This is a genomic window from Mesorhizobium sp. M0296 (assembly GCF_040321675.1).
Lineage (GTDB): Bacteria > Pseudomonadota > Alphaproteobacteria > Rhizobiales > Rhizobiaceae > Mesorhizobium.
Genome location: NZ_JAMYRZ010000025.1, coordinates 1 through 53,361, shown reverse-complemented (window position 1 = coordinate 53,361; position 53,361 = coordinate 1). Strand labels below are relative to the sequence as shown.

At 62.4% G+C, this 53,361-nt stretch carries 63 protein-coding genes and 2 tRNA genes (1 of these 65 only partly in view); 29 read left to right on the top strand and 36 right to left on the bottom strand.

The genetic code is table 11. The features are described 5' to 3' along the window. Positions 1-1,056: the 5' portion of an amino acid ABC transporter permease gene (locus NKI97_RS22730; protein ID WP_352452783.1), read on the bottom strand. 132 nt of this gene lie to the left of the window's left edge; 1,056 of the gene's 1,188 nt are visible here — the first part of the coding sequence; its start codon is at positions 1,054-1,056; its stop codon lies off the left edge, out of view. Positions 1,057-1,119: 63 nt separating this feature from the next. Further along, a complete protein-coding gene (locus tag NKI97_RS22725; protein ID WP_254820740.1) occupies positions 1,120-2,148 on the bottom strand; it encodes an amino acid ABC transporter substrate-binding protein in 1,029 nt (342 codons plus the stop codon). 427 nt (positions 2,149-2,575) lie between these two features. Between NKI97_RS22725 and NKI97_RS22720 the strand changes: the two genes are divergently transcribed. From NKI97_RS22720 to NKI97_RS22705, 4 genes are all read left to right on the top strand, one after another. After that, entirely contained in the window at positions 2,576-3,745 is a 1,170-nt protein-coding gene (locus NKI97_RS22720) for a cystathionine beta-lyase (protein ID WP_352452784.1), read from the top strand. A gap of 253 nt (positions 3,746-3,998) precedes the next feature. Further along, positions 3,999-4,670, top strand: coding sequence for an RNA polymerase sigma factor (locus NKI97_RS22715; RefSeq protein ID WP_352452785.1), 672 nt, complete (start codon positions 3,999-4,001; stop codon positions 4,668-4,670). 103 nt (positions 4,671-4,773) lie between these two features. Beyond that, positions 4,774-5,298 (top strand): DUF4142 domain-containing protein, encoded by a 525-nt coding sequence (locus NKI97_RS22710; protein ID WP_352452786.1) that lies wholly within the window; start codon positions 4,774-4,776, stop codon positions 5,296-5,298. 14 nt (positions 5,299-5,312) lie between these two features. Beyond that, complete coding sequence (locus tag NKI97_RS22705) at positions 5,313-5,624, top strand: cupredoxin domain-containing protein (RefSeq protein WP_352452794.1); 312 nt, start codon at positions 5,313-5,315, stop codon at positions 5,622-5,624. Between the two features lie 107 nt (positions 5,625-5,731). Here NKI97_RS22705 and NKI97_RS22700 read toward each other — a convergent pair whose 3' ends face one another. The 3 genes from NKI97_RS22700 to NKI97_RS22690 form a co-directional block, all read right to left on the bottom strand. After that, complete coding sequence (locus tag NKI97_RS22700; protein ID WP_352452787.1) at positions 5,732-6,952, bottom strand: anion transporter; 1,221 nt, start codon at positions 6,950-6,952, stop codon at positions 5,732-5,734. A 59-nt stretch (positions 6,953-7,011) separates the two neighbouring features. Next, a tRNA-Arg gene (locus NKI97_RS22695) sits at positions 7,012-7,088 on the bottom strand. Between the two features lie 56 nt (positions 7,089-7,144). After that, positions 7,145-7,450 (bottom strand): ETC complex I subunit, encoded by a 306-nt coding sequence (locus NKI97_RS22690; protein WP_023677641.1) that lies wholly within the window; start codon positions 7,448-7,450, stop codon positions 7,145-7,147. A gap of 160 nt (positions 7,451-7,610) precedes the next feature. Between NKI97_RS22690 and NKI97_RS22685 the strand changes: the two genes are divergently transcribed. Beyond that, a tRNA-Pro gene (locus tag NKI97_RS22685) sits at positions 7,611-7,687 on the top strand. 124 nt (positions 7,688-7,811) lie between these two features. Here the strand turns inward: NKI97_RS22685 and NKI97_RS22680 are convergent. Next, a complete protein-coding gene (locus NKI97_RS22680) occupies positions 7,812-8,639 on the bottom strand; it encodes an alpha/beta fold hydrolase (protein WP_352452984.1) in 828 nt (275 codons plus the stop codon). A gap of 131 nt (positions 8,640-8,770) precedes the next feature. On the opposite strand from NKI97_RS22680, the gene NKI97_RS22675 reads away from it, so the two are divergent. Beyond that, positions 8,771-9,772 (top strand): GlxA family transcriptional regulator, encoded by a 1,002-nt coding sequence (locus tag NKI97_RS22675; protein WP_352452983.1) that lies wholly within the window; start codon positions 8,771-8,773, stop codon positions 9,770-9,772. A 207-nt stretch (positions 9,773-9,979) separates the two neighbouring features. On the opposite strand, the gene NKI97_RS22670 is transcribed toward NKI97_RS22675, so the two are convergent. The 4 genes from NKI97_RS22670 to NKI97_RS22655 all read right to left on the bottom strand — a co-directional run bounded on the left by NKI97_RS22670 (position 9,980) and on the right by NKI97_RS22655 (position 12,786). Further along, on the bottom strand, positions 9,980-10,261 hold the full coding sequence (locus tag NKI97_RS22670) for a hypothetical protein (protein ID WP_352452982.1): 282 nt from the start codon (positions 10,259-10,261) through the stop codon (positions 9,980-9,982). Between the two features lie 62 nt (positions 10,262-10,323). Beyond that, positions 10,324-11,025 (bottom strand): DnaA regulatory inactivator HdaA, encoded by a 702-nt coding sequence (gene hdaA, locus NKI97_RS22665; RefSeq protein WP_352452981.1) that lies wholly within the window; start codon positions 11,023-11,025, stop codon positions 10,324-10,326. Positions 11,026-11,030: 5 nt separating this feature from the next. After that, entirely contained in the window at positions 11,031-12,257 is a 1,227-nt protein-coding gene (locus tag NKI97_RS22660; RefSeq protein ID WP_352452980.1) for an AI-2E family transporter, read from the bottom strand. Then, positions 12,229-12,786, bottom strand: a complete 558-nt coding sequence (locus NKI97_RS22655) for a CDP-alcohol phosphatidyltransferase family protein (RefSeq protein ID WP_023677645.1) — start codon at positions 12,784-12,786, stop codon at positions 12,229-12,231. Before NKI97_RS22655 ends, NKI97_RS22660 begins: the two co-directional genes overlap by 29 nt. Positions 12,787-12,986: 200 nt before the next feature. On the opposite strand from NKI97_RS22655, the gene NKI97_RS22650 reads away from it, so the two are divergent. From NKI97_RS22650 to NKI97_RS22610, 9 genes are all read left to right on the top strand, one after another. Beyond that, the gene (locus tag NKI97_RS22650) at positions 12,987-13,637 is read left to right on the top strand and encodes a glutathione S-transferase family protein (protein WP_352452979.1); all 651 of its coding nucleotides are present in this window, start codon (positions 12,987-12,989) and stop codon (positions 13,635-13,637) included. Positions 13,638-13,770: 133 nt separating this feature from the next. Next, the gene (locus tag NKI97_RS22645) at positions 13,771-14,403 is read left to right on the top strand and encodes a hypothetical protein (protein WP_352452978.1); all 633 of its coding nucleotides are present in this window, start codon (positions 13,771-13,773) and stop codon (positions 14,401-14,403) included. A gap of 136 nt (positions 14,404-14,539) precedes the next feature. Next, positions 14,540-14,947, top strand: a complete 408-nt coding sequence (locus NKI97_RS22640) for a hypothetical protein (RefSeq protein ID WP_352452977.1) — start codon at positions 14,540-14,542, stop codon at positions 14,945-14,947. Positions 14,948-15,058: 111 nt separating this feature from the next. Beyond that, positions 15,059-16,123 carry a phosphoribosylformylglycinamidine cyclo-ligase gene (purM, locus tag NKI97_RS22635; RefSeq protein WP_023677649.1) on the top strand — a complete coding sequence of 355 codons (1,065 nt, stop codon included), beginning with the start codon at positions 15,059-15,061 and terminating at the stop codon, positions 16,121-16,123. After that, positions 16,120-16,827, top strand: a complete 708-nt coding sequence (gene purN, locus NKI97_RS22630) for a phosphoribosylglycinamide formyltransferase (protein ID WP_352452976.1) — start codon at positions 16,120-16,122, stop codon at positions 16,825-16,827. Before purM ends, purN begins: the two co-directional genes overlap by 4 nt. A 59-nt stretch (positions 16,828-16,886) precedes the next feature. Next, entirely contained in the window at positions 16,887-17,174 is a 288-nt protein-coding gene (locus tag NKI97_RS22625) for a type II toxin-antitoxin system ParD family antitoxin (RefSeq protein ID WP_352452975.1), read from the top strand. After that, positions 17,167-17,460, top strand: coding sequence for a type II toxin-antitoxin system RelE/ParE family toxin (locus NKI97_RS22620; RefSeq protein WP_352452974.1), 294 nt, complete (start codon positions 17,167-17,169; stop codon positions 17,458-17,460). Before NKI97_RS22625 ends, NKI97_RS22620 begins: the two co-directional genes overlap by 8 nt. 18 nt (positions 17,461-17,478) lie before the next feature. Continuing rightward, on the top strand, positions 17,479-17,811 hold the full coding sequence (locus NKI97_RS22615; protein WP_352452973.1) for a hypothetical protein: 333 nt from the start codon (positions 17,479-17,481) through the stop codon (positions 17,809-17,811). A gap of 9 nt (positions 17,812-17,820) precedes the next feature. Next, on the top strand, positions 17,821-18,336 hold the full coding sequence (locus NKI97_RS22610; protein WP_352452972.1) for a SixA phosphatase family protein: 516 nt from the start codon (positions 17,821-17,823) through the stop codon (positions 18,334-18,336). 110 nt (positions 18,337-18,446) lie between these two features. Here the strand turns inward: NKI97_RS22610 and NKI97_RS22605 are convergent, their stop codons facing one another. Both NKI97_RS22605 and NKI97_RS22600 read right to left on the bottom strand, forming a co-directional pair. Further along, the gene (locus tag NKI97_RS22605; protein WP_352452971.1) at positions 18,447-18,719 is read right to left on the bottom strand and encodes a DUF680 domain-containing protein; all 273 of its coding nucleotides are present in this window, start codon (positions 18,717-18,719) and stop codon (positions 18,447-18,449) included. Positions 18,720-18,995: 276 nt separating this feature from the next. Beyond that, the gene (locus NKI97_RS22600) at positions 18,996-19,232 is read right to left on the bottom strand and encodes a DUF680 domain-containing protein (protein WP_352452970.1); all 237 of its coding nucleotides are present in this window, start codon (positions 19,230-19,232) and stop codon (positions 18,996-18,998) included. A gap of 537 nt (positions 19,233-19,769) precedes the next feature. Between NKI97_RS22600 and NKI97_RS22595 the strand changes: the two genes are divergently transcribed. After that, positions 19,770-21,038 (top strand): DUF6161 domain-containing protein, encoded by a 1,269-nt coding sequence (locus NKI97_RS22595; RefSeq protein ID WP_352452969.1) that lies wholly within the window; start codon positions 19,770-19,772, stop codon positions 21,036-21,038. Positions 21,039-21,137: 99 nt separating this feature from the next. Further along, positions 21,138-21,806, top strand: a complete 669-nt coding sequence (locus NKI97_RS22590; protein WP_352452968.1) for a hypothetical protein — start codon at positions 21,138-21,140, stop codon at positions 21,804-21,806. 482 nt (positions 21,807-22,288) lie between these two features. On the opposite strand, the gene NKI97_RS22585 is transcribed toward NKI97_RS22590, so the two are convergent. The 5 genes from NKI97_RS22585 to NKI97_RS22565 form a co-directional block, all read right to left on the bottom strand. After that, positions 22,289-24,490 (bottom strand): cation:proton antiporter domain-containing protein, encoded by a 2,202-nt coding sequence (locus tag NKI97_RS22585; RefSeq protein ID WP_502904530.1) that lies wholly within the window; start codon positions 24,488-24,490, stop codon positions 22,289-22,291. Positions 24,491-24,660: 170 nt separating this feature from the next. Continuing rightward, positions 24,661-25,359 (bottom strand): DUF2270 domain-containing protein, encoded by a 699-nt coding sequence (locus NKI97_RS22580; protein WP_254820271.1) that lies wholly within the window; start codon positions 25,357-25,359, stop codon positions 24,661-24,663. A 56-nt stretch (positions 25,360-25,415) separates the two neighbouring features. Further along, the gene (locus tag NKI97_RS22575) at positions 25,416-27,524 is read right to left on the bottom strand and encodes a molybdopterin-containing oxidoreductase family protein (RefSeq protein ID WP_352680745.1); all 2,109 of its coding nucleotides are present in this window, start codon (positions 27,522-27,524) and stop codon (positions 25,416-25,418) included. Between the two features lie 211 nt (positions 27,525-27,735). Further along, entirely contained in the window at positions 27,736-29,613 is a 1,878-nt protein-coding gene (locus NKI97_RS22570) for an ABC-F family ATP-binding cassette domain-containing protein (protein WP_023677658.1), read from the bottom strand. A gap of 466 nt (positions 29,614-30,079) precedes the next feature. After that, positions 30,080-30,259 (bottom strand): hypothetical protein, encoded by a 180-nt coding sequence (locus tag NKI97_RS22565; RefSeq protein ID WP_023677659.1) that lies wholly within the window; start codon positions 30,257-30,259, stop codon positions 30,080-30,082. Between the two features lie 132 nt (positions 30,260-30,391). On the opposite strand from NKI97_RS22565, the gene NKI97_RS22560 reads away from it, so the two are divergent. The 3 genes from NKI97_RS22560 (at position 30,392) to NKI97_RS22550 (ending at position 33,208) form a co-directional block, all read left to right on the top strand. Continuing rightward, positions 30,392-30,565, top strand: coding sequence for a hypothetical protein (locus NKI97_RS22560; protein ID WP_023677660.1), 174 nt, complete (start codon positions 30,392-30,394; stop codon positions 30,563-30,565). Positions 30,566-30,659: 94 nt separating this feature from the next. After that, positions 30,660-32,741, top strand: coding sequence for an ATP-dependent helicase (locus NKI97_RS22555; RefSeq protein WP_352452965.1), 2,082 nt, complete (start codon positions 30,660-30,662; stop codon positions 32,739-32,741). A gap of 164 nt (positions 32,742-32,905) precedes the next feature. Next, a complete protein-coding gene (locus NKI97_RS22550; RefSeq protein WP_352452964.1) occupies positions 32,906-33,208 on the top strand; it encodes a DUF982 domain-containing protein in 303 nt (100 codons plus the stop codon). Between the two features lie 12 nt (positions 33,209-33,220). On the opposite strand, the gene NKI97_RS22545 is transcribed toward NKI97_RS22550, so the two are convergent. From NKI97_RS22545 to NKI97_RS22535, 3 genes are all read right to left on the bottom strand, one after another. Beyond that, positions 33,221-34,009 carry a GGDEF domain-containing protein gene (locus tag NKI97_RS22545; RefSeq protein ID WP_352452963.1) on the bottom strand — a complete coding sequence of 263 codons (789 nt, stop codon included), beginning with the start codon at positions 34,007-34,009 and terminating at the stop codon, positions 33,221-33,223. Between the two features lie 130 nt (positions 34,010-34,139). After that, entirely contained in the window at positions 34,140-34,439 is a 300-nt protein-coding gene (locus NKI97_RS22540; protein WP_352452962.1) for a hypothetical protein, read from the bottom strand. A gap of 14 nt (positions 34,440-34,453) precedes the next feature. Next, on the bottom strand, positions 34,454-34,966 hold the full coding sequence (locus NKI97_RS22535; RefSeq protein WP_352452961.1) for a DinB family protein: 513 nt from the start codon (positions 34,964-34,966) through the stop codon (positions 34,454-34,456). Between the two features lie 73 nt (positions 34,967-35,039). Between NKI97_RS22535 and NKI97_RS22530 the strand changes: the two genes are divergently transcribed. The 5 genes from NKI97_RS22530 to NKI97_RS22510 all read left to right on the top strand — a co-directional run bounded on the left by NKI97_RS22530 (position 35,040) and on the right by NKI97_RS22510 (position 38,687). Beyond that, the gene (locus tag NKI97_RS22530) at positions 35,040-35,750 is read left to right on the top strand and encodes a glutathione S-transferase family protein (protein ID WP_352452960.1); all 711 of its coding nucleotides are present in this window, start codon (positions 35,040-35,042) and stop codon (positions 35,748-35,750) included. Between the two features lie 313 nt (positions 35,751-36,063). Beyond that, complete coding sequence (bluB, locus tag NKI97_RS22525; protein ID WP_352452959.1) at positions 36,064-36,699, top strand: 5,6-dimethylbenzimidazole synthase; 636 nt, start codon at positions 36,064-36,066, stop codon at positions 36,697-36,699. Positions 36,700-36,856: 157 nt separating this feature from the next. Beyond that, complete coding sequence (locus tag NKI97_RS22520) at positions 36,857-37,153, top strand: DUF1905 domain-containing protein (protein WP_352452958.1); 297 nt, start codon at positions 36,857-36,859, stop codon at positions 37,151-37,153. A 244-nt stretch (positions 37,154-37,397) separates the two neighbouring features. Beyond that, positions 37,398-37,820 carry a nucleoside-diphosphate kinase gene (gene ndk, locus NKI97_RS22515; protein WP_352452957.1) on the top strand — a complete coding sequence of 141 codons (423 nt, stop codon included), beginning with the start codon at positions 37,398-37,400 and terminating at the stop codon, positions 37,818-37,820. A 258-nt stretch (positions 37,821-38,078) separates the two neighbouring features. After that, positions 38,079-38,687 carry a class I SAM-dependent methyltransferase gene (locus NKI97_RS22510; protein ID WP_352452956.1) on the top strand — a complete coding sequence of 203 codons (609 nt, stop codon included), beginning with the start codon at positions 38,079-38,081 and terminating at the stop codon, positions 38,685-38,687. Between the two features lie 75 nt (positions 38,688-38,762). Here NKI97_RS22510 and NKI97_RS22505 read toward each other — a convergent pair whose 3' ends face one another. The 7 genes from NKI97_RS22505 to NKI97_RS22475 all read right to left on the bottom strand — a co-directional run bounded on the left by NKI97_RS22505 (position 38,763) and on the right by NKI97_RS22475 (position 44,350). Beyond that, positions 38,763-39,032, bottom strand: a complete 270-nt coding sequence (locus NKI97_RS22505; protein ID WP_352452955.1) for a hypothetical protein — start codon at positions 39,030-39,032, stop codon at positions 38,763-38,765. 194 nt (positions 39,033-39,226) lie between these two features. Beyond that, positions 39,227-39,994: a YbaY family lipoprotein gene (locus NKI97_RS22500; protein ID WP_352452954.1), complete on the bottom strand. Its 768-nt coding sequence runs from the start codon at positions 39,992-39,994 to the stop codon at positions 39,227-39,229. Between the two features lie 65 nt (positions 39,995-40,059). Next, positions 40,060-40,539, bottom strand: a complete 480-nt coding sequence (locus NKI97_RS22495) for a molybdenum cofactor biosynthesis protein MoaE (RefSeq protein WP_352452953.1) — start codon at positions 40,537-40,539, stop codon at positions 40,060-40,062. 3 nt (positions 40,540-40,542) lie between these two features. Beyond that, positions 40,543-40,800: a molybdopterin converting factor subunit 1 gene (gene moaD, locus NKI97_RS22490; protein ID WP_023677674.1), complete on the bottom strand. Its 258-nt coding sequence runs from the start codon at positions 40,798-40,800 to the stop codon at positions 40,543-40,545. A 1-nt stretch (position 40,801) separates the two neighbouring features. After that, complete coding sequence (pgsA, locus tag NKI97_RS22485; RefSeq protein ID WP_023719790.1) at positions 40,802-41,398, bottom strand: CDP-diacylglycerol--glycerol-3-phosphate 3-phosphatidyltransferase; 597 nt, start codon at positions 41,396-41,398, stop codon at positions 40,802-40,804. Between the two features lie 100 nt (positions 41,399-41,498). After that, positions 41,499-43,577: an excinuclease ABC subunit UvrC gene (gene uvrC / locus NKI97_RS22480; protein ID WP_352452952.1), complete on the bottom strand. Its 2,079-nt coding sequence runs from the start codon at positions 43,575-43,577 to the stop codon at positions 41,499-41,501. Continuing rightward, on the bottom strand, positions 43,574-44,350 hold the full coding sequence (locus NKI97_RS22475) for an SDR family oxidoreductase (protein WP_352452951.1): 777 nt from the start codon (positions 44,348-44,350) through the stop codon (positions 43,574-43,576). The genes uvrC and NKI97_RS22475 overlap by 4 nt, the downstream gene beginning before the upstream one ends. A 420-nt stretch (positions 44,351-44,770) precedes the next feature. Between NKI97_RS22475 and NKI97_RS22470 the strand changes: the two genes are divergently transcribed. Further along, the gene (locus NKI97_RS22470; RefSeq protein ID WP_292662341.1) at positions 44,771-45,421 is read left to right on the top strand and encodes an outer membrane protein; all 651 of its coding nucleotides are present in this window, start codon (positions 44,771-44,773) and stop codon (positions 45,419-45,421) included. Between the two features lie 77 nt (positions 45,422-45,498). On the opposite strand, the gene NKI97_RS22465 is transcribed toward NKI97_RS22470, so the two are convergent. Further along, positions 45,499-46,095 (bottom strand): glutathione S-transferase family protein, encoded by a 597-nt coding sequence (locus NKI97_RS22465; RefSeq protein WP_352452950.1) that lies wholly within the window; start codon positions 46,093-46,095, stop codon positions 45,499-45,501. 81 nt (positions 46,096-46,176) lie between these two features. Here NKI97_RS22465 and NKI97_RS22460 point away from each other — a divergent pair, with 81 nt between their 5' ends. Then, entirely contained in the window at positions 46,177-47,058 is an 882-nt protein-coding gene (locus NKI97_RS22460) for a hypothetical protein (RefSeq protein WP_352452949.1), read from the top strand. Between the two features lie 457 nt (positions 47,059-47,515). Here the strand turns inward: NKI97_RS22460 and NKI97_RS22455 are convergent, their stop codons facing one another. Together NKI97_RS22455 and NKI97_RS22450 are read right to left on the bottom strand one after the other, a co-directional pair. Next, a complete protein-coding gene (locus NKI97_RS22455; RefSeq protein ID WP_352836666.1) occupies positions 47,516-47,695 on the bottom strand; it encodes a DinB family protein in 180 nt (59 codons plus the stop codon). Further along, positions 47,695-48,045 (bottom strand): hypothetical protein, encoded by a 351-nt coding sequence (locus NKI97_RS22450; RefSeq protein ID WP_352452947.1) that lies wholly within the window; start codon positions 48,043-48,045, stop codon positions 47,695-47,697. The genes NKI97_RS22455 and NKI97_RS22450 overlap by 1 nt, the downstream gene beginning before the upstream one ends. 62 nt (positions 48,046-48,107) lie before the next feature. On the opposite strand from NKI97_RS22450, the gene NKI97_RS22445 reads away from it, so the two are divergent. Then, positions 48,108-48,743: a TetR/AcrR family transcriptional regulator gene (locus tag NKI97_RS22445; protein WP_502904528.1), complete on the top strand. Its 636-nt coding sequence runs from the start codon at positions 48,108-48,110 to the stop codon at positions 48,741-48,743. A gap of 38 nt (positions 48,744-48,781) precedes the next feature. Here NKI97_RS22445 and NKI97_RS22440 read toward each other — a convergent pair whose 3' ends face one another. From NKI97_RS22440 to NKI97_RS22420, 5 genes are all read right to left on the bottom strand, one after another. Beyond that, positions 48,782-49,534 (bottom strand): sulfite exporter TauE/SafE family protein, encoded by a 753-nt coding sequence (locus tag NKI97_RS22440; RefSeq protein ID WP_352452985.1) that lies wholly within the window; start codon positions 49,532-49,534, stop codon positions 48,782-48,784. Between the two features lie 124 nt (positions 49,535-49,658). Further along, positions 49,659-50,111 carry a hypothetical protein gene (locus NKI97_RS22435; protein WP_352452946.1) on the bottom strand — a complete coding sequence of 151 codons (453 nt, stop codon included), beginning with the start codon at positions 50,109-50,111 and terminating at the stop codon, positions 49,659-49,661. Between the two features lie 123 nt (positions 50,112-50,234). Further along, complete coding sequence (locus tag NKI97_RS22430; protein ID WP_352452945.1) at positions 50,235-51,083, bottom strand: 23S rRNA (adenine(2030)-N(6))-methyltransferase RlmJ; 849 nt, start codon at positions 51,081-51,083, stop codon at positions 50,235-50,237. Then, a complete protein-coding gene (locus tag NKI97_RS22425) occupies positions 51,080-51,691 on the bottom strand; it encodes a hypothetical protein (protein WP_352452944.1) in 612 nt (203 codons plus the stop codon). Before NKI97_RS22425 ends, NKI97_RS22430 begins: the two co-directional genes overlap by 4 nt. Positions 51,692-51,695: 4 nt before the next feature. Continuing rightward, positions 51,696-52,367: a TetR/AcrR family transcriptional regulator gene (locus tag NKI97_RS22420; RefSeq protein ID WP_352836661.1), complete on the bottom strand. Its 672-nt coding sequence runs from the start codon at positions 52,365-52,367 to the stop codon at positions 51,696-51,698. 89 nt (positions 52,368-52,456) lie between these two features. Between NKI97_RS22420 and NKI97_RS22415 the strand changes: the two genes are divergently transcribed. Beyond that, positions 52,457-52,885, top strand: a complete 429-nt coding sequence (locus NKI97_RS22415) for a carboxymuconolactone decarboxylase family protein (protein WP_502907117.1) — start codon at positions 52,457-52,459, stop codon at positions 52,883-52,885. A 27-nt stretch (positions 52,886-52,912) separates the two neighbouring features. Here NKI97_RS22415 and NKI97_RS22410 read toward each other — a convergent pair. Beyond that, positions 52,913-53,361: phosphotransferase (locus tag NKI97_RS22410; protein WP_352836655.1), on the bottom strand; the 449-nt coding region annotated here is incomplete at its 5' end.

The window sequence follows — 53,361 nt, the reverse complement described above, 5'->3', positions numbered from 1 at the left end:
GCCGGCAGTCGCCGTCAGGTCCGGATAGCCGATGGCGATGGCGAGCGAAGAGTTCTTGGTCAGGTTCAGATACTGGCTGGTCAGCGGCGGAATAACGATGCGCATCGCCTGCGGCACGACGACAAGCCTGAGGATCGATCCCGAGCGCAGCCCGAGTGCCGCGGCCGCCTCGGTCTGGCCCGTGCTGACGCCCCTGATGCCGGCGCGCACGATCTCGGCGATGAAGGCGGCCGTATAGCAGGACAACGCCAGATAGAGTGACAGGAACTCCGGTCTGACCTGAAAGCCACCGACCAGGTTGAAAGTCGATTGTTTCGGGAATTCGAAGCTCAGAGGAAAGCCGCTCAGCGCGTAGGCCAGCAGCGGCAGGCCGACGATCAACGCTATGGATGTCCAGAGCACCGGGAACGGCTGACCCGTCGCCATCTGCCGCTGCCGCGCCTTGCGGGCGACGAACCAGGCCATGGCAATGCCGAGGAGCAGGGCGACCAGGATCAGCCAGGAGCCCTCGCCCCAGACAGCGCGCGGAAAATAAAAGCCGCGCTGGTTGAGAAAGGAGCCGAACGGCAAATTGATGCTCTCGCGCGGCGGCGGCAGCACGGCGAGTACGCCGGAATACCAGAAGAAGATGACCAGCAGCGGCGGGATGTTGCGGAAGACCTCGACATAGACCGTGCAGATCTTCCTGATCAGCCAGTTGCGCGACAGTCGGCCGATGCCGACGATGAAACCGATAATGGTGGCGGTGATGATGCCGACGACGGCCACGATCACGGTGTTGATGAAGCCGACCAGGATGGCTCGGAAATAAGTCGAATCCGACGAATAAGCGATGGCGCTTTCGCTGATGTCGAAACCGGCGCGGCCCTTGAGGAAGCCGAAGCCGGAGGCGATGTGCAAGCGCGTCAGATTGACGATGACGTTGTGGGTAACCCACCAGACCCCCGCCACCAGCAGGACGAGGACCAGTGCTTGAAAGAATATGCCGCGGACGCGAGGATCATTGATGAAGGAACCGCGGCTTGGCTCCTCGCGAAGAACTTCCTGCGATGCCATTCGACAGTCCCCTGGAAAGAGAGACCGGAAGGCAGACGATCTGCCTTCCGGATCCATTTTCAATCAGCGGATCGGCGGAGCGTATTGCAGACCACCCTTGGTCCACAGCGCGTTGATGCCGCGCGCGATCTTCAGCGGGCTGCCCGAGCCGACATTGCGCTCGAACATCTCGCCGTAATTGCCGACGGCCTTGACGATGTTGACGACCCAGTCGTTAGAGACGCCGAGATCGGTGCCGATCTTGGTGTCGGCTTCCTGGCCGAGCACGCGCTTGATCTCGGGACTGTCCGAGTTCTTCATCTCGTCGACATTGGCCTTGGTGATGCCGAGTTCCTCGGCGTCGAGCAACGCGAAATAGGTCCACTTGACGATGTGGTACCATTGGTCGTCGCCCTGGCGTACAGCCGGCCCAAGCGGTTCCTTGGAGATGATCTCGGGCAACACGACGTGGTCGGCCGGCGCACCGAGCGTCAGGCGGATGCCATAGAGGCCCGATTGGTCGGTGGTGTATACGTCGCAGCGGCCGGCGTCATAGGCGGCGTTAACCTCTTCCAGCTTTTCGAAGACGACAGGATTGTACTCCATCTTGTTCGACTTGAAATAGTCGGCAAGGTTGAGCTCGGTCGTGGTGCCGCTCTGCACGCAGACCGCCGCGCCCGAAAGTTGCAGCGCCGAATTCACGCCCGGTAGCTTCTTGGCGTTGATCATGAAGCCCTGGCCGTCATAATAAGTCGTGCCGATGAAGTTCAGGCCGAGTGCGGTGTCGCGATTGATGGTCCAGGTGGTATTGCGCGACAGGATGTCGATCTCGCCCGACTGCAGAGCGGTAAACCGCTCCTTGGCGCTGAGCGGCGTAAATTTCACCTTGGTGCCATCGCCGAACACGGCGGCTGCCACAGCGCGACAGAAGTCCGCGTCGATGCCTTGCCACTCACCCTTGTCGTCCGGCGCCGAGAAGCCGGCCAGACCGGTCGAGACGCCGCATTGGATGAAGCCCTTCGCTTTGACATCGTCGAGCGTGGCCGCCGAAGCCGCCGAAGCCGCGAATCCAAACGCGGCGGCGCCCAAAACGCCGATTGCAATGTGTTTCATGACCCACAGACCCTTTTCTGTTTTTTCCAGGCGAACCTGACTTTTTCCCGTGTGAACGCAGCTATGTATCCCGGCCCATTACCGGAATCCCGCATCGTAACCGACGCGCTGCCTCCCATTCACGAACAACATCGAAGGCGATTATTCCTGTGAGGTCAAGGGAAATGACCAAATCCGAAAGACTTTGAAAACCAACCGCCTGAAATGCCTGAAATTGCAGACAAACGCGCTCGCAAATTGGTCAGCGCGCCAATAAAGCCGGCAAAGTCGGACCGTGACTTGCCAAGCGCACCTGGCAGCCGTCCAGAGGATCTACGGCGCATTGCTGAATTGGCATATTCAAGACCTTGGCCTGGCGAGTGCGGTGCGGTTGCGCGGCCAATGCCGCCGCACTATGGCTAACGACCTACTCATGGGATAAAAAGCAATGGCAAAAGACGGCAGCGAGATGGGCATCAACACGCGGCTCGCCCATTCCGGCAACAACCCGCATGACTATTTCGGCTTCGTCAATCCGCCGGTCGTGCATGCCTCGACCGTGCTCTATCCCAATGCCGCGACAATGGCGGCGCGCAGCCAGAAATACACCTACGGCACGCGCGGCACCCCGACCACCGATGCGCTGACCAGCGCCATCGATGCGCTGGAAGGCTCCGCCGGCACGGTCGCGGTGCCGTCCGGCCTGGCGGCCGTGGTGCTGCCGCTGCTCGCCTTCCTGTCGGTCGGCGATCATCTGCTGATCGTCGATTCCGTGTATCATCCGACCCGCAATTTCGCCGACACGATGCTGAAGCGGCTGGGCATCGAGGTCGAATATTACGAGCCCCGCATCGGCGCCGGCATTGCGGCGCTGCTCAGGCCCAACACCAAGGTGGTACTCACCGAATCGCCGGCCTCCAACACCTTCGAGGTGCAGGACATACCGGCCATCGCCAAGGCAGCACACGCCGTCGGCGCCATCGTCATGATGGACAACACCTGGGCGACGCCGCTCTACTTTCGCCCGCTCGACCATGGCGTCGACATCTCGATCCACGCGGCGACGAAATACCCGGCCGGCCATTCCGACGTGCTGCTCGGCACCGTGTCGGCCAATGCGGACTGCTGGAAGCAGCTTTGCGAGACGTTCAACACGATGGGCTGCTGCGCGGGGCCGGACGACGTCTACCAGGTGCTGCGCGGCCTGCGCACCATGGGCGTGCGGCTGGAGCACCATCAAAAGAGCGCGCTTGCCCTCGCCGGCTGGCTGGAGGGCCAGCCGGGCGTGGCGCAGGTGCTGCATCCGGCGCTGCCCAGCCATCCCGACCATGATCTTTGGAAGCGCGACTTTTGCGGATCGAGCGGCATCTTCTCGATCGTTCTTGCGGGCGGTGGACAAAAGCAGCAGCACGCCTTCCTCGACGCGTTGAAATTTTTCGGCCTCGGCTATTCCTGGGGCGGCTATGAGAGCCTTGCCGTGCCGGTATTCCTTGGCGACCGCACCATCGCCAAGGGCCCGTATGACGGGCCGCTGGTGCGCTTGCAGATCGGGCTCGAGGATGTAGGGGATTTGAAGGCCGACCTGGCGCGCGGGCTGGCGGCGGCCGCTGAGGCCTGAGCCAGCACCTTTTCATACTGAGGTCAGAAAATCGGCGTAACAGCCTGGAAAAATTGCGATCCTGAGCGATATCATGGCGACCGATCGGCCGATGAAACGGTCTACAAAATAGAGGCGGCGGTGTGGTGAAGGCGGTAGAATAGCCTCTGCCAGTCCTTGACACGGATTGAGGCTGGCCGGCGGGATCGGTCGGGAACCTTTTGTCGGCCGATGCATCCAATGTCGCGATGAGAAGCCTATCAGGAGATCGGCCATGCCTGCTGCGTTGACGGCAACGCCCGCCGCTTCCGGCGACATGCAGCTTGTCGGCCGCGCGCTGGCACATGATGGCGATGCATTCCGCACCATCATCAAGACGCACAACCAAAGGCTCTACCGCATCGCCCGAGGCGTCGTGCGTAACGACAGCGAGGCCGAGGACATCGTCCAGGAGGCCTATGTCAGCGCCTTTGCCCATCTCGAGGCCTTTCGCGGCGATGCCTCGCTCGCCACGTGGCTGTCGCGTATCGTCATCAACGAAGCGCTCGGCCGCTTGCGCAAAAGGCGGCGAATGGTAGCGATGCCTGAAAACCCGCAAGCCGAAATCATCCGGTTTCCCCTCAACCCGAGCGACGATCCGGAGCGGACGATGGCGCAACGGCAGATCCTTGAGCTTGTCGAACGGGCAACCGACAGTCTTCCCGATGTCTACCGGATGGTGTTCGTGGCGCGCGTCATCGAGGGATTGAGCATCGAGGAGACCGCCGAACTGCTTGGCGTGCGGCCAGAAACCATCAAGACCCGGCTGCACCGCGCCCGCGCGCTGGTGCGCAAGGCGCTGGACGACCAGATCGGCCCGGTGCTGCTCGACGCCTTTCCCTTCGCGGGCCGGCGCTGCGAACGGCTGACCAATGCCGTGATGCAGCGGCTTGGTCTTTCCGGATAGGCCGCGCCGATTTTCGCGGGAACGTTTGGCGGCGACCTGCATCCAATGAGCATCACTGAAACGAAGCCCGATGCAGTTCCGCGTCGGGGCGAAGGAGAGCATCATGTTTATTCGATCGACCACGGCACTGGCCGCAGTTTTCCTGCTTAGCACAGCGCCCTTGTCGCAAGCTGCCGACAAACCGACCGATCCGCAGATCGCACATATCGCCTACACAGCGGGCGTGCTTGACGTCGAGGCGGCCAAGCAGGCGCTGAAGAAATCGAAGAACAAGGAGGTCGTGGATTTCGCCAAGGACATGGTGCGAGATCACGAGGCGGTCAACAAACAGGCTCTCGACCTGGTCAAGAAGCTCAAGGTCACGCCTGAGGACAATCCGACCAGCAAGGCGCTGACCAAGGCAGCGGCAGAGGAACGTGCCAAGCTTGCCAAGCTCAAGGGTGCGGCGTTCGACAAGGCCTATGTCGCCAGCGAAGTGGCCTACCACAAGCAGGTCAATGGCGCGCTCGAAACACTGCTGATTCCGTCGGCCAGCAATGCCGAGTTGAAGAGCCTGCTGGAAACCGGCCTGAAAATATTCCAGGGCCACGAACAGCACGCCGAACACGTCGCCGGCATGCTGAAGTGAGGATAGGGCCAATGATGTCGAGGCGGCATCTGTGGGTTGCGCTGGCATTGGCCATGGGTGCCGCGCCGGCCAAGGCCGAAACCATCGAGGTGACGATCGAGAACCTTGTGTTTTCGCCGGCAAAGATCGAGGCGAAGGTCGGCGACACGATCAAGTGGGTGAACAAGGACGTGTTCGCCCACACGGCAACCGTCAACGGCGCCTGGGAAGTGATGATCCCGCCGAAGAAGGCATCGAGCCTGACGGTGAAGAAGGCGGAATCGGTAGATTATTTCTGCCGCTTCCATCCCAACATGAAAGGCCATCTGACGGTGACGTCGCCCTGACTGGCTGATGCATGCCGCGCAAAAGTGTGCAGCGGTTTTGCGATAACGACATGCATAAAACAAGAGCCTAAAGCGCGCCGCATGAGGCCGGTCTAATGCGGCCGCTTTTAGGCCGCCAGCCATGCCGTCCCCACAAGAAGCGTGACCAGCGTCAACGGCAGGCCGACCTTGAAGAAGGCTATGAAACCAAGCGGTTTGCCGGAGACCCGCGCGTGCTCGGCAACGATCAGATTGGCGACCGAGCCGAGCAGCGTGAAATTGCCGGCCAGCGTCGAGCTCATGGCGACGACCAGCCAGGCCCGCTTGGGATCTTCCAGTCCGGGCACGAACGGCTTCAGCGCCAGCACGGCCGGGACATTGCTCATGATGTTGGACAGCACTGCAGTGAAGCCGGACAGCCGCCAGACATCATTCAGCCCGAGGTCCTTTGCCGAGGCGACGATGTCGGGCGTCAGCAGCGTCTTCTCCGCCCCGGCGACGACGATGAACAGCCCGGCGAACATGAACAGCAGCGGGCCATCGATCTCGCGATAGATGCGCTCAGGTTTGATGGCGCGGGTCAAAAGAAGAATGGCGCCGCCGATCAGCGCTGCCTTGGCAACGGGAACGCCGGCAAAGAAGGCGACCGCCAAACCGACACAGACGACCACCGCCTTCACCACCTGCCCCGGCAGCATGCGGCCGCGATAGACTTCGGGGCTGAGCTCGGCCTTGCGCGAAAATTCAGCTCGGTAGACGATGCGGATGATGACGATGACGGCGACGAGGCCGAACGCCGCGACCGGCGCCAGCGCCGCCGAGAAGGCCGGATAGGAAATCCCCGACAGCGCGCCGATGACCATGTTCTGCGGATTGCCGGTGATGGTGGCGACGCTGCCGCAATTCGAGGCCGTGGCGGTGGCGATCAGATAGGGAACCGGGTTGCGGTTGATGACGCGGGTGACATGGACGACGATCGGCGCCATGACCAGGCAGATGGCGTCGTTGACCAGGAACGCCGACAGGACGCCGGTCAACAGCGTCACCATCACCAGCAGCATGAACGGCGCATGCGCATGCTCGATGGCGAACCCGCCGAGCGCGCGAAAGGCACCCGACACTTTCAGATGCGCCACGACGATCATCATGCCGAGCAGAAGCGTGATGGTGTCGAAGCTGATGGCGCGGTAGGCGTCCTCCATGTCGAGCGCGCCGATGGCGATCATCGCCGCACCGCCGAGCAGCGCGATGCCTGCCCGGTCGAGGCGCAGCCCGGGTATCCTGCCGATTGCGACGCCGGCATAGGTCAGGACAAGGATCAGCAATGCCGCCGCGCCCATCGCTGTCATGTGTTGGAAATCCTGTGCGACTGGCGAGTGAACCTGTCCGGAATGGACACTGAAAATATTGGCGATCCCGACAGGATTCGAACCTGTGACCATCGGCTTAGAAGGCCGGTGCTCTATCCAGCTGAGCTACGGGACCGCTGGCCGGCCGCATGACCGGCTGATTTGTTGGGCGCCGGCGGGGCCGGCATAGGATCAATGCGTCCAGGGCGTCCTGCGGTCATAGCGGAAATTCTCCGCATAGGAAATCTGGCGGCGCTTGATTTCCTTCGGCTCCTCGACGCGGAAAGCGAGCCCTTCCTTCTCGGCATAGGCGACCGCCTCTTCTCTTGTGTCGAAGGTCAGCCTGATCTGGCTGCGCATGTCGCCGGACGTGGTGTAGCCCATCAGCGGATCGATCTTCTTGCGCTGCTCCGGATCGAATTCCAGCACCCAATAGCCGGTCTTGGCCTTGCCGGACTGCATCGCGGTTTTGGCTGGGCTGAAAATGCGGGCTGACATGACCACCTCATTGCTGGTTGCAAGCACACGACCCCGAGACCAGATTACTGTTCTCTGGCCATGCACTAGCCCGTCATTACTGCGCAATGCCGCCGGCAGCAAGGCCGATGGCTTTTTACGCTTGCTTTGGCGGGCTGAAATCACTAGGCAACAGACCGTTCGGAGTGTAGCGCAGCCTGGTAGCGCATCTGGTTTGGGACCAGAGGGTCGGGAGTTCGAATCTCTCCACTCCGACCATTCATCAAGCAAATCTCGTCGGCAGGGCAAGCGGATCACGCTCGAGTGTGTCTCCCGTCGCCGGTCATGTTTAAGCGACGGACGGACAGCACGAGCCCGGGCTGCCCGTCCGATATGCAAGCCGTCAGCCCTGGATGAAGGCCAGCAGATCCGGATTGATGATCTCCGGATGGGTGGTGCACATGCCGTGCGGAAGGCCCTTGTAGACCTTGAGCGTGCCGTGCTTCACCAGCTTGGCCGCAAGCAGCGCGGAATCGGCGATCGGCACGATCTGGTCGTCGTCCCCGTGCATGATCAGGACGGGAACCTCAATCTTCTTGAGATCGTCGGTGAAGTCGGTCTCGGAAAAGGCCTCGATGCAGTCGTAATGAGCCTTGGCGCCGCCCATCATGCCCTGGCGCCACCAGTTGTCGACGGCGCCTGGCGAGACCTTGGCGCCCTCGCGGTTGAAGCCATAGAACGGGCCGGCCGGCACGTCCCTGTAGAACTGGGCGCGGTTGGCGACCAAAGCGGCGCGAAAGCCGTCGAAGACCTCGATCGGCAGGCCACCCGGATTGCTGTCGGTCTTGACCATAATCGGCGGCACGGCGCCGATCAGCACCGCCTTGGCAACACGGCCGCCGCCGCCATAAAGCGCGACGTAACGCGCCACCTCGCCGCCACCGGTCGAGTGGCCGATGTGGATCGCATCCCTGAGATCGAGATGCTCCGCCAGCGCCGCAACATCGGCGGCGTAGGTGTCCATCTCGTTGCCGGTCGCGGTCTGCGACGAGCGGCCGTGGCCGCGGCGGTCATGGGCGATGACGCGGTAGCCCTTTTCGAGGAAGAACAGCATCTGGTTGTCCCAATCGTCTGAGCTCAGCGGCCAGCCGTGATGGAACACGATCGGCTGGCCCTTGCCCCAATCCTTGTAGAAAATCTCGGCGCCGTCATGGGTGGTGAATGTGCTCATCGTCCTACTCCTTGATGGAAAAGTCGGGGGGTAACAGGGAAGCTTTTAGCCCCCTTCAGCTAGACAAATTATAACAGTGCGGCCAGGGTGAGCATTGGCAAAACGGACAATCAACGTGGCAAAACTGACAAATGACGGCTGCGCGTGATCTGATCGAAATCGGCCTTGTCTTGTATCCCGGCGTGCAGGAAGCGGCCGTGCTCGGCCTGACCGATCTTTTCATGCTGGCAAACCGGCTGGCTGTCGAGCGGTCGCCCGAGGCGGCGAGGCTTCGCGTCAGTCATTGGCAATTGGAGGACGCGGGCCACACCGTAGTCCGCACCTTCGACAGCGACCCCGGCGCCGACAATGAACCAGCCATGGTTATCCTCCCGCCGACCTTGGGAGATCCGATCGCTCGGGAAGCAGCCGCGCCCTATGCCGGCTGGCTCAGGGATCGCCACACGGCAGGCGCGACGCTCGGTTCGGTCTGTGCCGGCGCTTTCGTGCTTGCCGAAACCGGCCTGTTGTCCGGCCGTGCGGCGACGACGCACTGGGCTTATCGCGACGCGCTGGCGCTGCGCTTTCCAGACATCCTGCTCGACGCCGACAGGCTGGTCATCGACGATGCCGATATCATCACCGCCGGCGGCTACATGGCCTGGACCGACCTCGGCCTCAAGCTCGTGGACAGGGTGCTCGGGCCGACCGTGATGATGGACACGGCGCGTTTCATGCTGGTCGACCCGCCGGGCCGCGAGCAACGTTTTTACAGTCCGTTTGCGCCGCGACTGACCCATGGCGATGAAGCGATTCTCAAGGTGCAGCATTGGCTGCAGGCGAACGGCGCCCGCGACGTGACGCTTGGCGCTATGGCAGAGCATGCCGGGCTGGAGGAGCGGACTTTTCTGCGGCGCTTCCGCAGCGCCACCGGCCTCAAGCCGACCGAATATTGTCAGCACCTGCGCGTCGGCAAGGCGCGCGAGATGCTGGAAACTACGATGCGGTCGATCGACCAGATCGCCTGGGAGATCGGCTATGACGATCCCGGCTCGTTCCGCAAAGTATTCGCCAGGATAACCGGCCTGGTACCCGGCGACTATCGCAAGCGCTTTGGCACGGAACGAGCGGTGATTGCAGGCGGAGAGAGCTGAGGCCAGCCGCGCAATGGCGCTATCGATTCGATGCTGCCAAAGGCAAGCTCGCCGGGCGAGAACCCCAACCACCCATCTCCCGGCGAGCCTACTACCTGATTTGATACGCAATCAGGACCGGGATTAGCCGGCAAGCTCTTTGTTGCAAGACAGGTGCCAGTCTTTTTTCTCGAAATGGGACACAGACGGAAGTGAGGTCCCTGATGTTCACGCCGAGGCTTTTTGCCTGATGTGCCGGATCAGCCGAATTCCTGAAATCAGCAGTAATGCGCCTCCGACTTCCACGACCAGGATCACGGCCGAGCCCCAGGGAATAGCTGGCCAAAACTCCGAAAAGGCTTGCCTGAGCCAGGTGATATGAGCAGGCTCCTCGCCGTAAGCCCTGAGCATCAAGTCCGCGTAATCGAACATCTCTTTGACCACGATCGCCGACCAGAACAGCGATGAGACAAGCCATATCAGTGCGATTCGTCTGACGATCGGGCTCATTCCAATACCTACTGTCAAAAAGATCGACTTGATTAGCACACCCGCCAAACGAGATCATCCCGCTATATCTCGAACTCGCCCTGCCCTTCGTCCATGGCGCTGACGGTCTCGGCGGCGAGCGCGCGGGTGATCGGCGTCTTGCGCTCCAGCGCGGTGCGGTCGAGCCGTTCGACGACCCGCATGGCAGTGGCCAGCGAGCGCTCGATGCGGCGCACCAGATATTGCACGACATGCGGCTCGACCTCGACCTGGCGGTCGGCGAACAGCTTTGTGATGACGCCGGCCAGCAAGAGGTCGTCGGGTTCGTGGATCTCGACGGTAGCCGCCGCCTTGAGCCGCGACGCCAGGTCGGGCAGCCTGACGCCCCAAGCGGACGGGAAGCGCCGCGCCGTCAACAGCAAGCTCGAGCCGGCGCCGCGCACCGCGTTGATCAGGTGGAAGAGGCCGTGCTCATCGATCGGTTCGGCATCGATATCGTCGATCAGGGCCGGATGCGGACCGAGGTTTTCGATGCAGCCGCCGATGCGGCCGGCCTCCACTTTCACGGCGTCGGCGCGGGTCCGCCAAATCGAGGCCAGATGGGTTTTCCCCGAGCCGGCCGGCCCGGCCAGCACAACGACCGGCGACGGCCAGTCCGGCCAGCGGTCGACAAGCGCCGCCGCCTGGCTGTTGGTGCTGGAGACGACGAGCTCGTCGCGCGAATAGCCGGTGCCGTGGCCTAGATCGAGCGGCAATTGACGCGGCGGATCGATCTTGTCCGGCATCTGGCTCAACCGCGCGCGCCCCCGCGGCGCCGCACCTGCAGCGGCGGCACCGGCTCGTCGGCATGGCCCTTGTAGAGCGGCGATTCCAGATAGCGGGCGATGGCGAAACGCACCAGAACGGCAACGGCGGCGGAGGCCGGCACGGCAATCAGCAGGCCGACGAAGCCGAACAGCGCGCCGAAGGCAAACAGCGCAAACATCAGCCATACCGGATGCAGGCCAACGCTTTTGCCGACCAGCCTGGGCTGCAGGATGTTGCCCTCGATGAACTGGCCGACGAAGAACACACCGGCCACCGCTGCGACCATGGTCCAGTCCGGCCAGAACTGGACGAAGGCGACGCCGACGGCCAGCACCAGGCCGGTCAGCGAGCCGACATAGGGGATGAAGGAGATCAGCCCGGCGAACAGACCGATGAGGATGCCGAAATTCAGGCCCGTCAACGTCAGGCCGGTGGCGTACATGGCGCCGAGCACCAGGCACAGCGTGCCCTGGCCGCGCACGAAGCCGGCGGTCGCCGTGTTGATGTCCTTGGCGATCGTCCTGACGGTCTTGACGTAATCGCGCGGCACCCAGCTGTCGACGATTGCCACCATGCGGTCCCAGTCGAGCAGCATGTAGAAGGCGACGACCGGCGTTACCACGAACAGGCTGACGACCGAGACCAGCGCCACGCCGGAGCTCCAGATCGAGGTGAAGACGGTGGTCAGGAGGCCGAAGCCGGAGGTCAGCAGCGAGTTCAGGCCTTCGCGCAGGCCGTTGGCGTCGACGCCGAATTTCTCTTCCAGCCATTTCGGGTCGAAGCTGGTGATCAGGCCCTGCAGCCGGGTCAGATAGTCCGGCAGCTTCCTGGCGAAATCAGCCATCTGCGAGGCGAGCACCGGAACCAGGATGACGACGGCCAGCACCAGGACGACGATGAAGGCGATGAGGATGACCACCGTCGCCATCAGCCTGGAGAGGCCGAGCCGCTCCAGCCGGTCGGCGACAGGATCGAGGAAATAGGCGAGCACCATGCCGGCGACGAACGGCAGAAGGATGCCGCTGAACACATAGAGGAAGACGGCGAGGATGATGGCGCTGATCAGCCAGAAGCGGATCTGGCGGCGAAACGATGCCGATGCCGCAGCCTCAGCTGCCGCAGCCTCAGCTTCAGCGTCGATGGACCGTTCGTCAGGTGCCCGGTGGTCAGGTGCCCCGTGTTCAGGTGCCGGGTGTGGAGCCTTCGCCATAGCCGCTCATATGCCTCAGCCAAGCCACGAGATAGGCCGCGGCCGAAGCCACGGTCAAGACCCCGGACAGCAATATGAGGGCCGGCCTCAGCGGATCGAGACGGATGTCGAAGGCGAGTTCGCCCAACACCACTGCCGCCAGCACGATCTGGATCGCGGTGTTGGCCTTCGACACCAGGAGCGGCTTCATCTCGACCGGATGCGCCATGACGGTGGATAAAAGCACGGCGCAGACGATCAGTGCGTCGCGCGACACCATGGTAACGACCAGCCACAGCGGCAGTTCGCCGCTGAAGCCCAGGACCACGAAAACCGAGACCAGCAGCAGCTTGTCGGCCATCGGATCGAGATAGGCGCCGAGCCTGGAAAACTGGTTGAAATGACGGGCGATGAAGCCGTCGACGCCGTCGGAAATGCCGGCAATGAGGAAGCCGGCAAAGGCCCAGTCCCAGCGTTCCTGCAGCATGGCCAGCACCACGGCCGGCACCAGCACGAAGCGCATGATCGTGATCATGTTGGGGATGGTCAAACGCATATCCCGTCGCTCTTGTTTGTCGATACATGATGGAGATGGAGGGTTACGGCAAGTGAGAAGCGACACAGAAGCTGCCAATCTCCCCACGAGGGCGCCAGCAATGAAATAGGTCAAGACCGATGTCGATTTCGGGGAGGCTCATTCGTCTCACGATAGGAAGCCGAGGAAATTTGCCCAGCAAGGAAACGGACGCGATGACAATCACTATCACAGCATTTGAACGATCGCCCGATGGCGGCAAGGGACTGGCGCGCGATACGCGCGTTCGCTGGGCGCTCGAAGAAGTGGGGCAGCCGTATGAGGTTCGTCTTGTTTCCTTCGCAGAAATGAAGGCGCCTGGCCATCTGGCCATCCATCCCTTCGGCCAGATCCCCACCTATGAGGAAGGTTCTCTCTCGCTGTTCGAAACCGGCTCGATCGTCTTTCACCTTGCTGAGCAGCATGCGGGATTGCTGCCGAAGGATCGCAATGCCCGCGCGCGTGCGATCACGTGGATGTTTGCCGCACTTAACACCGTCGAGCCGCCGATCCTCGAATTAACGACGGCAAGAATATTCGAACGTGACAAGCCTTGGAGCGAGGAGCGCTTGCCGTTGGTAAAGGACCGTGTTCGCGCTCGGCTGGACAAACTCTCGGCCCACTTGGGCGTCGCCGACTGGCTCGATGATACGTTCAGCGCAGGCGATTTATTGATGGTATCGGTGCTGCTGCGACTAAGAATGTCAGGCATTTTGGACGAATATCAAAACTTGGCTGCCTATGTAGCGCGCGGGGAAGCTCGGCCGGCTTATATCCGGGCTTTCGCCGCGCAATTTGCAATCAACGCAGAGGTGCGTGAAGAATAGCCAGCGTTGAACTAACCAAATGGAAGCGAGCCCGAAGCGCGCTATCCTTTGGCCGTTAGGAAACAAGGCGCGCTGTGGATGGACTAATAGGCCGCTAGCAAGGCACGATGCGCAACAGAGAGGGAGTGGAACCTTGTCTTTGGCCGTTGGCGAAGCGCGTAAGTATCTCGATACGTTCATGACGGGACATGGCTTTCGCCGCATCCGGAAAGGCGTCTTCGAAGTCGACCGGAGCGACGATATCAGCCTGATTCTCGAAGAGGCCTTTACTGCAAGCCATGGCGATGTTCATTTGAACATGCTCGTTTACCTGGACTTTCTTACCGTCAGGCCGTTGCTTGAAAGGCTGTACGGCAAAAAATGGATCTGGCCCGGACTGTCGCAGTTTCATCCTGAAACGATATTTAACAATGAGCTGAAAGCTTATGCTCGTTACTTCGAGCACCTTGACCAGACGAGCATAGACAGGTTGCTGGGGAAATATGTCGAGCTGGCGCGACGGATCAGGGCTCAGAACCCGGACCTCGCCAGTTACGTCGCCGGACATAGCGAGTTGCTCGACAAACCTTACGAATTCACACAGCCCTTCGCAGTTCGAATCCTCGCGCTGATTGCCTGCGAAATCGAGCTTGGGCACTACGAGCGGGTGAAGCAGGCTGTGCACTGGATTCGAACGAACAATGGCGGAATAGCGCTGAGCGGCTACGCCAAGGCACAACTCGACCGCGTCGACATGGTTCTGGCGGAACGAGAGAGGCGTCCATAAGGGGGGGCAGCTTGGGCGACTGTCCACTCCTTTGTCGAGCCAAGACCGTCTGATCCCGCCGTCATCCTTGCGAGGTGCGGCCGTTCAAGCGAAGAGCCCGCGAAGCGACAGCCTATTTCCCCACTGCTGAATGACGATGGCGCAGAGAATCACAATCGCTTGGCAAGTAACGCTTTGCTATCTGGCCGGACTGACAGAAAGTCTGCTGGCTTTCGCATCTTTCGGAGCCCCGCACCGCAACATAGCGACGCAAGATCTTCTGTGGGCCTTCGCTCTTGAGCTGGCCGTGGGCGTGGTCGTCTTTTGGCCCCTCTGGCTGACGGCTGCGGTCGTGGCGTTCCTGTTCGCGCGGTCGGTCGTTGTAAATCCAGGTCTGTGGGCTGCCGCGGCGGCTTTGCTCGCCGCCGGCTTCTCGTATGGAACTCAGCCCTTCGACGGTGAGATCAGGTCTCTTGCCACCGTCGGTGGCCTCGCCGCAATTCTGGCAGGGATTTCTTTTTATTGTTGGAGTGTATCACGCCCGGTTCCCGCGGCATCCAACTGAAAACACCATTAATCGCGCGCTTGCCTTGCGGGGCAAAACCGTTCATGCGAAGAGCCCGCACGCGAGTGAAAACAGCGACAGGCAAGCGCAACAGATGAGCAGGCGCCGGAAATGAGCAAGCGCAAGAACGGGCTCACCTATGCCGAAGCGGGCGTCGACATCGATGCCGGCAACCTCATGGTCGAGAAGATCAAGCCGCTGGTGCGCGCCACCCGCCGGCCGGGCGCCGATGGCGAGATCGGCGGCTTCGGCGGCCTGTTCGACCTCAAGGCAGCCGGCTTCACCGATCCGGTGCTGGTCGCCGCCAATGACGGCGTCGGCACCAAGCTGAAGATCGCCATCGACGCCGGCAAGCATGACACGATTGGCATCGACCTGGTCGCCATGTGCGTCAACGACATCGTCGTGCAGGGCGCCGAGCCGCTGTTCTTCCTCGACTATTTCGCCACCGGCAAGCTCGATCCCGACCAGGGTGCTTCGATCGTCGGCGGCATCGCCGAGGGCTGCCGGCAGGCCGGTTGCGCGCTGATCGGCGGCGAGACGGCGGAAATGCCCGGCATGTATCACGACAAGGATTATGACCTTGCCGGCTTTGCCGTCGGTGCCGCCGAACGCGGCCAGCTGCTGCCGACCGACGACATCGTCGAAGGCGACGTGCTGCTCGGCCTTGCCTCCTCGGGCCTGCATTCGAACGGCTTTTCGCTGGTCCGCCGCATCGTCGCGGTAAGCGGCCTTGGCTGGGGCGATCCGGCGCCGTTCAATGACGAGGCGACGCTGGCCGAGGCGCTGCTCGAGCCGACGCGCATCTACGTCAAGTCGATCCTCAAGGCGATCCGCAACACGCACGGCATCAAGGCGCTGGCCCATATCACCGGCGGCGGCTTTCCCGAAAATATCCCGCGCGTTCTGCCCAAGGATTTTTCGGCCGAGCTCGATCTCGGCGCCATCGAGGTACCGCCGGTGTTCTCATGGCTGGCCAAGACCGGCGGCGTCGCGCCGGAAGAGATGATGCGGACCTTCAATTGCGGCATCGGCATGATCCTGGTCGTCGCCTCCGGCCAGGCGGCGCAGGTCGCTGCCGTTCTGCAGGAGGCCGGCGAGACGGTGACGCCGATCGGCCAGATCGTGCCGCGCCGCGATGCCGGCGTCATCTATCGGGGCTCGATTGGCCTATGACCAGGAAACGGACGGTCGTACTGATCTCGGGGCGCGGCTCCAACATGACGGCGCTGGTTGCGGCGGCGAGCAACCCGGCCTATCCGGCCGAGATCGTCGGCGTCATCTCCGACCGCGCCAATGCCGCCGGCCTTGGCATCGCCGCGGCGCGCGGCATCGCCACCAGAGTGATTTCGCGCTCCGACTATGCCAGCAAGGAAGCCCATGACGAGGCGATCGATGCGGCCCTCTTGTCGTTCGGCGCCGAGATCGTCGCGCTGGCCGGCTATATGCGCATCCTCGGCGCGCGCTTCGTGGAGAAGCGGCAGGGCCGCATGATCAATATCCACCCTGCCCTGCTGCCTGCCTTCAAGGGGCTGGATACGCATGCGCGGGCCCTCCGCGCAGGCATGCGCATCCATGGCTGCACGGTGCATTTCGTCACGCTCGACATGGATGACGGGCCGATCATCGCCCAGGCCGCCGTGCCGGTGATGGTCGGCGACAATGAGGACACGCTGGCCGCGCGCGTGCTCAAGGCCGAGCACCAGCTTTATCCGCTGGCGTTGGGCCTTGTCGCCGAAGGCAAGGCGCGGATGGAAGGCGGCCGCACGGTGTTTTCGCGCTTCGCCGACGATGCCGACAACGCCACGTCGGTGGTGATCGCGCCCGACCCGCTGCGCGAAGAGACCGATCTCGAGCACCTGGCGCGGATCACGCCGTGAGGGTCAGTTCTTGAATTTGGTAGCAAATTTTGCTACCGTCTTCGTGAGGAGACGGTTTGATGGCGACAGTCGAAAAAGTCAGCGTAGCGCTTTCCCCGGAACTGCTGGACATGGTCAAAGGCGCGGTGGCCAGCGGGCAGTACGGTTCGGCAAGTGAAGTGATCCGCGAGGCACTGCGCGAATGGCGGCTTCGCCAGCCCTTGCGCGAGGCCGAAGCGGAGCGGTTGCGGAAAGCCTGGACGGAAGGGCTGGAGAGCGGTCCGTTTGCGCCGTTCGACATCGAGGACATAAAACGGAAAGCCCGCAGCCGGTTGGGCAACACCAGCAAAAACCGGCGGAATGGCTGACATCCGCATTGTCCGCAGTCCGGCGGCAGAAGACGACCTGATCGATATTTGGTTTGGCATTGCAAGGGACAACCCGCTTGCCGCGGACCGCTTTTTGGATGCTATTGCCGAGCGCATCGTGCAATTGGGCACATTCCCGGAATCCGGTCCCAAGAGGCCCGACATCGCTGCCGATGTGCGAGCGTTGACGATCGGCAATTATCTCGTGCTTTATCGCCTGGCCGAACAGCGGGTCGAAATCGTCCGCGTCGTGCATGGCGCACGCGATGTCTCGGCATTGTTTTGATAGATTGCGGACAAGCAAATGGACGTTTTCGACAGCGCGATCCGGACAAAGCGTGATCTCGCCGGCGTCTTCGAGTACGACGAGGCGGACGATCCGAAAAGTGCCACGGCATATTTTTATCTCTGTCGGATCGAGGACGGACGAGTAGGTCCCGTCGTCGGTGCAATTCACGTTCGATCGGGCGATTGGGCCATCACTGAAGCAGACATTTTGGTCAGATGGGATAAAGATGAACGGCGTGTAGGCCTGTTCATCTTTGGTGCACTTTGGGCGAGTTTTGATACCGTCACAGGTGCAAGACATGGCGGCGGATATGGGAAAGACTTTCAGCCCGACATCCCTTGGACTTGAGTTGAATCCATGAAGCAACTGCTGCTCCTGCGTCACGCCAAGTCGAGTTGGGACGATCCCGACCTCATCGACGTCGACCGGCCGCTGTCCGCGCGCGGGCTGAAGGTAGCACCACTGGTCGGGCGCGAACTGGCCCGGCGCGGCTGGCTGCCGGAGCTGGCGCTGGTGTCGCCGGCGCTGCGCACCCGCGACACGTGGCGGCTCGTCTCGGCGGAATTGCCGGCGAAGGTGCAGGCCAAATTTTCCCAGGCGCTCTACGAGGCAGCGGCGGCGGACATCCTCGCCAAGGTGCGGCAAGTAAAGGCGGGGACTGGAACGCTGCTGGTGCTTGGCCACAATCCCGGGCTGGAGGAGTTCGCGCGCGGGCTTGCCGGGGCTGGATCGGACCAAGCGGCGCTGAAGAAGCTGGCGGAAAAATACCCCACCGCGGCCCTGGCTCGGTTCGACGTCGACGGCGATTGGACCGGTCTCACCTTCGGCAGCGCCCGACTGACGCACTGCATTTGGCCGAAGGATCTTCGCTAGGGACTGCCTGACAGGCCGGGGGATCGCCGACCTTTCGGCCAAACCCGGCTTCGCACAAACAAGAGCGGCGGGCCAAGCCCGCCGCTCTTCGTGCTCCGGGGTTTGAGGAACTATCGGCCCCAGTTGCCCCGGCCAGATTGGGGCACTACGGGTTGATCCGTGCCGAACCGGGTCGTCGCCTCGGTGTCGACGGCGTTGTGCTCGGCCGTCAGCGGCTTGCGGATGGAACCGGTAAACCCGCTGTCGATGGTGCCGACAGGCGCGTTGCCAACAGGCGCGGCCGGCTGGTTGACGCCGTCCGAACCATAGTGATCACTGCCTGCAAAGGCGCTGCCCGTGGCGACGAGGACGATGGTGGCGACGGTAAGAGCAATCTTGGTCATTTCAGGTACTCCAGTGTACTGGTCATTCGTGAGTTGTCGTTGCTTTCGACGCATTCGAGATGAGAGCGCTGTCCGCGCCGACGAATACGCACCCGGCTTTTTCCGATGTGCACGTTGCTGGACGATTTCAGCAACCGAGATTGTGGCTACAGATGAAACCTGCAGATCAACGTATTCGATTGGCGCAGGATGCTATTCGGCGCACACGCCCGTTGATACGCGAAAGCAAGAGTAGCGGGCCAAGCCCGCCGCTCTTTGTGTTGCGGGCCGTGATAATCAGCGGCCCCAGATGCCTTGGCCGGATTCAGGCGCCACCGACTCGGAGGTTATCTTGGCACCGGTACGCTCGGAAGTAACTGGCTTGCGGATCGAACCGGTGAAGGTGTTGTCGACGTTGGCAGCAGCAGCAGCGGCCGGCTGGTTGACGTTGTCCGAGCCATAATGGTCGCTGCCGGCAAAAGCAGTGCCGGTGGCAACGAGGATGGCGGCGGCGGTAAGAGCGAGCTTGGTCATTTCGGTACTCCGGTAGTTCTTTGGTCTGTCCGTCAAGTGGCGTGCCTCGGGAGGAATTCGCGTCGCTCGGACCACCCCGAGATGGGTCGGCAAGCCTGTCGTTTCCAATCACGAAAATTTTGTACGGGTGCGCCAAATTGGCCGCTTGAAATTCGACATGCAGCTCCTTGCGCCACAATGTTCTTCTTTCTTTTCAGTTTGTTATGCGGTCAATGGTGATTTTCAGCGTGGACATTTTGTGAGCCGGCGTCCACCGCTTCCTATACACTCCGTTAACAGAACCGAACCGTTCGGTTCGCTTTGTATTGTTCCTGTTCCTTTCGCAATGCTGATCGCGCGGCGAGTAAGAGAGGCCGGCATTGCCGCCACTTGCCGGAGTGCCGACAGCGCGATGCCGAGCCTCGCCGCGCGACACCGAAGGGAGAGAATTTTCTGCCACTTGCGCAATATCGCGCCCTGAAAGACCATGTATTTAGCGCTTGAGGGGGAATCAGAGTGGACGCGATTACTTATAACGACGTCAGATCGATTCTGAAGATGAACAGCTACGACCCTGGTGGCCAAAATTCGCGCGAGGCAACTTCTCTTTACGCGCAGCAGCAGACTGAGATCTATAAGGGAATTGCCCAGGCTTTTGCGGAAAGGATGATCCGCCTGAGAAATAATGAGACCGATGTCTATAGCAGCCTTAAGGATTTCACGGATGGCTTGATCAACCACGCCACAACCACTGCGCCTGCCACAGTGCTTGAAGTTGAAGGCCGAAGCGTTCTGTTTTCTGAAATCCCGATTGTTACCAATGACTCGCTCGACGAAGCTGTGAAGATAGGCAAATCTCGAGCACAAAGCCCCGAAGACATCGCTGCAGCTTTCGCTGCCGGCCTCATCTACGAGATGGGGCGATTTGTGAAACCGAATATCACAAACACGCCATTTGCCGTCATCCGGGAGTTGGGTAGTTATTCCGCCTGGAGAGTTGTGGAAGATGCCCCGCTCGACGGAACAGGCATTGTTGCTGAGAGGTTGGAAGAGATCACATCCAAATCTAACACCCTCATTGACGACTTAAGAAGCCAAGCTGCGCTGACTTCTAATACCCTTCGAGAAACCACTGAAAGTTTGACCGAGCGCGCAAACGGTGCACTGGAGGCAGCAGAAAATGCCGCGAAGCAGGCAGGGGCCTTTGAGAATCGGGCCAAGGATCTGAGCGGGCAGATCGAAGCGTTCCAAGCAGTCATCGACGCCAGTACGCAAGATGCGGACGATAAGCTCTCCAGCTTCCTCGATGCGACAAAAGCGAGATCTGCCTATCAAGGCGTAAGGATTTATTGGACCGATCGCGCGAGCGGATCCTGGTGGGCACTTGTGACTTCTGGCTTTGTCCTATTCATTCTTTTGGTAGTACTGCCGGCATGGGCCATTTACGACAATGATGCAGTCATCGTGCTACTAAAGCATCTAACCGAGGCAGCTGGCATTGAAAACAGCGACGTAACGAATCCCGTTGTCTTGACTGTCGCCACTGTTAGCCGATTGGTGGTGGTCACAATACCGCTGGCGCTTTATTTTTGGCTGATTAGACTCGTGGTCCGGTTCAATATGCGATCTATGCTGTTGATGGACGATGCGCGTCAGCGAGCCACGATCATTGAAACGTACTACAAGATGATCGAGCAGCAAGCGGCAACGAAGGAGGATCGCGCGTTGATCCTGCAAGCTCTGTGCAGGCCGCCGCCAGGACATGGCAGCGATAGTATCGAACCGCCGAACTTTACTGAGGTCATTGACAAGGCGATAGGGAAATGACGCCGCCTCGATACTGGAGCACATCGAACTGCGAGCTAGCTTGCAGCGCCTGTTGCCGAAGGCTGGCCGCACGGTAGGATCAGGCGGGAGATTTCCGAAATGGAAAGACACGAAGCATGGTTTGTGGCCATTACCTCGGCAGTCATAGGTTTCATCGTGGGAATGGCTTGGTCCGACCTCAACCATCAAGCCAGATGGCTTTACGATTATCAGACGCTTTTCGCGGGCGCTTTGGCAGTCGCTGCAGCGTTCATAACGGTCAATGCCATGAACAAGACCGAAGAGCGCCAGCAGAAACGACATGACGAGTTAATTAAACTCAATTTGCGAAGCGATAGGCTTACAGCAGAACGCGCGGGCTATCTGGCAAACTATTTTCTTGGAATTGCCAATGACGCAGAAAGCGCGGCGGGAAACTACAAAAAGTTCGAAGTCAAATCTCCTCCCCGCCCGACGAGTGAAGAGATTAACAAGCTGAAGATCTTTTGCGATCGTATCGAAATTGGACTTGAGATGAAAGCGATCGAGTCCGGCCTTCGTCTCTTTGGGCCGGAGATGACCTCGAATCTTGAAGTTATGACGCTTATGGTGAAGAATTTCAGGCCGAGATGGGTTCATATCAAGGAACTGATGGGTAAAAAAACGACCGAGGCGGGACTCTCGCTTGCCCATGAACTCAAAACGATCGCCATAGACGCCGTGATAATTCAGAAGCAGGTGCGAAATTTTGCCGAAGGACTGGGAAATCTGGCGAAAATTTACGAATAGCCTCGCCGCTTATCCTTCCCATGTCCATGCCATGGTCGCCCTGCGACTGCCATTCGGTGCGAATGCCGATGCCGCGATAGAAAGGCTCGCCGTTTGATCGACTTCTGGAATTGCTTCATCTGACCGTCAGGACCTTCGAAGCTGCGCTCGGCCGATTTGGCGAAGCGCTTTAAGACGTCGAGCGATTGAAGGCGAACACGCCTCCCGGCGAACTTTTCAAAGGCGTGATACAGGTCAATCAGCTTTCCTTGTCGTCGGCTGCCGGTCACATGGCGGGGTCGCGTCGCTTCCTGCCCAGGCAAAGACCGCGTGGATCTCGGCGCTAGCTAGCGCAGCAGTTCCCGGTCGATCGGGTCGCCGATCTGGATCGTCAGGGCACCAGCAAGAGCCGGCGCCAGATGCCGTTTGAATCGTCGTCGATTTGCGGCTTGTGGTTTCCGGACAGGACGATCTGTTCTCGATTGGCTGATGCGCCGTGAAATTCACGCTGCCAGCTCGGCGCCAGCAGCGTCGTGCTTGGGCCGCGCGCTGGCCAGAAGCACGACGGGGCAGTTGCAGGCGGCTAAAACAGCGCCGGCGGTTTCACCGAAGAACAGGTCCTCACCCGGACGTTGGGTGACGCCCATTACGACGATCGCCGCGCCTTTGGCCGCCTCCCGGGTGATCGCCTTGTCGGGTGTGACGCGAGTATGGAACGCGGTGTCGATATGCAGGCCATAGCGGCTGGCCAGGTCGGCGATGTCTTTCAGGACGGCCTCTTCGCGGCTATGCGACACCGATGTCGACCTGCGGCCCTTGGCTGCCTTTTGCGAGACGTAGAGAACCTTGATCCGCGCCCGGTTTGGACGGGCCAGCGCCAGCGCCAAGTCGGCGGCGCGACGCGCCACTTGAGTACCGTTGACGGGGACGAGAATGCTGGTGCCGGCCTTCAGCGTCGGCATCTTTTCGCCAGCATTGCCGCCGTTCAGGACCAGGCAAAGCGGGCCGTCAAATCCTCCGGCAATGTCGTTGAGGGCCGGCGCGAAGGCGCCATCGGCGGTCAGCACATTGTCAAGCCCGACCAGCAGCAGGCCGTATCCCTTGCGGGCCTCCTCGGCGATCGTCTCACCGGTGGCTTCCAATTCGGTGCGGGCCGTCAGGTGGACTTTGCCGACAAGCGTATCTTCAATCCGTTTCACCGCCCGGGCGCTTTTTTTTGCACCCTTCTTGATTTCCTTCAGGGTGCGCTCCTGTCCTTTGCTGTCGGTTGGCCTGTCAATTCGGCCGTCCTTCGGCTGAAGCAAGGTGGTGGGCATGCCGCTGCCTCCGCCGACCAGTCCGGCGAGATATGCAGTGAACTTGCCGATCCTGCTGTCGTCGACCAGCACCAGCAGCCGCTCCAGCCTGGAAATGAAGCCGTATTCATCCAACGCCTCGCGCTCGACCCGCTGCTGCTCGTCGTGCCCAACCGGCAGCCGGCCGAGCGCCCAGCGCAGCATGGGCGGCATGGCCAGCGTGGTGATCACGGCCATAGTGACGATCATGGTGAAGAGATTGTGCGACAGGATGTTCATCGACAGGCCGATGCTGGCGACGATGACCTCGGTCGAGCCGCGCGCGTTCATGGCACTGCCGACGGCGATTGCTTCCTTGAACGACATGGCGGCGAGCCTGGCGCCGATGAAGGCGCCGCCAAACTTGCCGATGCTGGCGATGACCACGAGAGCGCCCGTCAGCATGGCAAGCGTCGGATCGGCAAGCACGGTGAGATCGGCGGAAAGCCCCGCCATGCCGAAGAAGATCGGCATGAACAGCGCGGTGATGACGCCGCGAAGTTGGCCTTCGATATGGCTGGAGAGGATGGGCGATTCCCCGACAAGGATACCGGCGACGAACGCCCCCAGCACGGTATGGACGCCTATCATGTTGGTGATCAGCGCCATCACGCCCATGATGATGAGGATCATGGTGATCACCGCAAACTCGCTGCGGAATTGATCGTTGGTCCAGCGGATCAAGGTGAAGACAAGACGGCGGCCGATGGTGAAGGAGAACACCATGAACAGTGCCACTGCGGCGATGGTGGTCACCAGCGGCGCGAACTGCAGCCTGCCATTGGTGGCGATGCCGAAGGTTACGGCGATGATAAGCCAGCCGATCGTGTCCTCGATAATCGCCGAGGAAATAATCACCTGTCCGAGGTTGCGGCGCATGAAGTTCATCTCGCGCACCACCATGGCGACGATCTTGACCGACGAGATCGACAGCGCGGTGCCCAGGAACAGCCCGGCGACGGTGCGTTGCGTCGCGTCGGCCAGCAGTGCGTCCGGCAGGAATTGCGCCAGCGCGAAACCGCAGATGAAGGGCACCACAATGCCGGTCGCCGAAATGGAAAAACAGGCCGCGCCAACCCGGCGCACCAGCCGCAGGTCCGTCTCCATGCCGGTCAGCAAAAGCAGCATCAGGATGCCGAGCTGCGAGACGGCGTCGATCATGCCCTTTTGCGCAGGATCGCTGGGAAAGATCAGGTGCTGGGCCGACGGCCACAGCCAGCCGAACAGCGAAGGACCGAGCAGGATGCCGCCGATCAGTTGGCCCATGATTGCCGGCTGGCCATAACGCTGCAGCACTTCGCCCAGGCCGCGCCCAACAAGCAGCAGAAGCACGATCTCGGCGACGAAAGCGCCTTCGCCCGAACCACCCATGCCGGAGGCCCGGGTACCGGCAACGAGCGTCTCCGCTGCCCAGGCCGCGCCCGCGGGGACGAAAGCGCAAACCAGCAGTGTCAGGCTGGAACGTGTCGGAGCCTGCCAAGCCATGAAACCCCCATCGCCCAATGCACGTGTCCAACAACGCGCGACAGGGCGTTGCGTTGCTAGACGTGGACGTCACCGAAGGAGAGTTCGCCGTCGTCGCTCTCTGTCAGAAAGGCTGTCACCAGCAGGCCTGCATAGAGGACGGCGACCAGCACGACGATGGCGCCACCAGGAACGGGACCCAGCGCAGCACTGGCGACGGCCTCACGCATCGACCCGACGAAGCCGATGCGGACGCCTTCGGTCAGAAGACTGGGGGTCGACAGTTTGAGGATCCAGGCCAGCAGCAGAATCAGCAGCATGTAAATGTAATTGCGACGCAGGCGGCGCGCCAAAGCCACGCGTTGCGAAATCAGGAATTTCGGCGCGCGCAGGCTCTCGCCGACGATCAACAGCCAATCGGACGCGAAGTCCGGCTGCGGCGAGAATATCTGCGCGAAATAGTGCCGTTCGAACTGGCGCACGCGAGCCCGATAGAAGTCGAAGAAGCGATATCGGCGGGCCTCTATCCACAGCAGCAGCAGGACAAGCAGCATGGCAAACAGCAGCACGCCATGGTGAGCGCTGGCTGTCGAAAGCGAAACGGAGAGCATCGCCGCGACAACGGTTATCGCCCAGTTGCTCGTCCGGTCCAGGCGGTCACGCCACCCAGCCATGCGCGCAATCTCGGCGCGATGAAAGTGGGACATCGTGGTTACGAGTTCGCCGGACGACAGTGTCCTTCCGATGGGATCCGGCGCCGGCAACACTTCTGCCATGACAATGCCTCCACCCGCCACGCGAAAACGGCCGGATGGAGATATCGTTCCGACGCTCAATCCGCCGGGCGCAGCCAGACCTTGTTGTCGTGGAAGGCGGCGCCGCCATAGGGCGCTGGCGCATCGGCGCCGGTCAGCACGTTGATGCCCTCGCCGCGCTCATGGGCGCTGTTCGGCCAGATGCCTTCGGCGACGACGACGCCGCGCTTGATGCCGTCGAACAGCTTTGCGTGCAGCACCACTTCGCCACGCTGGTTGCCGACCTCGACACGGCCGCCGTCGGCGACGCCGAGTGCCGCCGCATCATCGGGATGCACGAGCAGCTCCGGCCGGCGCTCTTTTGCCTGCGACACCGGCGTTTCGGCAAAGGTCGAATTGAGGAAATTGCGCGCCGGCGAGGTGGTCAGCCGGAACGGGTGCGCCGCGTCCGCCACTTCGATCAGGTCGACATGGTCGGGGAATTCCGGCAGGCTCGCCACCGGCCCGAACAGGCCCATGCTTTTCGGTGGCCGGTTGGGCGACGCCTGGCCCGTCCAGTCGGCGCGAAAATGGAACTTCTTGTCGGCATGGCCGAAGCCGTCGAGGAAGTGCGCCGCCTCGAAATCCGGCTGCAAATCGACCCATTTCTGCTCTTTCAGGCTCGAAAAGCTGCCCAGCCCGCGCTTGCCCAGAATGATGTCGATATGCTGCTGCTCGGTCATGCCGAAGCCAGGACGATCGGCGACACCGAGCCTTTTGCCGAGCTCCTCGATGACGAAATGGTTGGTGCGCGGACCTTCCGGCGGGTCGATCAGCTTCGGCCCGAGTGTGATGTGCTGGTTGCCGCCACCCTTGTAGACGTCGTCATGCTCGAGAAACATCGTCGCCGGCAGCACCACATCGGCGAGCTTGGCGGTGTCGGTCATGAACTGCTCGTGCACGCAGGAAAACAGATCGTCGCGCAGAAAACCTTGCTTCACCAGCCGCTGCTCCGGCGCGACATTCACCGGATTGGTGTTCTGGATCAGCAGCGCCGTCACCGGCGGGCCGCCATAGAGCGCATCCTCAGCCCCGGTCAGCACCGGGCCGATGCGCGAATGATCGAGATGACGGATCGCGGGGTCGCGCATCCGTGTGCCTTCGAGCAGCTCCTGGTTGAGCTTGAAGATGCCCGAATTGGTATGGAAGGCGCCGCCTCCCTCATACTGCCAGCAGCCGGTGACCGCCGCGATCGAGGCTGCGGCATGCATGTTGACCGAACCGTTGCGCTGCCGCGAAAAACCGTAGCCGAGGCGGAAATAGGTCTTCTTCGTCGTGCCGACGAGACGGGCGAAGGCCTCGATTTCGTCGACAGAAAGCCCGGTGATATCAGCGGCCCATTGCGGCGTCCGCGTCTTGAGATGCGCTTCCAGACCGTGCGGGTCGTCGGTGTATTTTTCCAGATAGGCGCGGTCGGCCATGCCGTCGCGGAACAGCACGTGCATGACAGCGCACGCCAGCGCGCCGTCGGTGCCGGGCTTCAGCACCAGGCCGAGATCGGCCTGCTTCATCGTTGCATTTTCGTAGACGTCGATGACGACGATCTTGGCGCCGCGTTCCTTGCGCGCCTTGATGGCGTGGGTCATGACGTTGACCTGCGTGACCACGGCGTTGGTGCCCCAGATCACCACGCAGTCGGACTTTGCCATTTCGCGCGGGTCGGGGCCGCGCAGCGCGCCGGCGCCCATCATCCAGCCGGTCCAGGCCAGATTGGTGCAGATCGAACCGAAGAAGCCGGAGTATTTTTTGGCGTGCCTGAGCCGCTCGATGCCGTCGCGCTGCACCAGCCCCATCGTGCCGGCATAGTAATAGGGCCAGACCGTCTCCGAGCCGTATTTTGCCTCCGCCGCGATGAATTTTTCAGCGACCAGATCAAGCGCCGCCTCCCAGCTCGCTTCCTTCCAGGCGCCCTCGCCCTTGGCGCCGGCCCGCACCAGCGGCTTCAGCAGGCGGTCGGGATGATGGACGCGATCGGCGTAACGGGCGACCTTGGCGCAGATGACGCCGGCCGTATAGCTATTGGCCTTGGCGCCATGGACGCGACCGATGCGCTTTTCATCGAGCAGCTCGACCTCGAGCGCGCAGGTCGATGGGCAATCATGCGGACAGGCCGAATGGCCGATTTTGAGCTTCGCGTGCTGATTCATGGGAGCAAACTAGCTGCTTTGGACAACCAGGTGTAGGGCCAGATGACGAGCCAATCTCCCCCCAAGTGGGGGAGATGTCCGGCAGGACAGAGGGGGGCGTGAAGAATCGCTACGTCGTCGGTGTGACTCGCTCTTGATCAAACTCCAACGACCGGCGGCTCCAAATGGCTGTCAGCAGGCGGGAACCCACGAGCGGGGAGATTACGCTCACCTACTCCGCCGTGCCTTCCTCGTACTCCGCCGACATCGACAGCCATTTTTCCTCATGGCCGGCCAGCTGTTGCGCAAGTTGTGAGCGCTCCTTGGCCAGCCTTGTCGCGGTCGAGGGGTCCTTTTCGTAGACGGCCGGATTGGCGAGCTCGTCCTCGATCAGGTCGATGCGCTTGCGGAGGCGGTCCATCAGCGCTTCGGTGGCGCGGATTTCCTTGGCCAGCGGCTCGAAGGCGGCGCGGCGCGCGGCTGCATCGCGGCGGCGGTCGGCCTTCGACGCTTTGTCCGCCTCGCGCTTGCCGCGGCGGTCGCCGGAGACGCCGGTGACCAGCGTCTTGTAATCCTCGAGGTCGCCGTCATATGGGTTAACCGCGCCGTCCTTGACCAGCCACAGCCGGTCGGCGGTCGCTTCGAGCAGATGGCGGTCGTGCGAGATCAGGATGACCGCGCCGGGAAAATCGTTCAGCGCGTGGATCAGCGATTCACGACTGTCGATGTCGAGATGGTTGGTCGGCTCGTCGAGGATGAACAGGTTCGGCCCCTCGAAGGCCGACAGGCCCATCAAAAGCCGCGCCTTCTCGCCGCCGGACAGGTCCTTGGCGGCGGTGTTCATCTTCTCGGTGGTCAGGCCGAACTGGGCGACACGGCCGCGCACCTTGGATTCCGGCGCCTCCGGCATCAGCCGGCGGACATGCTCATAGGCGTTTTCGTCGGGCCTGAGGTCGTCGAGCTGGTGCTGGGCGAAGATTGCTACCTTCAGCCCGGGCGCGACCGTCATGCTGCCGGTCTCCGGCTTCAGCCGGCTGGCCAAAAGCTTGGCGAAAGTCGACTTGCCGTTGCCGTTGGCGCCGAGCAGCGCGATGCGATCGTCGGCATCGATGCGCAGCGTCATCTTCTTCAGGATCGGCTCGCCCTCGGTGTAGCCGACGTTGACGTTGTTCAGCGCAATGATCGGCGAGGCCACCGACTTCACCGGCTCCGGAAAGGAGAACGGCCGCACCGCGTCGTTCACGATCGCGGCGATCGGCTTCATCTTCTCCAGCGCCTTGATGCGCGACTGCGCCTGCCTCGCCTTCGACGCCTTGGCGCGGAAGCGCTCGACGAAGGATTCCATGTGCTTGCGCGCGGCTTCCTGCTTGACCCGGCCCTTCTCCTGCAATTCGCGCTGCTCGGTGTATTGACGCTCGAACTGGTCGTAGCCGCCGCGCCAGAAGGTCAGCTTCTTCTGGTCGAGATGGACGATCGAGTTGACGGCGCGGTTGAGCAGGTCGCGATCGTGCGAAATCAGCAGCACGGTGTGCGGGTATTTCGACACGTAGTTTTCCAGCCACAGCGTGCCTTCGAGGTCGAGATAGTTGGTCGGCTCGTCGAGCAGCAGCAGATCGGGCTCGGCAAACAACACGGCGGCCAGCGCGACGCGCATGCGCCAGCCACCGGAGAAGGACGAGGCCGGGCGCCGCTGCGCGGCATCGTCGAAGCCGAGGCCGGCGAGAATGGTGGCCGCGCGTGACTCGGCCGAGTGCGCATCGATATCGGCCAGCCGCATGTGGATGTCGGCGATGCGGTGCGGATCGGTCGCCGTCTTTTCCTCTTCGAGCAGCGCACTCCGTTCAAGATCGGCCTTGAGCACGATCTCGATCAGCGGCTCCTCGGTGCCCGGCGCTTCCTGCGCGACCTGGCCGATGCGCGTGTTCTTGGGCAGGCTGATCGAGCCGGTTTCGGAGGCGAGATCGCCGGTGATCGCCTTGAACAAGGTCGTCTTGCCGGTGCCGTTGCGGCCGACAAGGCCAGCCTTGCTGCCGGCCGGCAAGGTCAGCGAGGCATGGTCGAGAAGCAGGCGTCCGGCCATGCGGAGCGAAAGGTCGTTGATGATCAGCATGGCCGGGCTTTTGCACGGGACAACCATGCTTCGCAAGGGCTTGAGCCCCGGTTCGCCGCATAAGCCGCGAAAACCGACAAAGCTGGTGATGTCGACCCCGCGCGCCGCGACTTCCCGCAAGACGCAAAAAGAACCCGCTATCCTGAGGGGGGACAAGGAGAGCGGGTTCTTTCGTGAACGGCGGCCTTGGGAGCGTCCGATCGACATCCAAACACGCAGCAGCTTGGTTTGTTCCATGGGAAGAACGAACTATGTGATGAACAAACGCTGCTGTGGCCGGCAGGTTTGTCCACAGGGGCGTGCCGTCTGTACGCTATCGACCATGACGCTGCGGAAAGACTCGGCTATCCTTGGATGTGCGGCGGGCCTGATCTCCGCCTGGCCGGCGCCATCAGCTTCCTCCCAAGCGGCGCCGGCCACCTTCCTTGACCGGCGCCGCTTGTCCGATCGACGCCATTTGAGGCGGTCATTGTTTCGGCGGCGTGCCGGGCTGATCGCCGCCGGTCGTCGACTTCGGCACCGGATTCTTGTCGACCTGCGGGTTCTGATCGACCGTGTCGCCAGGGGCCTTGGTCGGCTGGATATTGTTGTCGCAACCCGCAACAGTCAGAGCTGCCATAAGCAGCAGGATTGAGCGCTTTTTCATCGCAGTCTCCTCTCGCCCGACAACGAGGCGTCGGCGATTTGGTTGCGCGGCCGGTGTCGTTCCTGCATTCGCCAAGAGGCCCGGGAACAAAATGCCGCGTCTCCGGTTGCTCCACAATCAATGGAGGATGGCATGATCCGTCTGCTCATCGCCGGGGCAATCGTCTATGTTGCCTATCGCGTCGCCAAGAAAGTGATCGACGAGGTGCCCGACGATTTCGATCCGCTGCTGTTGCCACCGCCACAGGACGATCGCGAGGCGCTACGGCGGCAATCGGCAAGGATGGGCGTCGAGCCCGAGCGTTAGTCGACAGGCCTGCCCGCAAGGCTTCTTCGCTCACGGGCCCTATTCCGGCTCCGCAAACCGTTGCGAACAAAGCAGAAACGATGCTTGATGGGCGATGAACCTCGCCGCCCGTGATTCGTCCTTCCAGCCGGCCTATCTGGCGAAGCTCAACGCCGAGCAGCGGCTTGCCGTCGAACATGGCGACGGCAAGATCGCCGGACCGTTGCTGGTGATTGCCGGCGCCGGCTCCGGCAAGACCAACACGCTGGCGCACCGGGTCGCGCATCTGATCGTCAGGGGTGCCGACCCGCGCCGCATCCTTTTGATGACATTTTCGCGCCGTGCCGCAGCGGAAATGGCCAAGCGGGTCGAGCGCATCGCCGGCGAGGTGCTGGGGCGCGATGCCTCGGTGATTACCGATGCGCTGAGCTGGGCCGGCACGTTCCACGGCATCGGCGCCAGGCTGCTGCGCGATTATGCGCTGAAGATCGGCCTCGATCCGGCCTTCACCATCCACGATCGCGAGGATTCCGCCGACCTGATGAACCTCGCCCGCCACGAGCTTGGGTTTTCGAAGACCGAAGCCCGCTTCCCGACCAAGGGCACCTGCCTTGCGATCTATTCGCGCGCCGTCAACGCACAGGCGCCGCTCGGCGAGGTGCTGGGTTCGGTGTTCCCGTGGTGCGCCGGCTGGGCCGAACAGCTGAAGCAATTGTTCGCCCGATATGTCGAGGCCAAGCAGGGGCAGAACGTGCTCGATTACGACGACCTGCTGCTCTACTGGGCGCAGATGGCCGGCGAGCCGGAAATCGCCGCGCATCTGGGTGCACGTTTCGACCATGTGCTGGTCGACGAGTACCAGGACACCAACCGGCTGCAGGCATCGATCCTGACGGCGCTCAAGCCCGACGGATCGGGGCTGACGGTGGTCGGCGACGACGCGCAGTCGATCTATTCGTTCCGCGCCGCGGAAGTGCGCAATATCCTGGATTTTCCCAAGCAGTTCGCGCAGCCGGCCGAGGTCGTCATGCTGGAGCGCAACTACCGCTCGACCGAGACGATCCTGGCGGCCGCCAATGCGGTAATCGGCGAAGCGTCGGAACGTTTCACCAAAAATCTCTGGACCGAGCGCAAATCTGCGGAAAAGCCGAAGCTGGTGAGTGTGCGCGACGAGACCGAGCAGGCGAGCTATGTCTGCCAGGCGATACTCACCGAACGCGAGGCCGGCACCGTTCTCAAAGCACAGGCGGTGCTGTTTCGCGCCTCGCACCATAGCGGCCCGCTGGAGATCGAGCTGACGCGCCGCAACATCCCCTTCGTCAAGTTCGGCGGGCTGAAATTTCTCGATGCAGCTCACGTCAAGGACTTGCTGGCCGTGCTGCGCTTTGCCGAAAACCCGCGCGACCGCGTCGCCGGCTTTCGCGTGCTGCAACTTCTGCCGGGCATCGGCCCTTCGGCCGCCAATGCGATCGTCGAGACCATGGCAAATTCGCTTGACGAGACGATGGGGCTTGCCCGCTATCGGCCGCCGCAGCGTGCCGCCGACGATTGGCCGGGCTTTGTCGCGCTCTATAGCGGCCTGCGCGCCGGCGCGCAAAAATGGCCGGCCGACATCGAACAGGTCAGGCTCTGGTACGAGCCGCATCTGGAACGTATCCACGAGGATGCAACGACGCGCCGGGCCGATCTCCTGCAGCTCGAGCAGATCGCTTCCGGCTATGCGTCGCGCGAGCGCTTCCTCACCGAGCTGACACTCGATCCGCCGGACGCGACCAGCGACGAGGCCGGCCCGCCGCACCGCGACGAGGATTATCTGATCCTGTCGACGATCCATTCGGCCAAGGGCCAGGAGTGGAAGAACGTCTTCGTGCTCAACACCGTCGACGGCTGCATCCCGATCGATCTCGGCGTCGGCAGCAAGGAGGACGTCGACGAAGAGCGGCGGCTGCTCTACGTGGCGATGACGCGGGCCAAGGACAGCCTGCACCTGGTCATGCCGCATCGCTTTTTCGTCCACGGCCAGGCGGCGCGCGGCGACCGCCATGTCTATGCCTCGCGCACGCGCTTCATCCCGCGCTCGATCCTAGGCGCCTTCGAACAGGTGGCTTGGGCCAGCGTCCAGGCCCCGGACGATCCGCGCCGCCAGCCGCAGGTGCGTGTCGACCTCGGCGCCCGCATGCGCGGCATGTGGAAATAGGCACCCGCCTCGACGTCGGCGCTGCTCGCCCGGCGACCGCTCCCGGAGCCGGCGAAAAAACAATACCGGCAACATGGAACCTCGCGCCGTGATCCGCGTTTCTGCCCGACCCCCAGACCGGAGAACGGCGTCCGCCGTGACCTCCGCCCATTCGAGAGGCCAGAATGCACGACAGGACGTTTTCCACCCCGGTCGCCCTAACCGTTGGCGCCGGCTACAAGCGTACGATCGCTTCGTTCTCCGAGATGCACGAATTCCTCACCGAGTTCCCGCCTTCGCGCCGCCGGCTGAGCTATGGCGCCGCGGTGAAGGCCTGCGAGGCGGCACGTGCCGGCGAGATCTCGGCCGAAGCGGCACGCGACGCCCTGATCACCTTTGCCGTAACGGCAGGCATCCTCTGGCCGGCCGCCCAGCCGGCAGTCTCGGTCAAGCCGGTCGCCCGGGGCCTCGGCGGCTACGCCGCCTGACAGAAACGACCATCAATGGACCGTCATCGGGCCGCCGCCCGGCGGGTCGCCCGCTGCCGCGGTTTCGAAACTGACCTGATCGCGGCCGTTCGATTTGGCCTTGTAAAGGTGCTTGTCCGCCACCACGAACATCTCGGCGTAGGTGGTCGGCCCGCTGAAGGCGACGCCGCCGATGCTGACCGTGAGAGGACAGGGCCGGCCGCCAGGCGTGAACTCCGCCTCACGGACGCGCCGGCGAATTGTCTCCGCCACCAGCCAGGACTGCGAAGGATCCGCGCCGGGAAGGAAAACCGCAAATTCCTCGCCGCCGATCCGGCCGACGATGTCGGCGCCGCGTAGCTGGCCCTGGATTGTCCTGGCGATCAGCTTGAGCGCCTGGTCTCCGCAGTCGTGGCCGAGGCGGTCATTGACGGATTTGAAATGGTCGGCATCGACGATCAGCAAGGCTCCGGCATTTACGACGGAATGGCTGCGGGCCTGTTCGAGATAGGCCTCGACGAGCATGGAAAATGCACCCCGGTTGAATACCGCCGTCAGGCTGTCGGTCGCCGCGACGACGGCCAGTACCTTCTGCGCGATCGCCAGCTGGCGCATTTTCCACATGAGGAAGAAGAAGAACGAGCTGGCCAGGACAAGCGGCAGCAGCAGGTCTGTGAGCTGCGCCCGCCACAGCGCTTCCGGCGACAAATACGGGAAATTGAAGGAATCGACGAAGAACGCGGCTGCAATGCAGACCGCCGTGCCCGCGACGGTAACCGCCACGACCCTGCCCCAGCTCGTCGGGGACAAATCGATCTGCATGCTTTTGCTCCTGCTTCAGCCGGCTACCTTGAAGCAACAGCGCAAACGAAGTCCTAAGACTTTGCTTTCAATTCGATCGCAGTCGAAGCGAACCAGCCGTCGAGATGGCGGCCAGATAAGGAGATCGGTCCTAAATCAGCTGCCTTCTGATGCTCATCCGCGTGACCGCGGTCACAAGAATAGCGCCGATCATGAAATAGATGGTCGCGACAATGTCGCCCTGGTGGAAATAATAACCGGAGTTGAGGAGCGCCAGGACCACGGCGAAGAACGCCACAAGGCGCAAGGGTTCATTGGGCATGCGTGCCAATTCTCGCTGTTGCTGCTGAATGCTGCTGAAGCGGCCGCCCTCACGACCGTCCGCTCCATAAAATGTTTTGGCGCGTTTTGCAATCTCGGCAGATCGCCCTCTATCCACCGTCCGCTTCACCAGCCGCCCCAGGTTCAGGCGAAAGCCCTGCCCTCCTCGCTGCGCTGGAACATCGTCAGGTCCAGTCCGAGGCTTGGCTTGCCCAGAATGGTCAGGATCGCATGCGCCTGGCCGCGATGGTGGGTCTGGTGGTTGAAGAAGTGGTCGAGCGCCGGCGCCAGCCGCTGCGAGACGGTGCGCATATCCGAGACGGTCATGTAGGAGAAGCGGCCCGACAGCGCCTTGTCGCTCAGGCCGTCGACCCAGTCGATGATCCGTTTGTCCTCGGCCTCGCGCGCCAGCCGCAAGCCTGGCAAGGCGCGGTGCAGGACCGTGTCGAGCCTTGCCGGCGCGTCGCCCTCGCCGGTGAAGCGTTTCATCCAGATACGGTCGGCTGCCAGGAGGTGGTTGAGCGTTCCCATCATCGAACCGAAGAAGGCGCCGACATTGCGGTCGAACTCTTCCTCGTCGAGATCGGCGGCGGCATCGTAGATGCGGCCGTTGGCCCATTGATTGTAGGCCGCAAACATCCTGAAATGCTGTTTCATTTTCTCTCGACCTGCGAGACCCCCTGCGCGGGTCTGTTTCGGGCATAGTTAGACTGCAAGGACGCTGCCGCCAATGACCATTCTGCTCTATGACCTTGTCGGACGCGACGCCGCCCGCCCATTCAGCCCACATTGCTGGAAGGCGGCGATGGCGCTGGCCCACAAAGGGCTCGACATCACCAGCGAGCCGACCCGTTTCCTCGAAGTGCCGAAGGTGGAAGGCGGCGTCTCGAAGCTCGTTCCGGTGATCCGCGACGGCGAGACGGTGGTCGCCGATTCCTTCGCTATCGCGCTCTATCTCGAGGAGGCCTATCCTGAGCGCCCGACATTGTTTTCCGGCGACGGCGGCAAGGCGACGGCGCGCTTCATCGAACGCTGGTCGCAGCTGACCATCCATCCCTACGTCACCACCGCTGCGATACTGGACCTGCACGCCATGCAGGACGAGGCGAACGCCGCCTATTTCCGGCAGAACCGCGAGCAGCGCTTCGGCAAGCGCCTGGAGGCGGTTTACGCCACCCGCGACGCCGGGCTCGCCGGCTTCCGCGCCTCGCTGGAGCCGCTGCGCTCGATGCTTGGCTATCAGCCGTTCATCGGCGGCCGGTCGGCGCTGTTTGCCGACTACATCGTCTTCGGCGCGCTGCAATGGGCGCGCATCGCCACGCCCTACCGGCTGCTCGACGACGGCGACGTCGTGGCGCAATGGTTCGAACGATGCCTCGATCTGCATGGCGGCCTCGGCCGCAACGTCGTGGCGGCAGCGATCTCCCGCCTCGAGAGTTGAAATCGGCAGTTTTCATCGGCGGCGGCACATTTTGTTCTTGCTTTGTGCCGGCAGCTATGCTACTAATCCCGATATGGTGATGATTCGCACCGACGCCCGCCCGGCCTGCCGAGGCGGGTTTTGTTTTGCCGATCGAGGTCCAACGGCGTTGCCGGCAGGGACGTCGTCCGGCCTTAGCTGAAAGTTGCCAGCCGGCGAAATGCGACAATGCGGGTAGACGAAGTGTCGCTCGAAGCGCCTCATCAGCGCCTGGATCGAAGCAAACAAGACGAACATCCGGCGAACCGGGCAATCACAACAAAGGCAGCGCGCCATGACCGCAAACCCAGAGTTCCCGGCCGATTTTCGCGCTGCGCTCGCCAACCTTTTCCTGTGGCGGCGCGACGTCAGGCGGTTCAAGTCGACGCCGCTCCCCGATGGAGCGCTGGAGCGGCTACTGGAGCTTGCCAGCGCCGCACCGTCCGTCGGGCTGAGCCAGCCCTGGCGCTTCGTCGTCGCCGAGAGCGAGGCATGCCGCGCCGCCGTCAGGGCCTGCTTCGAGCGCTGCAACGCGGAGGCACTCCAAAGCTTTTGCGGTGAACGCGCCGCCCTGTATTCGCGCCTGAAGCTTGCCGGCTTGAATGAGGCGCCCTGCCAACTTGCGGTTTTCGCCGACCGCGCAACCGAGCAAGGGCATGGGCTCGGCCGCCTGACCATGCCAGCCACCATAGACTATTCCGCTGTCATGGCGGTCCACACGATGTGGCTGGCGGCGCGCGCCGAAGGAATAGGCATGGGTTGGGTCTCGATCCTCGATCCGGCCGAGATGGCGACGATCATGGACGTGCCGGCGGAGTGGACGCTGATCGGCTATTTCTGCGTCGGCTATCCCTCGGAGGAACACAGCGTGCCGGAACTGGAACGGGAAGGCTGGGAGGTCCGGCGCGCTTCGATCGTGATAAGGCGGTAGTGCAATGGCGGCGCTGCCATCCTCTTTGCGCTGAAGAATGACTCCTCCCCCTGCAGGGCTGTGGATGTCATGGATGGTTTCGCCGATCGTCATCATTGCCAGCAAGACACCATGGCAAAGCCAGTCGTGACGGCCTTAACCTGAGGAAGGGCATAGAATGTTTCGCTACGACATGCAGGCCCAGATCTGGGTCTATCCGGGCAAGGGCGGCTGGCATTTCGTGACGCTGCCGCCGGAGCTTGGAGCCCGGATCAAGACGGCGATGCTGGGGATGGCAAGGCCCTGGGGCTCGCTTGGCGTGGAAGCCGTCGTCGGCCAGACCAGATGGCGGACATCGCTGTTTCCCGACAAGAAATCCGGCAGTCTGCTCTTGCCGATCAAGACTGCGGTGCGGGTCCGCGAAGGCCTCGGGGCTGGCGACACGGCCAACCTGACGATTGAGATGCAGTTATGACGACGTAGTCTCAGGCTGACGACGACGCGCTATAGGGCGGCCAGTCGATCGGACCCAAAGTGAGTACGGTTTCTGGAAAATCCGATGCTCAGCAAAAAGATGGAGCGGCGGCATGGTTCGACTTGAAAGTCCGCCGCCCCAGCGCAGAAATGCGCGCCGGGCCGGCCTCCCCTTGGCAAGGCGGCGGGCGGCTTGTATAGAGCCCGCCACCCTCAATTCCACTCTCCATCACAAGGACGATCCCATGGCGCTCGAACGCACCTTTTCCATGATCAAGCCGGACGCGACCCGCCGCAATCTCACCGGCGCTATCACCAAGATGCTGGAAGATGCCGGTCTGCGCGTCGTCGCTTCGCGCCGGGTGTGGATGAGCCGCCGCGAGGCGGAAGGTTTCTATGCCGTCCACAAGGAGCGTCCGTTCTTCGGCGAGCTGGTCGAATCCATGTCGTCGGGCCCGACAGTCGTGCAGGTACTGGAAGGCGAGCACGCCATTGCCAAGAACCGCGAAGTGATGGGCGCCACCAATCCGGCAAGCGCCGCCGAAGGCACCATCCGCAAGCTGCACGCACTGTCGATCGGCGAGAACTCCGTGCACGGTTCCGATGCGCCGGAAACCGCTGCGCAGGAGATCAAATACTGGTTCTCGGACACCGAGATCGTCGGCTGAGCCGGCATCCCGAACCCCATCGAAGAGGCCGGCGCAACGCCGGCCTTTTTTGCTAAAGCGCGTCGCGTTCGACCGGCCTCATGCGACGCGCTTCAAGTTTCTTGTCTTGATGCATGTCATTATCGCAAAACCGCTGCACACTTTTGCGCGACATGCAGTAGCGGACATTTTCAGCTTCAGGCTCCTCGACGGGTCACGGGTGCGTTAAGCTCGGAGGGGCGGATCAACCGCGGTCCCGACAATGGAGCCGACCAGGCCATGACCAGCACCATTCCCGGTTTCTTCCAAGGCACCGAAATGCCAACCAGCGGCTGGTGGGAAGCGCTGTGGCCCGAGCCTGCCAGTGTCCTGGCGGCAGTCGGCATGAAGCCCGGCACGGACGTGGTCGATCTCTGCTGCGGCGACGGCTGGTTCACGCTGCCAATCGCCAGGGTCGCCCGTCATGTGATCGCTATCGACATTGATGCCGATCTGCTCGAAGTCGCCAGGCTGCGGCTGGCCGAAGGAGGCGCGAGCAATTGCGAGTTTTTGGCGGGCGACGCCTATGAACTTGCCAGGCTGGTGCCTCAAACCGTCGACTTCGTCTTTATCGCCAACGCTTTCCACGGCGTTCCGGATCGGCCGCGGCTTGCCCGCGCCGTGCGCGCGACGCTTGGCCCTGCCGGTCGTTTTGCCATCGTCAACTGGCACCAGTATCCGCGCGAGCAGACCACGGTCCTGGGCGAGCCGCGCGGGCCAAAGACCGAGCTGAGGCTGTCACCCGAACAGACCACCGCGTCGGTGGAAGCGAGCGGGTTCAAGCTCGCCGAGCTGGTTGATGTGCCGCCCTATCACTATGGCGCGGTATTCAAACTCGCGACGAATTGAGAAATATCGCATGAAATGCGGCATCGTCGCCCGATACATGTCGCCCGCCGCCCCCTAGCGGCGGGTTCTGCCGGTCTATTTCGCCTGGCGTTCCTTCACGTTCGCATGTTCGTTCGCCGCTTCCGTGTCGGTGGACGGGGTCTTGGTCTCTTCACCTGAAAACGGGCTGCCCTGCCCCGGTGCGAGATCGCCGCTATGGCCGGCCTTGTTGGTCTGGAACGGTTGGCTCTCCGCTTTGAGACCGTGGTCAAGAGCATTGACGAGATGGTCGTCCGCCTTGGCAAGGCCGGTAAAGGCAAGGAGCGATGCACCGGTGGCGGCAAGGATAAGCGTGTGCGTTTTCATGTCTGGACTCCTTTGAGTTAAGGCCAGAACGAGCCGCAGCCATTCTGGCGGCTTCAACGAAGGGACAAACGTCCCGTTTGCCTTACCCGCCATTTTATGTGGAACTAACGCGCCCCCTGCCCGGCCTATTCCCGCTGAAACACAACGTGATCGGCATGCAGCTGCCGCAGAGAGTAATCGGCTTGGGTGATGCGCTAGCTCGCGGCGTTGAAGCGCAGAATGTCGCGGCCGCCGCTGTCAATGATGACAAGCTTGCCGGCGTCGACGTGGTAGGATGCCGCCTTGGCCAGCGCCTCGAACAGCGCCTTTTCCTCGACCATGACCTGAGGCGCGCAGGCCTTGAAGGTCGAGCCGATGTCGCTGATGGCGATCGTCGAGCCGTCTACCCTGGCAGTGGCGAAATAGACGTTGCAAGGGCCGCTGCCGCCGGCCTTGCCGGCTTCGCTGATGCGGAATGTCGCCCGCGGCTCGGCAATCACGCCGACACCGTCGATATATTCGACCAGCCAGCTTTGGCCGAACACCGAGGCTGCCGCCGGCGCATCGCTCGGCGCCGCCATTTTCAGCATAATGGTCTGTGGCGCGTCGCTGAGCGGGTCGACCTGGTGGCGCGCATCGGTGACGAACAGCAGCCGGTCGTCGACAGTGATGCGCGCCTGCAGCGCGTAGGTCATATCAGGCCGGATCACCTGCGGATCGAAGCTGATCTCGAACTTGATCGGCACCTGGCCGGCCGGCACCACCTTGCGCTCACCGATGATTGCGGCCGGCGCGTCGGCCAGCGACACGTCGGCAAGCTGCACGGAAAGCACGGCATTGGGCGGCAGCGCGATGCGCTCGCGATACATCACCTCGCCCTTGAGGGTCTTTTCGGCAGCCGCGGAACGATCCGGGACGGCCAGGATGCCGACGGCCAGCGGCACCAGTCCGAAGATGAAGAACTCGGCGATCCTGTCCAGCATGATCCTGCTCCCCTTCCGGCCAAGGGTTTCGCAGGATTGCGGTCAATGAATGGCTGTCGCGGGATTTATTCGGACGGCGGCTGCTTCCAGCGGCTCGCCGCCTTGTCGTCGGCATCCTTGGCGTCGACCCAGCCGCCCTCGGAACCGTCGCTATGGTGTTCCTTTTTCCAGAACGGCGCGCGTGATTTCAAATAGTCCATCAGGAAATTCGCGGCCTCGAACGCCGCTTGCCGGTGGGCGGAAGCCGCCACTACCAGCACGATGTTTTCGCCGGGCGCGATCTTGCCGTGGCGATGGATCGCGGTGAGCCCCTGCAGCGGCCAGCGATCGATTGCCTCGCCGGCGATGCGGGATATCTCGGCTTCCGCCATGCCGGGATAATGTTCGAGCTCGAGCGCCGAGAGCCTGCCTTGCTCGTCGCGGCAAAGGCCGGAGAAGGTCACCACAGCGCCGATATCGTTGCGACCCCTGGTCAGCCTGGCGATCTCGGCGGCGACGTCGAAATCCTCCGCCTGGATGCGCACGACCGGCACCACCGCGGACATGGTTCAGCCACCGGTCATCGGCGGGAACAGCGCGATCTCGCGCGCGCCGGCGATCTTCTCGCGGTGCTCGACATGTTCCTGGTTGATGGCGACGCGGATCACGTCAGGATATTGCAGCGCGTTCTCGTACTCCTCGCCGCGCGATTTCAGCCAGCGCAACAGGTCGGCGACCGTTTCGATGCCGGCCGGCAGTTCGACCTCTTCCTCCGGTCTGCCGATCCGCTCGCGCACCCAGGCGAAATAGATGAGCTTCGTCGACATTTTATTCATCCATGATGTGCTTGAGGCCGGCGCGGAAATAGTCGTAGCCGGTGTAGAGCGTCACCAGGGCTGCGATCCACAGCAGCACCAGCCCGGTCTGGGTGGTCAGCGGGAAGATCTTGTCGCCGGCGGGACCTGCAAGCAGGAAGGCGATGGCGATCATCTGGATGGTGGTCTTCCATTTGGCGAGCTGCGTCACCGGCACCGAGACCTTCAAGGCCGCCAGATATTCGCGCAGGCCCGAGACCAGGATCTCGCGGCACAGGATGATGATCGCCGCCCATAGCGACCAGCCGGCGATGCCGGCATGGCGGTCGGTGTCGGCGGCAAGCAGCAGCAGGCAAGTGGCGACCAGCAGCTTGTCGGCGATCGGGTCGAGCATCTTGCCGATGTTGGAGGTCTGCTGCCAGGCGCGCGCCAGATAGCCGTCGAAGTAATCGGTGATCGAGGCGAGCAGGAAAATGATGAGCGCCGACCAGCGGGCGAAGTCGCTCGATTTCAGATGCCCTTCCAGGAAGAAGCACAGCACCACCAGCGGCACCGCCAGGATGCGGGCGTAAGTGAGCATGTTGGGCAGGTTGAACGCGCGCTGGGACATGTTTTGGGAACTCTTTCTGCCTGCTTAGTCAAATCAGAAGCGAATGTGGGGGGTCAACAGGCCAGAATCGATTAGCCAGCCGAAATATCGGCAATAGGTCTTAGCTCTCGTGAAAATGATTGTAGACCAATTTCGCCACCTGCTCCGAAATGCCGTCGACCTTGACCAGGTCCTCGACGGCGGCACGGCTGACCGCCTTGGCCGTACCGAAATGCATCAGCAGCGCGCGCTTGCGGCCGGGGCCGATGCCGCTGATCTCGTCGAGCGGGCTCTTGACCATCTCCTTCTTGCGGCGGGCGCGGTGCGAACCGATGGCGAAGCGATGGACTTCGTCGCGCAGCCGCTGGACGAAATAGAGCACCGGATCGCGAACGGGCAGCGAGAATGGGGCCTTGCCCTTGACGAAGAAGCGTTCGCGGCCGGCATCGCGGTCCTGACCCTTGGCGATGCCGATGGCCACGACGCGGTCCTCGATGCCGAGATCGGCGAGAATCTTGCGCACCGCCGTCATCTGGCCCTGGCCGCCGTCGATGAGGATGACGTCGGGCCAGGCGGGGAAGCCGCCCGCGTCCTCGATATCGTCGCCCGGTTCGGTAGGGCTCGCCTCGTCCGCGCCCTCGGTTTGCGGGGCGTCACCATGTTCCTTCAACAGCCGCGAAAAGCGCCGCTGCATCACCTCGCGCATCATGCCGAAATCGTCGCCCGGCGTGATCTCGGTCGAGCGGATGTTGAACTTTCGATACTGGTTCTTCACAAAACCTTCCGGCCCAGCGACGACCATGGCGCCGACGGCGTTGGTGCCCATGATGTGCGAGTTGTCATAGACCTCGATGCGCACCGGCGGTTTTTCCAGGCCGAAGGTCTCGGCAAAGCCAGTGAGCAGCCGCGCCTGGGTCGAGGTTTCGGCGAGCCGCCGGCCGAGCGCCTCGCGCGCGTTCTGCAGCGCGTTGTCGGTCAGGTCCTTCTTCTCGCGGCGCTGCGGCACGGAGATCGACACCTTGCGGCCGGCGCGGGTGGAGAGGGCCTCCGCCAGCAATTCCTGGTCCTCGACGCCATGCGACAACAGGATGGTGCGCGGCGTCGGCTTGTCGTCGTAGAACTGCGCCAGGAACGATCCCAGCACCTCGCCGGCTTCGAGCGCCGGATCGGCCTTGGGAAAATAGGCGCGGTTGCCCCAGTTCTGGCCGGTGCGGAAGAAGAACACCTGGATGCAGACCTGACCGCCCTCCTGATGGATGGCGAAGACATCGGCCTCGTCGACGGTCTGCGGATTGATGCCTTGATGGCTCTGCACATGCGACAGCGCCGCCAGCCGATCGCGATAGATGGCGGCGCGTTCGAAATCGAGGTTCTCCGAAGCCTGCTGCATGGCGGCGGAGATCTCCGTCTTCACCTTCTGGCTGCGGCCGGAGAGAAAATCCTTCGCCTCGGCGACAAGCCTTGCATAGTCGCCGTGCGAGATTTCGCCGGTGCACGGGCCGGCGCAGCGCTTGATCTGGAACAAAAGGCAAGGCCGGGTGCGGTTCTCGTAGAAGGAGTCGGTGCAGCTCCTGAGCAGGAAGGCGCGCTGCAGCGAGTTGATGGTACGGCCAACTGCGCCGGCCGAGGCGAAGGGGCCGAAATAGTCGCCCTTGCGCGAGCGCGCGCCGCGGTGCTTGTAAATACCGGGCGAGACATGGTCGCCGGTCAACAGGATATAGGGGAACGACTTGTCGTCGCGCATCAGCACGTTGAAGCGTGGCCGCAAGCGCTTGATGAGGTTGGCTTCAAGCAGCAGCGCTTCGATCTCGGTACGGGTGACGACGAACTCCATGGTCGACGTCTCGCGCACCATGCGGCCGATGCGGCTGGTGTGGAACCGGCCTTGCGCGTAGCTGGTGACCCGCTTCTTCAGGCTGCGTGCCTTGCCGACGTAGAGCACGTCGCCGGCGGCATTCATCATGCGGTAGACGCCGGGCGCATTGGGCAGCCGCTTTACCAGCGTCTGGATCACCTCGGCGCCGACCATGCCGTCGGCGTCGCCGGCATGCGGGGTCCAGTCGATGGCGGTGAAGGTAACGTCCGGACCGCTGGCTGCAGGCTCGACGACCTCCTCGGCCGCCTCGTCCTCAAGGTCGATTTCGGGCGGCAGGTCGTCGGCGCCACCGCGCGTTTTTTGTTTCTGGTCCATGGGGCTCATTCCGTCATGCCTGTCACATCGGGCGTCTGCCATGCAAGATGCTGGCCGCCGTCAAGCGCGATCATCTGGCCGGTGACCGAGCGTGCCGCCCAGAGATAACGGATAGTGGCACCGAATTCCGGCAATTCCGGGCCGCGTTTCAGGATCAGCCCGGCAATCTGGGCATCGAAATCGCTGTCGTGCTGACGCGTGTTCTTCAAGGTCGGGCCAGGACCAATGGCGTTGACACGGATGCGGGGACCCAGCGCCTGCGCCATCATCTCGGTCGCCGCCCACAAGGTCGACTTCGACAGCGCATAGGAGAAATAACGCGGCGTCGGCCGCCAGACGCGCTGATCGATCATGTTGACGATCAGCCCCTCACTGTTCTGCGGCAAGGCCCGGGCGAAAGTCTGTGCCAACAGCGCCGGCGCCTTGACATGCATGGCGAAATGGCGATCCCAGGCCGGCCAGTCGAAATCCTCAATGCTGTCGTGCTCGAACAGCGAGGCGTTGTTGACCAGCAGCGACACCGGCCCGAGCGCCACCGCCGCGCGACCGACTAGGTCGCCGACGGCGTCCATCTCGGTCAGGTCGGCAGCAACCACTGCGGCCCGGCCATGTCGACCAAAATGACCACTGTTGATCTGGGCCGCCAGTGCCTCCGCCTCGGCCAGCGAGCGATTGCAGTGAATGGCGACGGCAAAACCATGCGCGGCAAGATCCTCGACGATCGCCCTGCCGATCCGCTTCGCCCCGCCCGTCACCAGTGCCGTCGCGGCGACCTTGCTCATCTGTCAATCCTTAATCCGATGCCGATTCCGACCTGCCGGGATCGCCCCGGCAAATTATGGCCCGCCAAGCGTTAAATCCCATTTCCACCTGGGGCAAGATTGTGGCAAAGTGGCCGGTGGGCGTTTTGGCTCGACCGGAATTCGGGCCAGCCCGCCCGCAATATAGGGCGCTGGAGCCCTTACACCAAGCCGTGTGCAGTGCAGCACGGCGAACCTGCTGACATTCGCTGTTGCGAAGATGCAACGTCAAGGTTCTGCCTCATTCGTGCCAGGTAATGACCCAAGTTCAGGTTCGCTTCAGCCGCATTTCGACACGACATTTGGAACCGTTGAACGCCGGATCCGTTTCACCCCCCGGACGGGTTGAGGGCGCTCATGAAAAAACAAGCCTGTGTCCTGTGGCTTAAGGAGTAAAGAACAATGCAAGCCAATCTTAAATTTGCGCGACCGCTCGCGGTGGCGTTTGGGCTGTTCGCCCTCGGCGGAACCGCCTATGCCGCGGACGTGGTTCAGGAAGAGCCGCCGGCACCTGCCCCGATCGCAGAACTTCCGGTCGCATCCTGGGCCGGTCCCTATGCCGGTGTGAGCGTCGGCTACGGCTTCGCTGGCCACGCCAAAGCCAAAGACATTGGCGTCGACGTCGACACCAAGGGTTTTGTCGGCGGCGTCTTCGGCGGCTATAACTGGCAGCAGGAGAACTTCGTCTACGGTGCCGAAGCCGATATCGGCTACAACGGCGTCAAGGGCGACGATGCCGGCATCGAGGCCAAGGGTGGCTTCGAGGGCTCGCTGCGTGCCCGCCTCGGCTACGCTGTCACCCCGGACATCCTGCTCTACGGCACCGCCGGTGGCGCGCTGAAGAACCAGAAGATTGAAGCTGCCGGCGTAAGCGACACCAACACGCAGTTTGGCTGGACAGCCGGCGTGGGTACCGACATCAAGATCACCGACAATGTGTTCGGCCGCGTCGAGTATCGTTACACGGACTTCGGCAGGAAGGACTTCGACGGTATCGGCAAGGTCAAGTCGACCGACAATCGCGTCACCTTCGGCGTCGGTATGAAGTTCTAAGTCGTCCAAGCCACGACACGAAAAAGCCGGGCCTCGCGCCCGGCTTTTTTTGTGGCACCGGTTGAGGCCGCCCGCCCTCAAGCCGGGATGGCGGGCTTCAGCTCCGGGAATTTCTCGTCGAAGCGTGCCGCCCAGCGCGTCAGCCGGCCGCGGCCCTTTTCCCATTTTCCAGCGAAGCGCAGCGAGAGATAGCCGAGGCAGGCGCGCAATGCGATCTGGCCGAGGGTGATTTTCTTCGGCAGCTTCGGCGGGTTCGCGTTGAGCAGATCGAGCGCGTCCGAAATCTTCGTCCACTGGCGCTCGAGCCAAGGCTGGTAGACCATCTCTTCCGGCCGTGTGCGCCGCTCGTAGACCATCGACAGCGCGCAGTCGCAGATGCCGTCGGCCAATGCCTCCAGCACCTCCGCCTCAAGGCGCTTGTCGGGATTGCGCGGAAACAATGCGTTCTTCGACATCCGGTTGAGATGCTGGGTGATGGCGCGGCTGTCGTGGACCGAGCGGCCGTCATCGAGCACCAGCACCGGGATCTTGCCGAGCGGATTGGCGCCGATCAGTTCGGCCGGCCTTTCCTCGGTCTTTATCGGCACGAGGTCGACCGCAATGCCGGCATAAAGTGCTGCCATGCGCACCTTGGAACTGTAGGGGGAAGTAGACGCGTAGAGCAGTCTGGGCATTGTCGATTCCTGTTTGCCGGCTACAGCTCCATATGCCCCGTTGGACGCGCAAAAGGACGCGGTAGCATTGTGACTTCGCGCATGACCCTCACCGAAAATCGATTCCGACAGGGAGCTCGTGCGTGGGCACTGTTGACCGATCATGCAGGGTTCATCAACGGCCAGAGGCGGAAAACCGCGCCGCCAGCGTATAACCATTGTCTCGACGTCAATCGCGATGTGATAAGCCGCAGTGCGGCAGACGCGAGCGGGTCGGACAATCCAAATCCGATTAGCTACCAACTCGGCCTTGCACCGAAGGTTGGTTTTGGCAGCCACGAAAATCCCACCGGACTTCGCCGCATGGCGAAGTCCTGGGAGCTGCGAAAAGACGTCTTCCTCCCGCCTCTTTCTGGTCCTGCCCGACTGTCAACCAAGAAGCGAGGCGCCTGTCCGGCATCCCGCCCTGGCTGTCTTGAGTACTGTCCCCTGCGACAGCAGGACCGCGACTACTTCTTGGCCTTCGCCTTTGCGGGCGCTGCCTTCGGCTTGGCCGCGGGCGCTGCTTTCTTCACTGCTGCAGAAGATTTCGCAGCGGCGGCCTTTGCCGGTGCTGCCTTCTTCGCAGCGGGCTTCGCCGCGGCCTTTGCAGCCGGCTTCTTGGCCGGTGCCGCCTTCTTAGCCGGTGCAGCCTTGGCCTTGGCCGGTGCTGCTTTTGCCTTGGCAGGTGCTGCTTTCTTCACGGCCGGTTTTGCCGCGGCCTTGGCGGCCGGCTTTTTGGCCGGCGCTGCTTTTGCCTTAGGCGCGGCGGCTTTCGCTTTGGCAGCGGGTGCTGCTTTCTTCACAGCAGTTGCGGCCTTTGCCGCGGCTGCTTTTGCTGGTGCTTTCTTTGCCGGTGACTTTGCCGGTGCCTTGGATGCCGGCGCTTTGGATGACTGCTTAGCCATATCATGCCCCTTCCGTTGTGCCGACGGCCGTTATTGACCCGGCGCGCATTGCATATCTGACTCGCGGCTTGCTAGCCAGCGAAGCATTAGAATGATTTTTGCAGCTTAAGTTTTGGTTACGGCGAGCGCGCGACCATTTTACCTGCGCAAAAATCGGCTGCGAATCTTTGTGTCCCGCAGCGAAGTTCTGCGACAGAAATTCTGGTCGCTCTATCTCGACCGATCTTCTCGTCAAGCTCAGGACCTTTTCGACCAGCTTTGCGCTTCAACGTCCGACGCTCGGCGCGAACATTGTCAAGAGCGAAGGCGGTCGCCCGCCTCGTCTTGTCCGAAACGATAAACTACAGGTAAGTAGGAAGCAACGCGACGAGCTCGCCGCTGCACTATCTTGCACGACGCGATGAAAGTAAGCGGATAGCTCGCATTTTTGAAGGACAGGATATCGCTCGATAGATCCGGTCGAGCCGACCGCGTGATCGAATGCGCTCGGCCGTTCAGGCGCCGAGCGGCTCACGGCTCATCTGCAGCCGGCGCGAAGGCTCGGCCCTGTGGAGATGGACGGCGAAGGTATCCCATGGCGGCATGACCGAAATCTGCGCCAGGATGCGCCCGGCTTCACCGCGATGATAGTCGCCGTGCAGTACGACGTGGGTCAGCATTTCCTGTGGCGACATCAATGCCTTATCCCCGTCGGTGAACACGAATGCGACGGGCTCGGACAGCTGCCGCGACGACACGGTTCGAGATAATCGAGATACCAGCGATCGGTCGCTGCGACCGCGGCGCGAAGTTCGTCGAACGCCGGCGTGTCCTCGGTGGTGTCGGCGGAGTAGCCATGGCTTGCGTCAACCAGGTGCGCCGAGAATATCCGCGACACCACATGGCTGTGATCGACGAGCCGTATCACGGCCTGCCGTTCCTTGCCGTGAACATGCGGGTCGAGACTCGCCAGCTTTTCCAGCAGTTCGTCATTGGCCCAGGCCTGATAGGCAAACAGGCTGCGAAGCAGAGCGAGCGCATTCATGGTCGGTGTCCTTTTCCGGAAATGCGAGTATGTTGTTTATATTTTCAGGAGAATGGGCGAACGTGTCTACTCGCATTGCAAAACCGCATCCGCGCATGCGCAAACAGCCGCGCCAGGCGCGTTCCAGGGCAACCGTCGAGGCGATCATCGAGGCGGCGGCTCATGTTCTGAGCGGGCTGGGGTGGGCCGGCTTCACCACCAACAAGGTTGCCGAGACAGCAGGTGTAAGCATCGGCACGCTCTACCAGTATTTTCCCGACAAGCTTTCCCTGCTCGCTGCCGTCCGGCGCCGTCACTTCGATCATGTGCTGTCGGTCATTCGCGATTCGGCGGAAGACCAAAAGCCGCTCAGGAAATTCGCGCAGGAGCTGGTGCGCGGCATGATCGCCGCGCACAGCATTCACCCGACACTACATCAGGTGCTGCTCGACGAGGCGCCGGGCGATCGCAGCTCCAGGGCCGCCCATGCTTCGTTCCAGGCACAATACCTCAATCACTATGCGACTGCTGTCGCCACTTACCGCAAGCCAAGGAAAGGCGCCGACATGGAGACCGTGGCGCGCGTGCTATCGTCAGCGATCGAAGGTGTGATCCACAACGCGGCACGCCGGAACAAGCTCGCCGCGCCGGAGCTGCAAAAGCAACTCGTCGAACTGATCTGCGCCTACCTATCGGGAGCAGGCCGCATCGGTCGATAGCGCATGGCACGGCGGAAGTCGGGATTTCTGTGTGTCGTTCAAACCCGGCTTATGAGGTGCGGCAAGGACGATGCCAACAATGCCGCACCTGATGCGGCCAAGAGTGTGAGGACGATCTTTCGAAAAGTCGCCTCGCTAACGCCGATGTAGAGTCTCGCGCCAAGGAGTGTCGGTATCAACATCGCCGGCGCGACGACGGCGAACATCGGCAGCATTTCGAGCCTGATCTTTCCGGCCGCAAGATAGGCGGCCATCGTCATGGAGAGGGTCACAAGGTTAAAATTCTGGATGACAATGCGCTGCCTGTCCTTTTCCCATTGGCGCAGCACGCACCACAGCGTTGGAACCGGGCCGGTGAAGCCGCCAAGTCCACCCATGATGCCGCCGATCAGACCTATTGCGCCGTCTGCAACAGGACCTCCGACCGTGATAGGAGGGAGGCGACGGGCAAAGAGCATCAAGGGACACCAAACGACCAGCAGCGCTCCGAAGACCAGCTTGAACAACTGCACATCCAGCAAGGGCAGGATGGCGACACCGACCGGAATCCCGATGATCCCGCCGATCAGGAATGGCAGCAGAAGCTTGAAGTCGAAGCCCCGGCGGACGGTGACGGCGGCGATGATCTGGCCGGTGAGCGCCCCAAAGACCGCCATGGTAGCAGCAAGCTGGGGCTCCACGGTCCAAACCCAAATCGACATGGCAACCAGGCTGAAAGCGAACCCGGAAAGCCCCTGGACGAAGCCTGCAACGACCGCGCCGAGAGCAACAGTATAAACAAGCGAATCCATGTGGTGCTGTTCCCCGCAAACTCGTGACAGCAGATCGCGCTTCCCGCGAATGCTGCGCCGCATGGAAACGGTGACGGTCGATCAGGTGGCCGGTGCTAAAAAGTCGGAATCAGCGAGTGCGCGATCAGCGCAGGACGCGGCAGCGGCCGTTGTAGACCATCCAGCGGTCGAAGCCCGAGACGCAGAATTCGACATTGTCGCCGATCGAGGCAAAACCCTGGCCTTCCTCGATCAGGTACCAGATGGTGCGAGCGCCGCCGTCGGAGAGGCTGACGGTGGCGCCGCAATAACGGCGGCCGATCGGCCAGGTGTCGTCGGCCGGCAGATAGCGATGCTGGTGGATGCGCTGGAAGTCGACGATCTGCACATCCGGCAGATGCGGCACGTGATGCACCTGATAGGAGAAGCGGTCGGTGATCTTGTTCAGCACCCAGGCCTCGCCGCAGACGCCGCTATCCTCGTCGGTATAGATTGCAAGGTCGGCCGCCTGGACTGCCTGGGTGACGCCAAGAGGCGCGGCCAGCGGCGTGCAAACGGCGAGCAGTGCGGCAAGGGCGGATTGGGCGAAGCGAGTCATGGCAGCCTCTCAAGGTCGACTGCGCGCACTGTGCGGATTCGCTGACGCGCGGTCAAGCGGTTGTAGCGATGGCGGTTGTAGTGACGCGGTTTCGCTGATGGAACGGCAAGGCCGCACCTCAAACTACTCTCCCGCCAGCCAGTCCAGCATCCAATGCGATGGCTGCTCGACAGCAAGCAGCCGGTGCAGCGCCGGCAGCAGCGTCCGTAACTCGCCTTCCAGCGTGAAGGGCGGATTGACCACCACCATGCCGCAGCCGTCGAGGCTCGGCTCGACGGCGGCCGGCCTGATCTCAAAACCGATGTCGAGCAGCTTCGAAATGCCCGTCTGCTTCAGCGCCTTGCGGAAGGCGGCGACCGCCCTGCGGTCCTTGAGCGGATACCACAGCGCGTAAATCCCTCCTGGCCAGCGCCGATGGGCTCTTTGCAGCCCTTCGACCAAGCGACCGAACTCGCCCTCTTCCTCGAAAGGCGGATCGATGAGCACGAGGCCGCGCTTTTCCTTTGGCGGCAGATGCGCGCCGAGGGCCAGCCAGCCGTCGAGCTCGATCACCCGGGTCTGGAAGTCGCCGTCGAACAGCGCCTTCAGCCTGGCGGCATCCTTAGGGTGCAGTTCGACCGCCGACAGCCGGTCCTGCTTGCGCATCAGGTGCCGGGCGATCAACGGCGAACCCGGATATTTTTTCACGCCGCCGTCCGGATTGAGCGAACGTACGGCTTCAAGATACGGCGCCAGCAGTGCCGCCGCCGGCGCATCGAGGGCCGCATCGACGAGCCGGCCGATGCCGCCTTGCCATTCGCCGGTCTTTTGCGCTTCGGTCGAGGACAGATCGTAGCGGCCGATGCCGGCATGGGTGTCGATGACCCGAAACGCCTTGTCCTTCTGCTTCAGATATTCGATCAGCCGGCTGAGCACGACATGCTTGACGACGTCGGCGAAGTTCCCGGCGTGGTAGGCGTGGCGATAGTTCAATTGGAGCCCCTGCCCCAGCGCGGCGGTGGCGGCTGCGAGTTTGGATTTTCCGGCCGGCGGCCGCCGAAACGGAATGCCAGCACCAGCCCGACCAGGCCGGCCGCCATCAGGGAAAAACCGACCGGGCGCGCCCGGCGGTCGACCTCGCCGGCACCCGAGCGCAGGACGAGATCGACGGCCCGCATCGGGATGCCTTCGGCGTCGCCCCGACCGACGGTGAAGATGTAAGGGCCGGGGATAACGGTCGGGATCAGGCCGGCCTCGTCGCGAAAGATCCTGTCCGGCAGTTGCGGGCTGACCTGGCGCGGATTGTCGGAGTGATTGAACTGCAGCGTCGAGGCGAGCACCGTCCTGCCGCCGGTGGCGGCAGTGAGGGTCAACACAGTGCGCTGCTGCGAGACGATGCGCTCGGCTCTTGCCGTAAGATCGACCAGCACGCGCACCGGCCCGTCGCGCGCGCTCAGGGGTACCGTGACCGGCTTGAACCGGCCCTGGTCATACACCCGCCAGGTGCCGATCTCATGGCCGGAGAAGTTGGTCATCGCCCAGGGGTAGACGACGCCGATGCCGGTACCGATGAGCAGGATCAGGGCGAACAGAGAGCGCATGAGGTCAAGACCCGGTATTCGGCGCGTTGGCGCCGTCGCGGGCGCGCTCCATTTCGTCCAGGAGCATGTCAAGGCCGAGATCAAACGTCCGGTCGAATTCGGCGGTGCCGAAATAACGCCCGGCCGCAGCTACTTTTGGAAAATCCTGCGCCAGTTGCTCGTCGCTGACGATGGTCACGGCCGAAGGCCCCGTTGCATAGCCGGCAGTCTCGTCGAGGATGGCACCCATCAGATAATAGCCGGTGGTGCGGAACAGCCGCGCACCCAGTTCCGGTCCGAAGCCGCCGGCCTCGAACAGGCCAAGGATGCCGTTCAGCCAAGTGAGACAGGTCGGCGAATTCATCCGGTAGGTTACAAGGAACGTGGCAAAGGCCGGGTGCTCACGCGCGACGCGGCGGAAATCCTGCACGGCAATGCGTAACCTTTGTCGCCAAGGGAGATCCGCGTCGGGCATTTCGAGGGAGCCGATCAGCCGATCCACCAAGGCTTCGAAGAGATGCGCCACCGAAGGAAAGTGGTGATAGATGCTCATGGCTTCGCAGCCGAGTTCTGCCGCCAGCTTGCGCATCGAAAACCCGGCGAGGCCCTCGCTCTCGATCACCTTCAAAGCCGCATCCTCGATCATCTCGCGAGACAGCCGGCCGCGCGGTCGCTTTTTTTTGATCGATGTGTCCATGGTGTCGCTTGACAACTTACACTGTAAGGTTCATTTTCGACGTTACCTTACACCGTAAGGCCAACAAACGCCAGAGGAGAACGTCATGTCTGCGCCGTGCCTGCCTGCTCGCCGCCACCTGTGTGCTGACGCTGGCTGCAGCTCCTTCTTATGCCGATGAGTATGACGCAACCGTCAAGGACATCCAGTCGACCATGGGCGGGGTGCCCGGTTTCGTAAAGCAGTTCCCGAAAGCCGGTCTGCCCGGTGCATGGGCCGAGGTCAAGGCCATCCAGCTCAGCGACAAGACGGCGCTGCCGCCGAAGGTCAAGTCGCTGATCTCGCTGGCGGTCGCAGCGCAAATCCCGTGCAACTACTGTATCTGGTCGGACACGCAGGACGCCAAGCGCGCCGGCGCCACCGACGAGGAGATCCAGGAGGCGGTCGCCGTTTCAGCGCTGACCCGCCATTGGAGCACCATCTTCAACGGCATGCAGGTCGATTTCGATACGTTCAGGAAGGAGATGGGCGGGCAGTAATGCTTTCGTTATTAGAGCGGGACGCCTTCAGACTGAATTAGCCTTCCCGCTCCGACTGTTTGTGTGATCCGCCAGCACCTCATTGATGACCCGCCACGATTTTTCCGCCTCGCGCTGGTTGCCGTCATGTCCCGAAGCGACGATCAGCGCCTTCCACAACGCCCAGCCCCGTGCGCGGGCCCAGCTGTGCTCGTCAAGGGCAATGGCGTCGCGGAACGTCTGACGGCTCTCGCCGTAAAATTCTGTCCACGCGATCACCAGATCACAGGCAGGATCGCCGATAGCCGAATTACCGAAATCGACGACCGCGTAGAGCTTGCCATCTTCGACGAGCAGATTGCCCGAGGCGACGTCGCCATGGACCCAGACCGGCGGCCCGGGGCCTCGCGGGGCAAGGGGCCGCGGCCCCCCCGCCCCCGCGGCGGGCGGGTGGGAGCGGCCCCCCCCCCCCCCCCGCCCCGCGCCGGGGGAGGCGG

Coding starts and splice junctions, on each gene's coding strand:
- NKI97_RS22625 (WP_352452975.1), top strand. CDS start 16,887: ATGGCGACAGTCGAAAAAGTCAGCGTAGCGCTTTCCCCGGAACTGCTG.
- NKI97_RS22545 (WP_352452963.1), bottom strand. CDS start 34,009: ATGCAGATCGATTTGTCCCCGACGAGCTGGGGCAGGGTCGTGGCGGTT.
- NKI97_RS22570 (WP_023677658.1), bottom strand. CDS start 29,613: ATGCTGATCATCAACGACCTTTCGCTCCGCATGGCCGGACGCCTGCTT.
- NKI97_RS22575 (WP_352680745.1), bottom strand. CDS start 27,524: ATGAATCAGCACGCGAAGCTCAAAATCGGCCATTCGGCCTGTCCGCAT.
- bluB (WP_352452959.1), top strand. CDS start 36,064: ATGACCGCAAACCCAGAGTTCCCGGCCGATTTTCGCGCTGCGCTCGCC.
- NKI97_RS22500 (WP_352452954.1), bottom strand. CDS start 39,994: ATGCTGGACAGGATCGCCGAGTTCTTCATCTTCGGACTGGTGCCGCTG.
- NKI97_RS22520 (WP_352452958.1), top strand. CDS start 36,857: ATGTTTCGCTACGACATGCAGGCCCAGATCTGGGTCTATCCGGGCAAG.
- NKI97_RS22565 (WP_023677659.1), bottom strand. CDS start 30,259: ATGAAAAAGCGCTCAATCCTGCTGCTTATGGCAGCTCTGACTGTTGCG.
- NKI97_RS22510 (WP_352452956.1), top strand. CDS start 38,079: ATGACCAGCACCATTCCCGGTTTCTTCCAAGGCACCGAAATGCCAACC.
- NKI97_RS22615 (WP_352452973.1), top strand. CDS start 17,479: ATGGACGTTTTCGACAGCGCGATCCGGACAAAGCGTGATCTCGCCGGC.
- NKI97_RS22705 (WP_352452794.1), top strand. CDS start 5,313: ATGTCGAGGCGGCATCTGTGGGTTGCGCTGGCATTGGCCATGGGTGCC.
- NKI97_RS22605 (WP_352452971.1), bottom strand. CDS start 18,719: ATGACCAAGATTGCTCTTACCGTCGCCACCATCGTCCTCGTCGCCACG.
- NKI97_RS22700 (WP_352452787.1), bottom strand. CDS start 6,952: ATGACAGCGATGGGCGCGGCGGCATTGCTGATCCTTGTCCTGACCTAT.
- NKI97_RS22435 (WP_352452946.1), bottom strand. CDS start 50,111: ATGACTCGCTTCGCCCAATCCGCCCTTGCCGCACTGCTCGCCGTTTGC.
- NKI97_RS22680 (WP_352452984.1), bottom strand. CDS start 8,639: ATGAGCACATTCACCACCCATGACGGCGCCGAGATTTTCTACAAGGAT.
- NKI97_RS22470 (WP_292662341.1), top strand. CDS start 44,771: ATGCAAGCCAATCTTAAATTTGCGCGACCGCTCGCGGTGGCGTTTGGG.
- NKI97_RS22650 (WP_352452979.1), top strand. CDS start 12,987: ATGACAATCACTATCACAGCATTTGAACGATCGCCCGATGGCGGCAAG.
- uvrC (WP_352452952.1), bottom strand. CDS start 43,577: ATGAGCCCCATGGACCAGAAACAAAAAACGCGCGGTGGCGCCGACGAC.
- NKI97_RS22440 (WP_352452985.1), bottom strand. CDS start 49,534: ATGGATTCGCTTGTTTATACTGTTGCTCTCGGCGCGGTCGTTGCAGGC.
- NKI97_RS22460 (WP_352452949.1), top strand. CDS start 46,177: ATGACCCTCACCGAAAATCGATTCCGACAGGGAGCTCGTGCGTGGGCA.
- NKI97_RS22600 (WP_352452970.1), bottom strand. CDS start 19,232: ATGACCAAGCTCGCTCTTACCGCCGCCGCCATCCTCGTTGCCACCGGC.
- NKI97_RS22590 (WP_352452968.1), top strand. CDS start 21,138: ATGGAAAGACACGAAGCATGGTTTGTGGCCATTACCTCGGCAGTCATA.
- NKI97_RS22690 (WP_023677641.1), bottom strand. CDS start 7,450: ATGTCAGCCCGCATTTTCAGCCCAGCCAAAACCGCGATGCAGTCCGGC.
- NKI97_RS22620 (WP_352452974.1), top strand. CDS start 17,167: ATGGCTGACATCCGCATTGTCCGCAGTCCGGCGGCAGAAGACGACCTG.
- NKI97_RS22530 (WP_352452960.1), top strand. CDS start 35,040: ATGACCATTCTGCTCTATGACCTTGTCGGACGCGACGCCGCCCGCCCA.
- NKI97_RS22425 (WP_352452944.1), bottom strand. CDS start 51,691: ATGCGCTCTCTGTTCGCCCTGATCCTGCTCATCGGTACCGGCATCGGC.
- NKI97_RS22535 (WP_352452961.1), bottom strand. CDS start 34,966: ATGAAACAGCATTTCAGGATGTTTGCGGCCTACAATCAATGGGCCAAC.
- NKI97_RS22475 (WP_352452951.1), bottom strand. CDS start 44,350: ATGAGCAAGGTCGCCGCGACGGCACTGGTGACGGGCGGGGCGAAGCGG.
- NKI97_RS22455 (WP_352836666.1), bottom strand. CDS start 47,695: ATGTCGCCACAGGAAATGCTGACCCACGTCGTACTGCACGGCGACTAT.
- NKI97_RS22465 (WP_352452950.1), bottom strand. CDS start 46,095: ATGCCCAGACTGCTCTACGCGTCTACTTCCCCCTACAGTTCCAAGGTG.
- NKI97_RS22715 (WP_352452785.1), top strand. CDS start 3,999: ATGCCTGCTGCGTTGACGGCAACGCCCGCCGCTTCCGGCGACATGCAG.
- NKI97_RS22610 (WP_352452972.1), top strand. CDS start 17,821: ATGAAGCAACTGCTGCTCCTGCGTCACGCCAAGTCGAGTTGGGACGAT.
- NKI97_RS22710 (WP_352452786.1), top strand. CDS start 4,774: ATGTTTATTCGATCGACCACGGCACTGGCCGCAGTTTTCCTGCTTAGC.
- NKI97_RS22640 (WP_352452977.1), top strand. CDS start 14,540: ATGGCGCAGAGAATCACAATCGCTTGGCAAGTAACGCTTTGCTATCTG.
- NKI97_RS22670 (WP_352452982.1), bottom strand. CDS start 10,261: ATGAGCCCGATCGTCAGACGAATCGCACTGATATGGCTTGTCTCATCG.
- NKI97_RS22595 (WP_352452969.1), top strand. CDS start 19,770: ATGAACAGCTACGACCCTGGTGGCCAAAATTCGCGCGAGGCAACTTCT.
- NKI97_RS22720 (WP_352452784.1), top strand. CDS start 2,576: ATGGCAAAAGACGGCAGCGAGATGGGCATCAACACGCGGCTCGCCCAT.
- NKI97_RS22560 (WP_023677660.1), top strand. CDS start 30,392: ATGATCCGTCTGCTCATCGCCGGGGCAATCGTCTATGTTGCCTATCGC.
- NKI97_RS22580 (WP_254820271.1), bottom strand. CDS start 25,359: ATGGCAGAAGTGTTGCCGGCGCCGGATCCCATCGGAAGGACACTGTCG.
- NKI97_RS22505 (WP_352452955.1), bottom strand. CDS start 39,032: ATGAAAACGCACACGCTTATCCTTGCCGCCACCGGTGCATCGCTCCTT.
- NKI97_RS22725 (WP_254820740.1), bottom strand. CDS start 2,148: ATGAAACACATTGCAATCGGCGTTTTGGGCGCCGCCGCGTTTGGATTC.
- NKI97_RS22555 (WP_352452965.1), top strand. CDS start 30,660: ATGAACCTCGCCGCCCGTGATTCGTCCTTCCAGCCGGCCTATCTGGCG.
- NKI97_RS22675 (WP_352452983.1), top strand. CDS start 8,771: ATGACGGCTGCGCGTGATCTGATCGAAATCGGCCTTGTCTTGTATCCC.
- purN (WP_352452976.1), top strand. CDS start 16,120: ATGACCAGGAAACGGACGGTCGTACTGATCTCGGGGCGCGGCTCCAAC.
- hdaA (WP_352452981.1), bottom strand. CDS start 11,025: ATGCCGGACAAGATCGATCCGCCGCGTCAATTGCCGCTCGATCTAGGC.
- moaD (WP_023677674.1), bottom strand. CDS start 40,800: ATGTCGACGAAGCTCATCTATTTCGCCTGGGTGCGCGAGCGGATCGGC.
- NKI97_RS22495 (WP_352452953.1), bottom strand. CDS start 40,539: ATGTCCGCGGTGGTGCCGGTCGTGCGCATCCAGGCGGAGGATTTCGAC.
- NKI97_RS22550 (WP_352452964.1), top strand. CDS start 32,906: ATGCACGACAGGACGTTTTCCACCCCGGTCGCCCTAACCGTTGGCGCC.
- NKI97_RS22450 (WP_352452947.1), bottom strand. CDS start 48,045: ATGAATGCGCTCGCTCTGCTTCGCAGCCTGTTTGCCTATCAGGCCTGG.
- NKI97_RS22660 (WP_352452980.1), bottom strand. CDS start 12,257: ATGGCGAAGGCTCCACACCCGGCACCTGAACACGGGGCACCTGACCAC.
- purM (WP_023677649.1), top strand. CDS start 15,059: ATGAGCAAGCGCAAGAACGGGCTCACCTATGCCGAAGCGGGCGTCGAC.
- pgsA (WP_023719790.1), bottom strand. CDS start 41,398: ATGTCCCAGCGCGCGTTCAACCTGCCCAACATGCTCACTTACGCCCGC.
- NKI97_RS22585 (WP_502904530.1), bottom strand. CDS start 24,490: ATGGGTGGTTCGGGCGAAGGCGCTTTCGTCGCCGAGATCGTGCTTCTG.
- NKI97_RS22420 (WP_352836661.1), bottom strand. CDS start 52,367: ATGGACACATCGATCAAAAAAAAGCGACCGCGCGGCCGGCTGTCTCGC.
- ndk (WP_352452957.1), top strand. CDS start 37,398: ATGGCGCTCGAACGCACCTTTTCCATGATCAAGCCGGACGCGACCCGC.